Source organism: Pseudomonas helleri, assembly GCF_009600315.1.
In the GTDB taxonomy this organism is placed as follows: Bacteria; Pseudomonadota; Gammaproteobacteria; order Pseudomonadales; family Pseudomonadaceae; genus Aquipseudomonas; species Aquipseudomonas helleri_A.
In genome coordinates this window covers 1-57,671 of the sequence record NZ_WIWC01000019.1, presented here as the reverse complement: position 1 = coordinate 57,671, position 57,671 = coordinate 1, and the positions used below count along the sequence as shown (strand labels likewise).

At 56.7% G+C, this 57,671-nt stretch carries 41 protein-coding genes and 2 pseudogenes (1 of these 43 running past the window's edge); 25 read left to right on the top strand and 18 right to left on the bottom strand.

The window, feature by feature from the left end; translation table 11 throughout:
• From GHN86_RS13235 to GHN86_RS13225, 3 genes are all read right to left on the bottom strand, one after another.
• On the bottom strand, positions 1 to 678 hold the 5' portion of the coding sequence (locus GHN86_RS13235) for an OmpP1/FadL family transporter (RefSeq protein WP_153381406.1). 594 nt of this gene lie to the left of the window's left edge; the window shows 678 of its 1,272 coding nt (coding positions 1-678); the start codon lies at positions 676 to 678; the stop codon falls past the left edge of the window.
• 388 nt (positions 679 to 1,066) lie between these two features.
• Positions 1,067 to 1,834 carry a sulfite exporter TauE/SafE family protein gene (locus GHN86_RS13230; RefSeq protein WP_153386709.1) on the bottom strand — a complete coding sequence of 256 codons (768 nt, stop codon included), beginning with the start codon at positions 1,832 to 1,834 and terminating at the stop codon, positions 1,067 to 1,069.
• A 79-nt stretch (positions 1,835 to 1,913) separates the two neighbouring features.
• Positions 1,914 to 2,885: a hypothetical protein gene (locus GHN86_RS13225; protein WP_153381408.1), complete on the bottom strand. Its 972-nt coding sequence runs from the start codon at positions 2,883 to 2,885 to the stop codon at positions 1,914 to 1,916.
• 469 nt (positions 2,886 to 3,354) lie between these two features.
• Here GHN86_RS13225 and GHN86_RS23970 point away from each other — a divergent pair, with 469 nt between their 5' ends.
• On the top strand, positions 3,355 to 3,519 hold the full coding sequence (locus tag GHN86_RS23970) for a type VI secretion system contractile sheath domain-containing protein (protein ID WP_153381409.1): 165 nt from the start codon (positions 3,355 to 3,357) through the stop codon (positions 3,517 to 3,519).
• A 193-nt stretch (positions 3,520 to 3,712) separates the two neighbouring features.
• Here the strand turns inward: GHN86_RS23970 and GHN86_RS13215 are convergent, their stop codons facing one another.
• The gene (locus tag GHN86_RS13215; RefSeq protein WP_153381410.1) at positions 3,713 to 4,486 is read right to left on the bottom strand and encodes an L-iditol 2-dehydrogenase; all 774 of its coding nucleotides are present in this window, start codon (positions 4,484 to 4,486) and stop codon (positions 3,713 to 3,715) included.
• 237 nt (positions 4,487 to 4,723) lie between these two features.
• Between GHN86_RS13215 and GHN86_RS13210 the strand changes: the two genes are divergently transcribed.
• Positions 4,724 to 5,656, top strand: coding sequence for a helix-turn-helix domain-containing protein (locus GHN86_RS13210; protein WP_153381412.1), 933 nt, complete (start codon positions 4,724 to 4,726; stop codon positions 5,654 to 5,656).
• A gap of 76 nt (positions 5,657 to 5,732) precedes the next feature.
• On the opposite strand, the gene GHN86_RS13205 is transcribed toward GHN86_RS13210, so the two are convergent.
• Complete coding sequence (locus tag GHN86_RS13205) at positions 5,733 to 6,728, bottom strand: thioesterase domain-containing protein (protein WP_194286453.1); 996 nt, start codon at positions 6,726 to 6,728, stop codon at positions 5,733 to 5,735.
• A 65-nt stretch (positions 6,729 to 6,793) separates the two neighbouring features.
• Positions 6,794 to 19,381, bottom strand: a pseudogene (locus GHN86_RS13195) (beta-ketoacyl synthase N-terminal-like domain-containing protein).
• Positions 19,382 to 20,451: 1,070 nt separating this feature from the next.
• Here GHN86_RS13195 and GHN86_RS13190 point away from each other — a divergent pair.
• A complete protein-coding gene (locus GHN86_RS13190; RefSeq protein WP_153381422.1) occupies positions 20,452 to 22,719 on the top strand; it encodes a PfaD family polyunsaturated fatty acid/polyketide biosynthesis protein in 2,268 nt (755 codons plus the stop codon).
• Between the two features lie 75 nt (positions 22,720 to 22,794).
• Here the strand turns inward: GHN86_RS13190 and GHN86_RS13185 are convergent, their stop codons facing one another.
• From GHN86_RS13185 to GHN86_RS13150, 8 genes are all read right to left on the bottom strand, one after another.
• Entirely contained in the window at positions 22,795 to 23,682 is an 888-nt protein-coding gene (locus GHN86_RS13185) for a LysR family transcriptional regulator (protein ID WP_153381424.1), read from the bottom strand.
• 68 nt (positions 23,683 to 23,750) lie between these two features.
• A complete protein-coding gene (locus GHN86_RS13180) occupies positions 23,751 to 24,254 on the bottom strand; it encodes a RidA family protein (RefSeq protein ID WP_153381426.1) in 504 nt (167 codons plus the stop codon).
• Positions 24,255 to 24,284: 30 nt separating this feature from the next.
• Positions 24,285 to 24,680, bottom strand: a complete 396-nt coding sequence (locus tag GHN86_RS13175) for a c-type cytochrome (protein WP_153381427.1) — start codon at positions 24,678 to 24,680, stop codon at positions 24,285 to 24,287.
• 10 nt (positions 24,681 to 24,690) lie between these two features.
• Complete coding sequence (locus tag GHN86_RS13170; RefSeq protein WP_228384965.1) at positions 24,691 to 26,295, bottom strand: flavin monoamine oxidase family protein; 1,605 nt, start codon at positions 26,293 to 26,295, stop codon at positions 24,691 to 24,693.
• 155 nt (positions 26,296 to 26,450) lie between these two features.
• Positions 26,451 to 27,779 (bottom strand): MFS transporter, encoded by a 1,329-nt coding sequence (locus GHN86_RS13165; protein ID WP_153386703.1) that lies wholly within the window; start codon positions 27,777 to 27,779, stop codon positions 26,451 to 26,453.
• A 39-nt stretch (positions 27,780 to 27,818) separates the two neighbouring features.
• On the bottom strand, positions 27,819 to 29,162 hold the full coding sequence (locus GHN86_RS13160; RefSeq protein WP_153381431.1) for an OprD family outer membrane porin: 1,344 nt from the start codon (positions 29,160 to 29,162) through the stop codon (positions 27,819 to 27,821).
• 57 nt (positions 29,163 to 29,219) lie between these two features.
• Positions 29,220 to 30,518, bottom strand: coding sequence for an ArgE/DapE family deacylase (locus GHN86_RS13155; protein WP_153381433.1), 1,299 nt, complete (start codon positions 30,516 to 30,518; stop codon positions 29,220 to 29,222).
• A 145-nt stretch (positions 30,519 to 30,663) separates the two neighbouring features.
• A complete protein-coding gene (locus tag GHN86_RS13150; RefSeq protein ID WP_194286264.1) occupies positions 30,664 to 32,310 on the bottom strand; it encodes a thiamine pyrophosphate-dependent enzyme in 1,647 nt (548 codons plus the stop codon).
• Between the two features lie 283 nt (positions 32,311 to 32,593).
• Between GHN86_RS13150 and GHN86_RS13145 the strand changes: the two are divergent.
• From GHN86_RS13145 to GHN86_RS13110, 8 genes and pseudogenes are all read left to right on the top strand, one after another.
• Positions 32,594 to 33,576 (top strand): annotated as a pseudogene (locus tag GHN86_RS13145) (DUF1852 domain-containing protein).
• A 27-nt stretch (positions 33,577 to 33,603) separates the two neighbouring features.
• Positions 33,604 to 34,641, top strand: coding sequence for a methionine synthase (locus tag GHN86_RS13140; protein ID WP_153381437.1), 1,038 nt, complete (start codon positions 33,604 to 33,606; stop codon positions 34,639 to 34,641).
• A 444-nt stretch (positions 34,642 to 35,085) separates the two neighbouring features.
• Positions 35,086 to 36,108, top strand: a complete 1,023-nt coding sequence (locus GHN86_RS13135; protein WP_153381439.1) for a zinc-dependent alcohol dehydrogenase — start codon at positions 35,086 to 35,088, stop codon at positions 36,106 to 36,108.
• A 25-nt stretch (positions 36,109 to 36,133) separates the two neighbouring features.
• The gene (locus tag GHN86_RS13130; protein ID WP_323369464.1) at positions 36,134 to 36,808 is read left to right on the top strand and encodes a dihydrofolate reductase family protein; all 675 of its coding nucleotides are present in this window, start codon (positions 36,134 to 36,136) and stop codon (positions 36,806 to 36,808) included.
• Entirely contained in the window at positions 36,808 to 37,470 is a 663-nt protein-coding gene (locus tag GHN86_RS13125) for an HAD family hydrolase (RefSeq protein ID WP_153386700.1), read from the top strand. Before GHN86_RS13130 ends, GHN86_RS13125 begins: the two co-directional genes overlap by 1 nt.
• A complete protein-coding gene (locus GHN86_RS13120) occupies positions 37,467 to 38,069 on the top strand; it encodes a DUF1349 domain-containing protein (protein WP_153381443.1) in 603 nt (200 codons plus the stop codon). The genes GHN86_RS13125 and GHN86_RS13120 overlap by 4 nt, the downstream gene beginning before the upstream one ends.
• The gene (locus GHN86_RS13115; protein ID WP_228385012.1) at positions 38,033 to 39,271 is read left to right on the top strand and encodes an MFS transporter; all 1,239 of its coding nucleotides are present in this window, start codon (positions 38,033 to 38,035) and stop codon (positions 39,269 to 39,271) included. Before GHN86_RS13120 ends, GHN86_RS13115 begins: the two co-directional genes overlap by 37 nt.
• Positions 39,272 to 39,435: 164 nt before the next feature.
• Positions 39,436 to 40,062, top strand: a complete 627-nt coding sequence (locus GHN86_RS13110; RefSeq protein ID WP_153381445.1) for a TetR/AcrR family transcriptional regulator — start codon at positions 39,436 to 39,438, stop codon at positions 40,060 to 40,062.
• A 101-nt stretch (positions 40,063 to 40,163) separates the two neighbouring features.
• Here GHN86_RS13110 and GHN86_RS13105 read toward each other — a convergent pair whose 3' ends face one another.
• Positions 40,164 to 42,902 carry a beta-glucosidase gene (locus GHN86_RS13105; protein WP_153381447.1) on the bottom strand — a complete coding sequence of 913 codons (2,739 nt, stop codon included), beginning with the start codon at positions 42,900 to 42,902 and terminating at the stop codon, positions 40,164 to 40,166.
• Between the two features lie 463 nt (positions 42,903 to 43,365).
• Here GHN86_RS13105 and GHN86_RS13100 point away from each other — a divergent pair, with 463 nt between their 5' ends.
• The 12 genes from GHN86_RS13100 to gspD all read left to right on the top strand — a co-directional run bounded on the left by GHN86_RS13100 (position 43,366) and on the right by gspD (position 53,588).
• The gene (locus GHN86_RS13100) at positions 43,366 to 43,593 is read left to right on the top strand and encodes a hypothetical protein (protein WP_153381449.1); all 228 of its coding nucleotides are present in this window, start codon (positions 43,366 to 43,368) and stop codon (positions 43,591 to 43,593) included.
• 84 nt (positions 43,594 to 43,677) lie between these two features.
• On the top strand, positions 43,678 to 45,402 hold the full coding sequence (gspE, locus tag GHN86_RS13095) for a type II secretion system ATPase GspE (RefSeq protein ID WP_323369976.1): 1,725 nt from the start codon (positions 43,678 to 43,680) through the stop codon (positions 45,400 to 45,402).
• 2 nt (positions 45,403 to 45,404) lie between these two features.
• Positions 45,405 to 46,607 (top strand): type II secretion system inner membrane protein GspF, encoded by a 1,203-nt coding sequence (gene gspF / locus GHN86_RS13090; protein WP_153386698.1) that lies wholly within the window; start codon positions 45,405 to 45,407, stop codon positions 46,605 to 46,607.
• Positions 46,608 to 46,617: 10 nt separating this feature from the next.
• A complete protein-coding gene (gene gspG, locus GHN86_RS13085; RefSeq protein ID WP_153381453.1) occupies positions 46,618 to 47,043 on the top strand; it encodes a type II secretion system major pseudopilin GspG in 426 nt (141 codons plus the stop codon).
• Position 47,044: 1 nt separating this feature from the next.
• The gene (locus GHN86_RS13080; RefSeq protein ID WP_153381455.1) at positions 47,045 to 47,482 is read left to right on the top strand and encodes a GspH/FimT family pseudopilin; all 438 of its coding nucleotides are present in this window, start codon (positions 47,045 to 47,047) and stop codon (positions 47,480 to 47,482) included.
• The gene (locus GHN86_RS13075) at positions 47,479 to 47,847 is read left to right on the top strand and encodes a type II secretion system protein (RefSeq protein ID WP_397463000.1); all 369 of its coding nucleotides are present in this window, start codon (positions 47,479 to 47,481) and stop codon (positions 47,845 to 47,847) included. The genes GHN86_RS13080 and GHN86_RS13075 overlap by 4 nt, the downstream gene beginning before the upstream one ends.
• Complete coding sequence (locus tag GHN86_RS13070; RefSeq protein WP_153383005.1) at positions 47,844 to 48,452, top strand: prepilin-type N-terminal cleavage/methylation domain-containing protein; 609 nt, start codon at positions 47,844 to 47,846, stop codon at positions 48,450 to 48,452. Before GHN86_RS13075 ends, GHN86_RS13070 begins: the two co-directional genes overlap by 4 nt.
• Positions 48,449 to 49,171, top strand: a complete 723-nt coding sequence (locus GHN86_RS13065; protein ID WP_153383007.1) for a type II secretion system protein GspK — start codon at positions 48,449 to 48,451, stop codon at positions 49,169 to 49,171. The genes GHN86_RS13070 and GHN86_RS13065 overlap by 4 nt, the downstream gene beginning before the upstream one ends.
• The gene (locus GHN86_RS13060) at positions 49,168 to 50,199 is read left to right on the top strand and encodes a general secretion pathway protein GspL (protein ID WP_153383009.1); all 1,032 of its coding nucleotides are present in this window, start codon (positions 49,168 to 49,170) and stop codon (positions 50,197 to 50,199) included. Before GHN86_RS13065 ends, GHN86_RS13060 begins: the two co-directional genes overlap by 4 nt.
• Positions 50,189 to 50,827 carry a type II secretion system protein GspM gene (gene gspM, locus GHN86_RS13055; protein WP_153383011.1) on the top strand — a complete coding sequence of 213 codons (639 nt, stop codon included), beginning with the start codon at positions 50,189 to 50,191 and terminating at the stop codon, positions 50,825 to 50,827. The genes GHN86_RS13060 and gspM overlap by 11 nt, the downstream gene beginning before the upstream one ends.
• Positions 50,824 to 51,336 (top strand): general secretion pathway protein GspN, encoded by a 513-nt coding sequence (locus GHN86_RS13050; RefSeq protein ID WP_153383013.1) that lies wholly within the window; start codon positions 50,824 to 50,826, stop codon positions 51,334 to 51,336. The genes gspM and GHN86_RS13050 overlap by 4 nt, the downstream gene beginning before the upstream one ends.
• On the top strand, positions 51,333 to 53,588 hold the full coding sequence (gene gspD, locus GHN86_RS13045; protein ID WP_194286298.1) for a type II secretion system secretin GspD: 2,256 nt from the start codon (positions 51,333 to 51,335) through the stop codon (positions 53,586 to 53,588). The genes GHN86_RS13050 and gspD overlap by 4 nt, the downstream gene beginning before the upstream one ends.
• On the opposite strand, the gene GHN86_RS13040 is transcribed toward gspD, so the two are convergent.
• From GHN86_RS13040 to GHN86_RS13030, 3 genes are read right to left on the bottom strand one after another with little or no spacing between them, the layout of a single operon-like run.
• Positions 53,572 to 54,795, bottom strand: coding sequence for a CynX/NimT family MFS transporter (locus GHN86_RS13040; protein WP_153383015.1), 1,224 nt, complete (start codon positions 54,793 to 54,795; stop codon positions 53,572 to 53,574). The genes gspD and GHN86_RS13040 overlap by 17 nt on opposite strands.
• Positions 54,782 to 55,243: a nucleoside deaminase gene (locus tag GHN86_RS13035; RefSeq protein WP_153383017.1), complete on the bottom strand. Its 462-nt coding sequence runs from the start codon at positions 55,241 to 55,243 to the stop codon at positions 54,782 to 54,784. Before GHN86_RS13035 ends, GHN86_RS13040 begins: the two co-directional genes overlap by 14 nt.
• Before the next feature lie 18 nt (positions 55,244 to 55,261).
• Positions 55,262 to 55,921, bottom strand: a complete 660-nt coding sequence (locus GHN86_RS13030) for an ankyrin repeat domain-containing protein (protein WP_153383019.1) — start codon at positions 55,919 to 55,921, stop codon at positions 55,262 to 55,264.
• A gap of 110 nt (positions 55,922 to 56,031) precedes the next feature.
• On the opposite strand from GHN86_RS13030, the gene GHN86_RS13025 reads away from it, so the two are divergent.
• Positions 56,032 to 56,889 (top strand): LysR family transcriptional regulator, encoded by an 858-nt coding sequence (locus tag GHN86_RS13025; protein ID WP_153383021.1) that lies wholly within the window; start codon positions 56,032 to 56,034, stop codon positions 56,887 to 56,889.
• Between the two features lie 57 nt (positions 56,890 to 56,946).
• Complete coding sequence (locus tag GHN86_RS13020) at positions 56,947 to 57,507, top strand: nucleotidyltransferase family protein (RefSeq protein WP_153383023.1); 561 nt, start codon at positions 56,947 to 56,949, stop codon at positions 57,505 to 57,507.
• The last annotated feature ends 164 nt before the right edge of the window (positions 57,508 to 57,671 follow it).

The following is a 57,671-nucleotide window of genomic DNA, read 5'->3' as shown; positions in this document are numbered from 1 at the left end:
TGAGTGGTACGTCAGGCCCACACGGGTTTTGTCATCGGCTTGAACCAAAATACCGGCGTTGAAACCGATTGCCGTGTCATCGCCATCAATCTTCACCTTGCCGTCGTTACGGCCAAGGGACTGGACGTTGGGCACTTGCGAGGTCAGCTCACCGTCGATGCGGTTGATGGTCGGGCCAAAGCCAATCGACACTTTGTCGTTAAAGGCATAGCTGACGGTTGGCTGGAACGTGATGACCTGGATCTTGCTCTTGTTGGCGAAGTAGCGACCGGCAAAACCGCTGCTGTAGTCCGTGATCAAACCGAAGGGCACGTAGAAGCCGACACCGAACGCCCAGTGTTCATCGATGGGCTTAACGTAGTAGCCCATGGGTACGGATGTCAGCGGCACGATATTGCCTTCTTCCTTGCCGCCAAAGGTGCTGCGGGTTTGGCTGATGTCCGTTTTGGCGTTGAGCGTGGCGGCTCCCAGGCTCGCCTGTTCCTGTTTCAGGCGTGCCATACCGGCCGGGTTGCCGTACACGGTGCTGGCATCGTCGGCAGAGGATGAGCGACCGGCAAAGCCCGTGCCCATCGCGCTGATGCTTTGTTCGTTGATGGTCAGACCGCTGGCCAATAGTGATGAAGAGGCAAGTGCTACTGCAAGGCCCAGCAAGGCCTTAGGCATGGTGTGTTTCATTATTAGAGTTCTCTCGGGTTATCGGCGCGCACGCTACCAACATTCACGGGCTCGCGCCATAGCCGGAGCGCTCTAAATCGGGCCTCTGTGTAGGACAATAAAACAAGAATGAGGTGTTATTCAGATTGGGAATAGAGGGTGATAGGTGGAGTTGATCGCAGGTTTTTGCGAGGGCTTCGCCTTCGATCGCAGCCTCGCGCTGCTCGACAGCGGCTACAGATCGTCACGTAGCCGCTGCCGAGGCACGAAGGCTGCGATCGACAAAGCTGCGCTGGCTGTTCAGACGCGTGGCACTCAGGGCCAACGGTTCGATGGTGAGTTGCACCGACTTGCGCAATAGAGGGCGTCGAGGTTAGCCTGCGAGCTCAGAAAAAAGATCACGCAGCGCTTATGACAGGATTGAAATCCCCAGCCTTGCAATAAGAAACACCAGCAGGATCAAAAAGAAGACTCGAACAAACCCACTGCCAAAACGCAATGCCAAAAAAACACCCGTGATCGAGCCTAATATATTGCATACCCCTACCAGGGCACCCACTTGCCATAACACATTGCCTGATGGAATAAAAAACAGCAGGGCCGCACTAAACGTGCCCAGGTTCACCAACTTTGCTGAAGCCGACGCATTTAAAAAATCAAAGCCAAAACACTTTACAAAAACAAATAGCAACAGGCTGCCACTGCCCGGCCCGAATACTCCATCATAAAAGCCGATGATCCCGCCAAAAAAAACGCCCAGCAGCACGTCTTTATTTCCATACTCAATCGCCACCTGCACCCGGCCAAGATTCTTTTTACAGAAGGTATACACAGCCATCACTACCAACACACAAAAAACGACGTACTCCATAGCCTCACGAGGAATAACAGAGACAAAAAGCGCACCTAAAAATGAACACACGAAAGCAGAAACAGCCATTGGAATCATCAGCTTCCAGACTATTTTTATTCTTCTTACATACCTGAATATGGATGACAGGTTACCCGCCAAAACCGCCAACTTATTGGTTCCAAAAACAGTGGCGAGGCTGTACTGAGGCAGCGCATGTAAAAGCGCCGGCACTTGCACCAAACCTCCGCCACCGACGGCGGCATCAATCAAGCCACCGCAAAAAGCAAAAAACCCCAGAACAACCATCGTCTGATCAAGCATCATAGGAGCACCGGTATGGAACAGGAGTACGTTTTAATTGAAAGTTGCGTGGAGTGCTTCGAATCATCATAGCGCGGGGGCATTACCCCAACACGTTACATAGTGCGCAGAAAGCTATTCCCACACGCTTGTTATAATCCAGCATCACCTCCCCGAGGGAGGCAGGTTCGAATCCTAAATCCCATGAAGATGCATACGCTTGCGCAGCCGCTAATGCGTGCAGGCCGTGCCTGTTTTCAACTTGACCGGCGTGCCCAATCACATAACTTTTTGCCTCTCGTAAGCTTTTGCTTTGACTCACCAATAAAGGATTTATTGACAACAGCTTGCCTTCAATAAACTGCGCAAAATAGTTATATTCTCGGCCATTCCAAATCTCCGATGAGACAGAGACCATCATCGCTTTAAGCAGTGATCGCATGTACGCGTCTGAGTGTATGGCAGCGCTATGATTTTCAACCCCTGTCTCATAGAGAAAACTAGAAAAATCAATACATTCAGCCATCGCATACTTCTTCCCTGACCAACCAACCGCATTAAACGCAGCCGCCATAACTTCATACATACCGTCATGCCCGGGATGTCCGAGCCCCATATCGTCTCTGACCACTTCATGCATGTGAGCCATAGCCAAAGCATAGGTATTTTGTTTTTCCGAAGAAACAAAGATGGAACCTGCCGACAACCGCACAGCCACCTTGGCGGAGACCAGACTTGTAGTTTTATGTGTTTCATTCCAACCATTAAAAAATCTTAAAAGTCCTACATCCACCCTCTCCTTTTCCAAGAACGCCCTGAACGCAAGCTCTGCATAGGAATGGGCTTCCTGAGTAATCGGATCACACAGCACTTCGAGCATGACTTTTTGAGTTTGAGTCCTGTTATCAACCTTGGCGCTGATGGGTTTAGCCCTCACATCACCGACAGTAAAGCGGTTTGCAATATTGAGACTGGCCACGTGTTTATCCAGCCCCCTAATAAATAACTCGCCAAATTTCTGCATTGATATTTTTTTATCGATCACACCCTGACTCTCTTTCAACGTTACATTCATTTTTTCACTCACTCCACATAGTGCGACCACCCTGCAGATACAGCCATTTTTTAATACTCAACCCCGACAAATAGGGCCTAGCCAAGCATTAAGGCGAAACACATGTCACAAACACCAGCATCTGCAAGAGAACTTATATAGCCCCTACAATGCTGGGCAATTGCGCATAGACGCAAGCCCTCTACACTACCAACAAAAATTTTCAATACTGACAACACAGTAAGCCATCAAAGAAAAACAATCAGATACAACCATTTACTGACAATGCCGTAATTTCCTACACGCAAAGACTACGCAACGAACGGAACTGTCCGACAAGACAATACCGACCCGATACGCTTTAAATTGAAAGCACCTTCGAGAATAAAAGGCCGATGGCAATACCCCGGCCTTTCATAAGCAGTTGCGGCATTTGCTCGTCAATGAGCAGTCCTGCCAATGGCTGGTTCGCGGGTGGACCTGACGCTTGATGTTTCACAGAATTATCAGCGATATTTTGCAGAGGGATGATCACGACCAGCCCGTGAACAAGTTTCGGGTCGATCAGATAATCATTGAAATGGATCGTGCCCTGAGCCAGCAGATGGATCAAATCCTCCACCAACCGCAGTTTCAGCAACTGGAATCAGCCTGACGCGGCCTCAAGTTAATGCCGGTGAGACAGCCTTGGAAAAACCGCTGCGCAGTTTCGGTTACAACGAAGCCATTGGCGGTCAGCACGAGCACTAGCTGTGGCAGACACCGTCGCTTTTGTGATCGCCACCCGCCTGACTGAAGGCTTCGCTGGTTACGCCTGGCAAGGCCGCCCTCCCCACCCACATACGCTCTCAACTCATCCAGTTGCCACCGTCGACGTTGTAGGTCTGGGCGACCACGTACTCGCTGTCGGGGGATGCCAGGAAAATAGCCATTCCGGTCAAATCATCGGCGGTGCCCATTCGGCCAAACGGTACTTCCTGCCCCACGCTTTTTTTCTTTTCGCCCAACGGGCGATTCTCATAGCGGGCAAACAGTGCATCAACGCCGTCCCAGTGTTCGCCGTCGACGACGCCGGGTGCAATCGCGTTGACATTAATGCCGTGCTTGATCAGGTCAAGGCCCGCTGATTGGGTCAGGCTGATGACCGCCGCTTTGGTGGCGCAATACACCCCCACCAGCGCTTCACCCCGGCGACCGGCCTGGCTGGCCATGTTGATGATTTTTCCGCCATGTCCCTGGCTAATCATCTGTTTGGCAGCGGCCTGCAAGGTAAACAGGGTGCCCGCGACATTGATCGCAAACAGGCGTTCAAAACTGTCCCGGCTGATGCCGACAATTGGAGCGAGGTCGAACAGGGCCGCATTGTTGATCAAAATATCCAGCTTGCCGGTCTGCGCGATGACCGCGCCCAGCGCATCATCAATTGAACCCTGGCAGGTGACGTCCATTTCGACCGCGTAAGCCTGCGGCCCCAGCTCGAGGGCCGTGGCGCGGGCACGCTCAAGGTTAATGTCCGCGATCGCCACTGTGGCCCCTTCGCGAATGTAGGCTTGAGCAAACGTACGGCCGATGCCGCGGGCAGAACCTGTTATCAACGCGCTTTTACCTTCCAGTCGTTTCATGAGGCGTTCTTCCGTTTTTATTAGAGGTATGCCCGTAGAGATCAAGGCGGGATGATTTCAACAGCTTAAAAACAACCGAACAAATGGACAGCGGATGCCTGACTGATACTTTTTTAATCGCGTAGCTCTGGGTTAAAAAAATATCAGTCTTGCGCAGCAGAGGATCTAGCCGCTGCCCACCACAAGGGCGTATGTTGCTGCGACTCATCGCACACATAACGATAAAAAAGGCATGCCATGTCTGATCATCGAGCCTCCCTGTTTGAGCAGCGGCCCGCCGAACTGGAAGTCATTCTCCCTGAGCCTCATCAGTGCTTTCGCTGGTATGAGCACGATTACCCTTACGCTCTCGCGCGCTGGAACCATCATCCCGAGTTTGAGATTCATCTGATCCGCCAAGGCACCGGCAAGCTGGTAGCGGGCGATTACATCGGTGCCTTTGCAGCGGGACATGTTGCGCTGATTGGTCCCGACCTGCCCCACGACTGGATTGGCGATGTGGCACCCGGTGAGCACTTGGCCGGGCGTGATGTGGTGTTGCAGTTTGATGGCGCTGCGCTATTGGCCTTGCGCGAAACATTGCCGGAGCTGGGTGGCTTGCAGGATCTGTTTGAACGGGCCCGCCGTGGCCTGACGTTTACCGGCTCAACCGCTGTCGAGGCTGCCCAGCTGCTCGAAGCCATCGGTCTGGCTCAGGGGCTGGAGCGGCTGATTCTGTTTCTGCAAGTGATCAACCTAATGATCAAAGCCCCTGTGCAAGAGGTGCATTTTCTGGCCAGCGCCTGCTACAGCCCCACCCTCAATGCGCATAGTTCAGAGCGCATAAACAAGGCCTTCGACTATTTACTGGCCGAACTCACAGGGGACATTCGGGTGTCCGTCATTGCTCGACAGTTGAAGATGAGCGAACCGGGGTTTTCGCGTTTTTTCAAACGAATTACCGGCCACGGTTTTATCGACCTTATGCGCAAGTTAAGGGTTCAGCGTGCGTGTCGGCTGCTGATGCAAACCGAACTGTCGGTGGCGACCATTTGCTTTGAAGTGGGCTATGAAAACATCTCCAACTTCAACCGCCACTTTCGCGTTGAAATGGGCCAGACGCCGAGCGAGTACCGGCGCGCAACGGGCATGACGCTGTTTAATTGCACCGTCCAAAACGTTAACCCATGATCCGCGCGCTCTCTTTTCAGGACCTAACAGCTACTCCTTCGACAGGTTATGAACGGTTCGCATCAAGTCCATGAGTTCACCGCACAGGGGAAACCGGGCCCAGCTGATACAGTTTTCTGCACAGCTCAACGCAGGGTTTTAAAGACTCGGCTTCAAAGAGCAACATGAAGTGAGTCGTACATTCGAGTTCAGTTATTTTGAAACGACGGCATTTGACCAGCCACTCGGCGTTGTAGTTTTCTTCAATCCCTCTGGATAAGTAATCACTCATTAATATATAAGGCGCGGCGGTGCCTTGCATGGCCCTGCTTCGATTGACGAAAAGATAGACTTGTACTTCACAGTGCTCAGGCAGGGAACGGTTGTAGCCATTGCATACCAGGCTTTCCAGCAATTGATGGTCCTGGATCACTCTGAGCATAAACTGATCTTTGGCAAGCCTTAGCCCGCGCTGCACACCCAGGTCATAAATCCGCTCGATAAAAGCATCCAGGTTGGTATAACCCGACACATCGTCTCGATGGATTAGCGAGCCGCGCGCAGTCTTGCCCTGCGTCGAGTCATCGTGCAGCAATGAAAAATTCATGGTTCTCAGCACCAGCGATTGCGCCCCAAGGTCACTGTTATTATGAGCCGCCGCCCACGCCTGAACACTCGACATGTCTGTCGGGTCGATCAGTACCAGTGATTGAACCTTGTGCCCCATCAACACCAACTGCCGGGTCACTTCATACGCAAGGGTACTGCCCATTGAGTACCCACCCAGATCATACGGCCCGTCAGGGTCGATTGAAGTTATAAGAGCCACGTAGTAGGACGCCCTGGCTTCAATCCCGGATAACCAATAATGCGTAATATCAATAGAGGGCGGCTTAATGGCATACAACGTTCGCTCACTCACATTGGCTATTCGTTGATACTGCCAAATGGAATTTCCTCCTGCTGCAGCATGTATCCAAAATACCGGTCGACCATGGGCAACCTGTTTGAAACACACCACTTCTTGTGGGAGCTGTTTGAACGCCAATATTGGAGCTGGCGCCTGATTCACATTACCGGTCATTGAATGCATTGACTGTTCCATCGCACATGAAAAGTGACCCTTGCCAGGCCCTTGGAAAGTTGATCCGCTACGATTCAATCTTGCGGGCGTACAAATAAAAGCTTCCAGACACTTTCAATCTCGACCTTCAAGGCACTTGAACCTGCCAAATACACTCTGTCGTTAGCCGGTTCGACGTTTGTAACATCACCCTCTGGTACAGGGGAGGTACTCTTCAAAATGTCGACAGGTCGTTCAGTGGTTTCAATAAACAAAGATAAGCGTTTGACACTGGGGTGATCATCCAGCACGGCATTGGCCAATGAAAGTCCAAAGTGTTCGTTGAGTGCTTTTACCAAGCCCATTCGAATAATCGAGTCGATCCCATAGCACGCAATATCAACGTCATCTCCCAACTGCTCATCTTTCAAGGCCAGCACACGCCTGAATATCTTGCGGACAGCCTGCCGGACTGTTGCTGACGCCTCGTTGCTCGCCGCTGGCAACGTTTGACTGACGCGCGTGACTGCAGCGGTTTGGGGTGTCGATGGCTGTGGCCAATACCGCTCACGGGCAAAGGGGTAAGTCGGTAATCGAATTCTGCGACGTGAGGCTCTGTCAAAGATCCGTTCCCAGGATAATTCAGCGCCTTGCACATACAAACTGGCCACGCTTGATAAGGCATCTTTCAATGCTTGGGGTGATGAAACGTTCTGGCAGGCATCCAATAATTGCCGCCCGGCAGGTTGCTCCTGTAAATCATACGAATCGGCATGACCACTGATCACATCTCGTGGTTGCTGTCCATCGAGCCACTGACTCATCTGTTCGCACAGTTGTGCAATGTCGGCTGCTACGCAGGCCAGTCGTACGTCATGATGTCGGCGCCCCATCAGCAGCGTGTAACTCATGGCGCCCATATCAACAGGGTTGCTACTGATCTGGTGCACCAGTTGTTCAGCCAATTGACGCAGTTGGTCTGAAGTGCGCGCCGATAGCACAATCAAAAAGAACGGCCGTTTTGATACAGGCTCAATACGCCTGGGTGCTTGTGCAACGACCACATGGGCATTGGTGCCGCTAAAACCAAATGAGCTGACGGCCGACATGCGTTCCCCCCCAGAAGGAACCTCCCAGGCAACCGCTTGGGTCGGGACATAGAACGGGCTGTGTGCGAAATCGATGTGGCGATTACCTTGATGAAAATGGAGCGAAGCTGGAATCTGCCGGTGCTCCATCGCCAGCAACACTTTGATCATGCCCACCACACCTGCTGCTGTCGCGGCATGCCCCAAATTGCTCTTAATTGAACCAATCGCGCATTTGGCCCTTGGCAACGTAGTGCCATATGCATCCGATAACGCATTGAATTCAATCGGGTCGCCCAATACGGTACCGGTGCCATGAGCTTCAACCAGTTGAATGGCTGCGCAATCAATCCCAAATCGTTCATACACTTCACGCACCAACCGCGTTTGCGCAGGCCCGCTGGGGGCGGTGATGCCATTGGTCGCTCCATCGTAATTAATGCCGGAACCACGTATGACGCCATAAACCGTATCGCCATCGGCTTGTGCCTGCGACAGTCGCTTGAGCACAATGGCCGCAACACTTTCGCCGGGTACAAAGCCATCCGCCTGGTCGTCAAAAACACTGCACCGTCCCGTGTTTGAGAGCATGCCGGCCTGATTGGCCTGGCGAAAAAGGCGCTGCGTGCACTGCACAAACACCCCACCCGCAATGGCCATATCCACTTCATCGTCACGTAGCGCCTGACAGGCCTGATGAATCGCGACCAACGAACTGGAACAGGCCGTATCTGTGGCTACGGCAGGACCTTGCCAATTCATGTGGAAAGCTATTCGAGCAGGAATGACCGACGCCGCATTCCCCCAAAAAGCCTGAGCAGGCGCCGCCTCGCCCAGCAGATCCAAGTAGTCGCCCGCCGAGCAGCCGACATAGACGCCGCAACGCGCACCTTCTATGGCCCGCCCTGCATGACCAGCATCTTCCAGGGCATGCCATGTCTCCTCGAGCAGCAGTCACTGCTGAGGATCCATCGCCGCCGCTTCCATGCTCGAAATATTGAAAAATAATGGATCGAAGCAGTCAATGTCCGTTAAAAAACCACCCTGCTTACAGGACGAACCCGCCGACACGGAACTCAATGACGACACCTCCCAACGCGACACCTGTTCAACCAAATCCACACCGTTGACCAGTGCGTCCCATAACGCCTCAGTCGACCCGGCACTCGCGAAGCGACCGCTCATACCAATGACGGCAATAGGCTCCAGATCATTTGAGTTTGTTGGAACCCTAACGCTTTCGTGGTGCTGCAGTGATGGGGGAATACTCACCACCCCTTTGCCTATATGCTCACGCGATTGCAGCCAACGGTAAGCACTGTGAATGTCATCGAACGGGAAGGTTTTGCTCAACGTCGGGACGATAGCGCCTTGCTCAACCAGCTCAACCATCGTTTGAAAATTTTTGCGTAAGAGCTCGGGCCGCTCCAGACCCAACTTGCGCATATCAACGCAGTACACCGATTGGTTGTTATCCAGCAACGACAGATCAATGGCGCGGGCCGACTTCAAGGCCGTCATTGCGATTTCGATATAGCGTCCGCCTGCACTGAGGCAGCTCAATCCTTTTTGCAAAGCATCACCGTCGAGTGTATTGAGTACCACGTCTACGCCCTGACCTTGTGTCATCTGGTGAATGGCATTGGCAAAATCCTCTTGCGGGTAGTTAATTAAGTGACGCACACCGAGCGTTGCCAGATAGTCGAGCTTGTTTCGAGAACCGGCCGTCGCATAGACCTCTGCGCCGATGTGTTGAGCCAGTTGGACAGCCATCAGGCCCACACCACCTGTCGCGGTCTGGATAAGAATCCGCTCACCCGCCTTGAGCTGTGCTCTGGTGAAACACTCGATTACAGTCAGAGCGGCAGAGGGCATGGCACACGCGGCTTCGAACGATAGACCCGAAGGACATGCAAAAACCTGATCCTGCGAACAGGTGACCACCGTGGCGTGCGCCCCCAGCGCGTGGTTAGCCAACGCCACGACGCGGTCACCCGGTGCAGCCCTTACGACTTCAGAACCCACAGCGGTCACAATGCCGCTCGCCTCATAACCGGGGGTAAACGGATACTCAGGTTGAGTGGGGTAAAGCCCGCGCACACAGAGCAGATCACCAAAGTTCAGGGAAAATGCCTGCACGGCGATCCGCACGTCATGGGGCCCCAAGGCGGCAAGGGGCTCATCAACCACGCGTATCTGGTCAATAGAACCGGGACGCTCCAGTAGAACGCGGCGGTAGGTCTGCGCAGGTGAAGGGGGTTGGGCACTCACCAAAAGCTCTTTCACAGGCGCCATCGTCACCTCTGAAAGCGGCGTTTCGCTCAACGTAGAGTCAACAATCTCTGGCTGTGGCACTGCGGTCTCTTGCAAGTGGGCACACAAACGAGCCAGTGTCGGATAGTCATACAACACGGTGGCCGCCAGCCGCAGATCTAATCGGTTATTGATGGTATTAACCAGCGCCACACTGCTGATCGAGTCCACGCCATAACTGATAAACGCTTGATCATCCTGCAAATGAGCGTCCTTGAGCCCCAGGGTTTGCAGTAAACAGGCACGAAGTGTCTGACGCAGGTTTGATTGCGCTCCCAAGGCTGCGGCTGTGATCCGAACCGGCATGGCAGATTCAACGCCAGGGGAAACCTGTTGAGGATCTTGCGCTTCCCCCTCAAAGCAAAGAATGGCGTCGCTAAATCCCTCTATGATGTGCTGCCCCAATTCACAGCTCGCCGGTTGCGTGATCCTGATGGAGTTAAAGCCTGCTTCTGTCAGTGTTTTACGCCAGGCAGCGGCACTGAGGGCAGGTGTGTCGGCGATACGTCGATCCTTGTCTTGCGCCAGCCACCAACCCTCCAGCAAGCCGAAGACCAGATGCTGAAAAAGGCTGACATCGGATAATTCGTTGAGTAGCAATAAACCGTTGCCTTTAAGCAGGGCCTTGGTATTGCGCAGCGTGTTGCGAATATCGCGGGTTGCATGCAACACGTTGGTGGCGACGACAATGTCGTAATCCCCCGGCCTGAAACCCTGGGCCATTGGGGAGCGTTCTATATCGAGCAACTCCGTGTGCAGGTACGCAACCGAAGCGCCGAATTGCGCTTGCCCATGCCCTAAAAAAACGCCTGCCAGATCGGTATAACAGTATTGGTCGATATGGGCGGCGTAAGGGCCAAGACGAGCAATCAAAGTGGCACTCGTGCCACCGCTGCCTGCGCCCACTTCCAAAATGCGCAAGCGTGCCTGCTGATCCTGGGCAAGCCGCTGCTCGATATATGCCTGCAGCCGATCCCCAAGCAAGCTGTTGAAGAAGTTAGCCACCGGATGCTTGCCGTACAACGCTTCAACTTGCTGCACCTGGCCTTGGGCAAATATCACCTGCGTGGCCTGGACCTCGTCGCGCAGAATCTCGGGTAATTGTTGCAGGACGTCATTGGTCAACCGAACCTGAGCCCCCGTCTGTGAGTCATCCTTGTGCGATTCCACGTATGCGCTCCATAGCACTCCAGAGGCCTCCCTTGGATAAGCACCCCGCTCGCCCATCACGCTGAATGTATCGACCAAGCGCAAACTTGCTTCGTACCAAGGGCGGTGCATGTGGCTAACAGACTGCGGTTCTATTGCCAGCAACCGCTCCCGAAACACAGGAGCCAGTTGCTGTTCAAAAGCGCGCTGCGCCGGCTCAATGCCGGCTGGCGGTGAGGGTGAGGGCTGATCGACAGGCAGCTCCACGCGGGGCAACCAAGGTGCCACTTCGACAAGCGTTTGCAGGCACACACCCAAGGAGGCCGGTAGCGCGGTCTGACTGGTTTTAAGGAACGCGGCTTGAGCAACAGGCGAGGCCAATAATTGATCCAGTACAGCCATTGCGTGCCCCGGTTCAATAGAACCCAAGCCCATGTGTGCCAAACGATCCTGATAGTCCGGGGTTGCAACCACTCCGACACTGCCCCAGTACCCCCAATGCATAACCTTGACGGGATACGGACGATGCTGCCCGAGCACGTAAGCCAAGGCGTCTGAATAACAGCAGCCTGCGGCATAATTGCTTTGCCCTGGAGCCTTCAAAAAACTCTGCAATGAGCCAAAAAACAGCACGAAGTCCAGCGTGTGATGCCCGAACACCTCATCCACTCTCTGTGCCGTTAACGCTTTGGCTGACACCGCCGCCTCGAACGTAGCTTCATCCATACTGGCCAGCCCTGTGTCAGCCAGCACCACTGCGCTATGAATCACCCCATTGGGTGGGCCAAAACGTTGCACTATCTCAATCTGTGCCAGTGCCAACGCATCCCGGTCTGTCGCATCGACCTGAAGATACAAGGGCGTTGGGCCAAGCTCGCCAAGTCGGCTGCGGGCTTGGGTGATAGTGTCATCCTCCTCCCGACGCCCCAGCCACACCATCTGTGCCCGGCACTGGCGAATAAGATGTTCACTCACCACCACACCCAGCCCACCTGCACCGCCGATCACCACATACACGCCGCTTTCTCGATACACCGCGCTGGTTACAGGCCCCAGTACACAACGCGCCAACTGCTGTTGATACCAACAACCGTCTCGCCACAGGCGGGCATTGCCATAAGTGTTGACGGGCTGCGCCAGCAGGACATCTTCGGTAAGGCTGTGCGCCTCAGGCAGGTCCAATAACTTAATGCGCCAATGGGCGTATTGCTTGGCCAGCGAGCCGATTAACCCATGCAGGGCTGCCTGCTCTGGGTCGATTTTTTCATTCGTACCCAGGCCCTGCGCCTGACGGGTCACCACCGTCAACTCCAAAGGCTTCTCAGCAAAGCCCAAAGCCAGCAACGCCTTGATCAGTCGCAGGCCCATTCTCGCCAAGTACACCTCACCCTGCGGAACATGCCACAGCAGATGTGTCACCGCGGTCAGCTTTTTCAGGTGTTCAAGCAATGTTTCACTACTGTCTCCAGCACGCCACTGCACGGACAATTGGCCTTCGAAAAGCTCAGGATCAGCCATCAGTCGCACGACCTGCCCCAACGCAGGAGTTGGGCTCACGATTTGCGATGGCACCGGCAACCAGACGGGCGTGAGGATCAACTCATCCGCTTCAGCCGGCTGTGGTGACGCCTTAAAACGCGCACTGAAACCACACATACGCAACGCAATGCTGCCATCGGCATTTACGATGTCGATATCAAACCTGGGCGTCACGTTTTCGCCATCATTTATTCGACGTGCAATCACCAAGGCCGTTTCAGGGATCGCCCCCCATTGCTCGACACTGTCTAGCGCAAACGGCAGGGCAAGCGTCGTCTTCGAACTCAGTTGCGCGCACACCTGCAAGGCACCATCAAGCACGTCGGGGGGTAAAATCCAGCCTTCGTCGGTTTCAAAACCTTTAACCGCGCTCACCTCTCCCAGCGCCACGGTTTCAGCGATTTTGACCTCACGTATTACCTGAAAGGCCGGGCCAAGTTCGAGGCCCGCCAAGGCAAACCGGGCATAGCAATCGTCACCGTGAATATGAGCCACACAGTGTTCACCCACATGGGCCACGTCAACCCACGGGGCCGCACGGTTGGGCGCGTGGATCTGCTGCACCCAACCTTGGCTATAGCGCACAACATCTGCACCTTCACCACTGTAGAGGTGGAAAGCGATCCGCTCTTGCCCATCCGGCACCAGATCGATATGCACTTGTAATTCGGTGTCGACGACCAAGGGCACAAGCCATGCCACTTGCTCCAGACGAACAGGTAGATCATTACCCTGCCACAACTGAACGGCCGCCCGTGCCCATTCCAGATGGGCAACACCCGGCAAAATACGCGCACCTGAAACCCGATGATCCCGTAGCACCTTTTCATCCCCCGTCAGCAGCGTGCTGTAACGCTGACGGTCCGCAGTGCGGGTATCTCGATGCACAAGGGGGTGCAAAACCTGTGCTGTAGGTTGGGCTATTGCCCAGTAGCGCTCGCGTTCGAACGGATAAGTCGGCAAATGGATACGTGCAGGCAAATGATCACCAAACAGCAGCTCCCACGGTAAGTCGTAGCCCTCGCAATACCGTTGACCAAGCGTTTCAAGGGTGGTGCTCAGGGCTTCAGGTTCATAACCTTTGGCGGTGCGTGCGAGCAGGGCGTGTGCCTGATCGAGCCGGTCTTTATCCACAGTAAAACTTCGAGAAACTTGCCCATATCCATTGGCGCAACCCTGCCCCGCATCAAGGCATCGTTGCAAAAGGCTAACGGCGTCGTCTTTGGCCTTAATCACCACGCAGCAACGCCAGGCAAAATGATGCCGGCCACTTTGCAAGGTATGACTCATCTTTTGCAGGTCGACTTGATTCCATTCGCGCGCTTGCAATGCCGCAATCAGGGCTTGGAGCTGCAACCGCAGCGCGGCTTCGGTTTTTGCCGAGACCACCAGTAAGGCATAAGCAAACGTCGGTGAGTCTTTTGCTGCGGGCAACGCCTCAGCCCCCCGAATGACCACATGGGCGTTGGTGCCACTCATACCAAAAGCACTGACGGCTCCCAGACGTACGGTGCCTTCTCTTTGCGGCCAGGGACGGGCTGCCGTATTAACGAAAAACGGACTGCTCGCCCAATTGACGTAAGTGCTCTGCTGTTCGGCATGCACGCTAGGCGGGATTGTTTCATGCTCAAGCGCTTGCACCAGGTTAACCACACTCACCAGACCCGATGCGGCCAGGGAGTGCCCCACGTTGGGCTTGTTTGACGTCAGCGCACAGAACTGCCGCCGTTGGGTAAACGGGGCAAACGCGTCACACAGGGCATTGACCTCAACCGGATCACCCAACGGCGTCCCTGTGCCGTGAGTAACGACATACTCCAACTGATCCGGATTGACGTTGTAGCGTTCATATACCGTCTGTAACAGCTTGGTCTGAGCCTTACCGCTGGGGGCGGTAATGCCTTGGGTTTTACCATCGTAGTTGATGCCGCTGCCTGCGATCACGGCCCGAATCGGGTCACCATCGGCCAATGCATCTGACAGGCGTTTGAGGACCACCGCCACTGCCGCTTCGCCGGGCACCATGCCGATAGCACGCTGGTCGAAGGCGTAACAAACACCCTGCTCTGCCAGCATGCCCGCCTCGGCCATCTGGTCGTAAAGCTGGGTACTGAGCAGCAGGTTTACCCCGGCCACCAATGCTGTATCGCACTCCCGCGTCCTCAAACTCTGGCAAGCCTGATGCAGCGCCACCAGACTGGAAGAACACGCCGTGTTGATGGCGATGGCGCCACCGCTCAGGTTCAAGACATAGGCCAGGCGAGAGGCCAATATGGCCTCATGATTTGCCGTCAGCGTATTGCGTTCGGCGATCAATCGACCATAGTCCCCTGCTTCTACCCCCACAAATAAGCTGATGGTGTGTTTGAGTAACTGGTGTTCACCGTAAGCCGCATCTTCCAACGCACGCCAGGCTTCCTGTAACAACAAGCGCTGACGAGGATCGATGAGGGCCGCATCATGCGGGGATATCTCAAAAAAAAGCGGATCAAACTCTTCCAACCCCGGTGCAGCGGCCAGCCATCGTTGATGTAATGCATCCGCCGTTGAGAGTCGTGTGCTGGGGAAATCATGAGCTGCTGAGCGTGCGTCGCGCAAAATATTCCATAGTTCATCCACGGTGCGGGCATCGGCGAAACGCCCACTCATGCCAATGATGGCAATCTCGTCATCACCTGCCAGGGGCGCTTGGGCAATCGCCTGCGCACGGGCAGGCTGTGATGGGGATGGTAGCGGCTCAGGTGCTACGCCGGGGGAGTAAAAGCTGATCATCGCGGGCGTAAAAAACTGTAAGAGGTAGGCGGCAAATTGCAGCAGATTGGTGTGGCTGAAAAACAGTGACGGCGACAGCGTCAAGCCATAGCGATCGCTTAATTGGCGGGCGTACTCCATCAACAAGATGGAGTCGAAACCGTAGGTGTTCAGGTTCAGGCTCGGGTTAATGCCGTGAGCGGGCAATTTCAGCAAGCGGCAGGCCTGATCAGTCAGGTCTTCAATCACGGACTGTTCAAGGTTAATCGGGGGGGCAATTTCGCCAAGAGCCGCACCTTGAATCGGCGTGACGGGAGACGCAATGGCGATGCCCAACATCCGGGCCACGATGTCCTTGGAGGTCCTGGCAAACACCATGCGCGATAACGGGCCGGCCAACAATTGCTCCAGCAGGGCCATCGCCTCTCCCGGCTGGGTGGACGTCATACCTATCTGCGCCATATACGCTCGGTACGCGGGAGAGCAGCCTCCTCCAGTATTGCCCCAGTGCCCCCAGTGCATGACCTTGACCGGGTAGCCACGACGCTGAAAGTTATGCGCGCAAGCATCAGCAAAACAGCACCCGGCCGAATAATTGCTGGCGTTGGCGGTTTTAAGGAAGCTGTTGATCGACGAGAAAAACATCACAAAATCCACAGACTGCGCGCCCACCACAGCGTCCAGATCTTGCGCCGTCATCTTGGCATTCAGCCCCAATACAAACGTTGCTTCATCCATTTGGGCAAGCGGACGGTCGGCCAATTGCATCACCGAATGGATCACACCGTGTACAGCACCAAAACGCTCGCGGACCACCTCATGTGCGCGACGCAACGCCTGGAGATCATTGGCATCTGCCTGCAGATACAAGGGCATCGGACCGTAAGCGGCCAAGCGAGTACGCTGTTGGGTAATCAGCTCATCTTCGGCCCGCCGGCCTAGCCAGACCATTTGTGCGCGATAGCGACGGACCAAGTAGTCACTGAGCACAACACCGAGCCCACCCGCACCGCCCACCACGACATAAACACCCCCCTCGCGGTAAATCGAAACAGGCGCATCCACCCACTCACAAGGCACCAGACGCTGCCTGTACCAACCCTCATTGCGCCATACCCGCACATTACCTTGCGGATCGGCTGAGTGACGAACCCACGTGTGCAAGGGCACATCACCCTCAGCAGGCCGATCAAATAAGCGAACCTGCCAATGAGGATATTCCTTGGCCAACGACCCCATAAGCCCTAGCACGCTCGCGTGATACGGGTCTATCGGCTCATCCGGGGCAATGGCCTGAGCCTGGCGGGTGACTACGGTCAGGTTCAACGCTTGATGCGCATACCCCAGGATCAGTAGCGCTTGTATGAGCCGAAACCCCATCACAGCGGCCTCAGGCTCTTCAGGTGGTACCAGCCACACCAGATGATCCCAGGCACGAGTTACCTGCAAGCGCTCAACCAGCATCGCACTCGTGTCGGCGACAGCAAAAAAAAGTGCCGAAGGGCGTTGCGCAGAATGGATGCTCGATGGATCAGCACTCAGCCACAGCACATGATTTGAGGTGCCCACCTCAGGTCCGTCAGTGTGCTCATCTACCCGTTCCCAGATGGGGGTGAGCAGAAGCGACTGTTCAACGGCCGGTGCGAGTGCAGTTGAAGATGACCTTATGTTGGGCAACCAATAGCGCTCATCAGCGAAGGGATACGTCGGCATGCTCAACCGTCGAGGTTTTTCTGCGCCATACCAACGGTGCCAGTCCACCTGTGTACCGGCGACCCAGTCCTCAATCAGCTGCTCAGACAATTGCCCTTCATATGCCACGAAGGGTGCGGCCGGTCTGCCAGCGCCTGATGCCAACCCGAGGAAGCCCCCCTGCGGCATGTGACCTGTGCCAAGCCAGCCGCTCAATATCGCCCTGACTTCAACGACTGAGCGTGCCATAAAGCCCAACCGGGCTGGCATCGCGTCACGGCCGGTTTGCAACGTATAAGCCAGGGCGTTTAATTCAACATCTTGCTGTTCAAGAAAACGGCATAACTGTTGTGCCCGTGAGACCAGTTGCGCCTCTGTACGTGCGGACAAAATAATGGCACACGGCAGATCGACGGGTACATCAACAACGGGACGTTGAGGATACGCCTCGACAATAACGTGAGCGTTGGTACCGCTGAATCCGAACGAACTGACCCCGGCGCGCTTATCACCTTGCGGCCATGCCCGGGTTTGCTTCACCACCTCAACCGCCAGTGTGTCCCATGGGATGTGGGGGTTGGGGCGATCAAAATGCAATTGTCCGGGTATCTGTTCATGTTGCAGGCACAGCGCCGTTTTAATCAGCCCCACAATGCCGGCTACGGCCTCCAGATGCCCTACGTTACTTTTCACTGAGCCGATAAGGAGCGGCCTGTCCGGTGCCCGGTTCAAGCTCAGCACCTGCATGGCCGCCTGGACTTCTATCGGATCTCCCAAGGGGGTTCCCGTACCATGCGCTTCGAGATAGTCAATCGACGGCGCGTCAACATCCGCACTCGCCAATGCGGCCTCGATTACCGCTTGCTGGGCCTTGGGATTGGGAGCCGTCAGACTCGCACTGCTCCCGTCTTGATTAATGGCACTGCCTCGAATCACAGCCACAATGCGGTCGCCATCCGCTTGCGCATCAACAAGACGTTTAAGCACCAGTGCTGCACACCCTTCGGCGCGGACATAACCGTCGCCACGCTCATCAAAGGTGTGGCAGAGCCCAGTGGACGAGAGCATTGCGGCCCGATCGAATGCCTGAAAGCGTTTGTCATCAAGCAACACATTTGCGCCGGCCGCCAATGCCAGACCACATTCACCTGTTTGCAGGCTGCGGCACGCCAGATGCACCGCCACCAACGATGAGCTGCACGCGGTGTCGACTGTCAGAGCCGGGCCTTGCCAGTCCAGAAAATAGGCCAGTCTCCCCGCCGCCACCGAGCACGCGCTACCCGTTGCAAACTGCGCCTCAATACCCTCGGATCCGCCCTGTCCCAGCAGAGCAGCATAATCACTGCCCATCAAACCAATGAAAACGCCATGCTTGCCCCCTCTGACGCTGTTCGGGGCAATACTGGCGTCTTCAAGCGCCGCCCACGACATTTCCAGCAACAGGCGTTGCTGCGGGTCTAACCACTCGGCTTCCTTGGGCGATATGCGAAAGAATCCCGCATCAAAGCGATCAACGTCCTCGAGGAAACCAGCCTGCCAACGAAAATCCCCATCAGCCTCCCGGCGCAGCGCTTGGCGCGCCTCAGGCATTGGACCTATAACATCACGCCCTTCCAATAGCGCATCCCAGAATTGCTGCGGATTGTTCAGTCCTCCCGGCAAGCGACAAGCCATGCCGATGATGGCAATGGGAACATTTGAGGTAGTTGGCGCAGCGCTTTCCAAAGCGGCGGTGGGCGTCACCCGCCGCTCAGCCCAATAACCCAGGATGGCGCCAGGTGTGTTGCAGTAAAAAAAGAATGTAGCATCCAGCTCAAGGCCAGACGCAGCACTCAACAGTCTGCGCAACTCCAGGAGCTCAAGTGAGGTGAGGCCCATTTCCATCAGTGGAATATGAGGACCATAAGCGTCAAACCGTTGCGGGCCCATCACTTCAAGCAGCAGGTTGCGGACCGTGTGCTCAATCTTCTCAAGGGTCTGGACCTGTGGCTTTGGCGATGAATTAACTATGTCTGGTGCCTGAGTACGTTGTGCCAACTCAAGCTCGTATTGGATCAAAACGCCAGCCCCTTCGTTGTCAACATCGCCGGGGCGAAAACCGGGTAAAACCTCACGTATCCGCGCCCCGTGTGAAACATGAAAATGCAGCATGGGATCAAGTAATTGACCGAGTGGGTTTTGTTCACGAATATAAGCGTGCATAGCAAATTCAAGGCGATGCTTAGGATAGTCGGCACAGCGGGTCACCCCCACCACCGATTTCACACTCCCCAACAGGCGGGCATACAAGAGCATCGAGTCAATCAATACATCGCTGTAGCCTCGCCCTCGCATTGAAGGCAATACATACAGCCCCAGCAATTGCACATGCTGGCCATCGTGACGCTGCAGACGAATACAGTCCGCATAATCAGTGGCGCGTAGTGCCTCTATGGCATCAATCCTCTGGCTATAGAGCGCGGCCCCAATACAACCCGAGACATCAAGCAGCAGCGTGGTGCGCGGTGTTGTTGTAACCCGCCGTATGAGTTCCTCCTCGGGCGTGTGCAACCCTACAGGCTGAGAGAGCCGGTCAAGCTCGATCAGTTGAGAAATATCATCCAGCGTGGGATGACGCAGAACGAAGGCATGAGAAGTGTCCAACGCGTCAACCAAACCCGGTGTCGTCCTGAATAGGGAAGCTGTGCGAGCGTTGAACGAGAACACCCCTTGGCGAGTAATGTCCAAATAGCCCCGCTCACACAAAAGCAGAAGTGATGCATGCAAATGATCACGTTGGGTTGGCTCATGGGAAAGGTCGTCCAAAGCAAACAGAGCATTTTCCTGAGTCGCCCCAAAAAAAGGTGTTCGAGTAATGGCTTCAATGGCCAGAACACCCACGCGACTGGCGGTCAAATCATCGATTAAACATTTCATGGACACCTCTAAATTACAGTTGCGCGCACAACTACTTCGCGCCAATACAGGCAGGCATCCATGTCACTGGGGGGGAACGCAGGCAAACAATAACTTTGTAGATGAGGGGAAAACCTTCACTTAAGAAAAGTATTGTTCACAATTGAACAAATGCAATAAACGCATGCACGTTATTCCCCACAAAAACTTTAATAAATAATCAATTCCTTTACAGCTATATAACCACTCCATCTATCAGGGCCTTTACATTGTTCAAGAGCACGCCAGACTTAAAATAATCAGTTTGCTTGAGAAGGTGGGTTGCCATGAAAACGCTACTATTCCCCGGTCAAGGCACACAATACAAGGGGATGGGCGGACAACTGTGGAATGACTTCCCGGAACTTGACGATATAGCCTCCAGCTTATTGGGGTATTCGCTCAAGAAGCTGTGCTTGGAAGACCCCGATAACCAATTACGGTTGACCCAATACACACAACCCGCACTCTTTGTCGTGAGTTCAATGCACTATTATCGTGCACGAGAATCCAACTTAGTGCACGAGGCAGTTGTTGGGCATAGCGTTGGCGAATTCGCCGCACTACTCGCCGCAGGTTGTTTTGATTTTGAAACAGGATTACGCCTGGTGCAAAAGCGCGGTCAACTGATGAGTCAGACTGGCGCTGGCAGTATGGCGGCTGTATTGGGTTTGCCGGCCAACGAGGTGCAAAACCTTCTAAACGCACTAGGATTGAAGTCCGTCAGCCTTGCCAATTTCAACTCCCCCACCCAGTCGGTCATTGCGGGTGATACGCCCTCTATCCTGGCGGCGGAGCAATACTTATCCAAACAAGGCGTGCACTGCATCGTCTTGAACGTCAGTGCTGCATTTCATTCCCCTCATATGCTCCCGGCACAAGCGCTGTTCGCAGATTTTTTAACCACTTTCTCGTTTAACGACCCCTCTCTGCTTGTCATTGCCAATGCCACAGCTCAGCCCTATCTCAGCGGTCAGGTTGTCTCCCTCTTGGCCCGGCAAGTGGCGAGTCCAGTCCTGTGGGTCGACAGCATCCGTTACCTGATCGCGCAGGGTGACTTCACTTATGAAGAAATAGGCGCTACCCCCGAACGAGCGGGCAGTTATGTACTCAGTAAGCTGGTTGATGAGATTCAACGAACGACCCCGTCACCGCCCCTACAACACTCGCCCACCAAACCCGCCTACGCCCCGCCGGTTATGACACCCGAGCATTCGCACACAGAGGCTCAACGCTTGGGTAGCGCTCTGTTTCGCGAACGCTATGGTTTGAAATACGCCTATGTGGCGGGAGGGATGTTACGCGGCATCAGTTCGCCAGCTCTTGTCGCCCGTATGGCACATGCAGGCATGCTTGCCTATCTGGGCACCGCAGGAATGAGTTTGGCAGAGGTAGAGAACGCGATAAAAGACCTTCAAGACACTCTTTCAAATAATGAACCCTACGGCCTGAACCTGATGGCTGACCCCGCGCTGCCCGGTAATGATCGAGCGTTAGTAAGCCTGTTTTTGAAGTGCCAAGTACAGCATCTGGAAGTCTCCTGGTTCGATAAAATCACTGCCGCTCTGGTCCTGTTCCGCGTCAAGGGACTCCGCCGAAATGCCACCATTATTCAGTGCACGCATCGGATTTTAGCCAAGGTCACCAACCTGTCGATCGCACAGGCTTTCATGAGCCCTGCACCAGACTATCTGGTTCAGGACTTGTTGAACGAAGGCGCTATCACTGCCGATGAGGCCGCGATGGCCAAACATATCCCCATGAGTGACGACCTTTGTGTCCAGACTGATTCAGGCGGTATGAATGCGCGCGGCAGCCCCTTCGTGCTGTTTCCCGCAGTCCAGGAGCTGCGTCAGGTGATGACAAAACGCTTTGAGTACCAGGGCGCAATTACCTTGGGCCTTGCTGGCAGTATTGGTACGCCCTCTGCGGTTGGCATCGCGTTCATGCTAGGGGCGGACTTTATTCTGACCGGCTCAATCAACCAGTGCACCGTCGAATCAGGTGCCACGGATAACGTCAAATCCTTGCTGGAAAAAGCCGGTATTGGGGACATGACCTACGCACCGAGCCACCTCCTGCGTGAGACCGACTCAACCATTCAGGTACTTAACAGCAGGTCATTATTCACCGCCCGGGCGACGTGGCTTACCACCCTTTACCAGCGCCATAATTGTCTGGAAGACATTCCGCCAAGCGAGCGCACGAGCCTGGAGCGTGATGTGTTCAGGCAGCCCCTGACAGAGGTGTGGAACGAGCTTTTGCAAAAGCTCATAAAAGAACACCGTTATCAGGACATCAAACACGCACAATCCAATCCTAAAGTGCGCATGGCCCATGTCTTTCGCGAGTACTGGCGTTACTCCATGGACCTAGCATTGAGCAGCTCAGGCGCAGACCAGCTCAACTACCAGATCCAAACGGGTACTGCGTTAGGTGCCTTCAATCAATGGAGCAGAAACACTCATCTTCAACCTTGGCAACACCGACATGTTGACGCTATTGCCCTCGCTCTTTTGAACGGGGCAACAGAAGATCGGCGGGTGGGTCTTTGAGCGATGCTGAGTCAAACGCCTTAGCCCCCCATACACTGTGCTGACCTGTTCATGGCTGTTTGTCAGAACGCCCACCTAATACGTCGTATGCAAATAATCCTTGAGCCGCTGCGCCAGGCTCTCAAGGGTCAAGGTGCTGTAATGCTGGCGATCCCAGGCCGCATGCAGGGTCACTCCCAGTTTCACTTCCGGGGTACGCGGTGAAGCTTGAATCAACACCCCATACAGCCCATAGCGCGGTAAATCAGTGACCACCCCCACGCCCCGGCCATTGGCGGCCAACGCCTGAATAATGGGCGATTGATCGCACTCCTCAATCGAGGCATAGCGCAGCCCTTCGCGGGTCATGGCCAGGTCCAGTTCGAGACGGCTCACGCTTGCGCGACTGGGCACCAGCAACGGCTGGGTGGCCAGTTCGGCGAGCGTTACCATGTCCCTGTTCGCCACCGCCCACGGGTGAGTGGCCGGCACGTAGGCGCGCAACGGCACCAGGCCTAGTTGCAGGGTGGCGCAATCGTGTTCCGGGGTCACGGGCGACACCACCATGTCCATGCCGCTGTGCAGCAGTTCGTGCAGGCCAAAATGTGAAGACTCGTGAGTGAGGATCAAAGGGTCGCCCGCTTTGAGGGTGCTGATAAAGGGCGCGATCAGGCCGACGATCGTGGCGTAGGTCGCACCCAATTGCAGGCGTTTGATATGGCCCTTGGACCAGCTTTGCGCCGCGGCTTTAACCGAGCGCGCATTGCTCAATAATTGCCGGGCCAGCGGCACCAGTTCGCGCCCGGCTGGTGTCAGGCGCAGGCGGTTGCGCTGATTATCAAACAGCTTGAAACCCAGTTCGCCTTCAAAGCTTTGCAGTTGTCGACTCAAGGCCGGTTGGGCCATGTGCAACTGCGGGGCCGCGGCCGTCACCGTGCCGAAATCAACTACAGCGAGAAAGCATTCGACACGGCGTAAGTTCATGGCGCGTTTACCTTTACCTGACTGACAAAAACCCGGCTCAAGCGCTGCGCTGTAAGGGGTTACGTGGTTTAACGGCGTACCGCTGTGATTTCGATCTCGACCAGAAAGCCCGGGTTGGCCAACCCGGCCACTTGGAACACCGAACGTGTGGGCAACAGTGGCTGTTCTGGCGTGCCGAAATACTGGGTGTAGCCTTTCATGAATCCGGCGAAATCCATCTTACCTGCGTTTGCCGGATCGCCTACCAGATAGACCTGCATTTTCACCACGTCGCCCAGGTTCAAGCCCAGACGCTTGAGCGATTGCTCAAGGGCGTTTAACACATTCAGCGTTTGCGCCTGCGTGTCACCGTAGGCAGCGACGGTGGTGTTGTCCTGATCGGCATGGAGCACCGAAGGCACAGCTCCGCTGAAATTCACAAGCGTGGCCGTGGGCGGAATTTCGATGGCCAGCGCCACGGGGAAATCGCTACCGGGAATGGGATGGCGTATCACTTCACTGGCATGGGCTTGCGCGTGCATAAACATGCACAGACTGACCACAAGGGCGTGATTGACGAATTGGCGTGACATTGGAACATTCTCCTCAAATGGCGGACGCATTCAGCGTCCGGTCAGTGCTTTAACCGTGGCCATATCGACCGGTTGATTAAACGTGTTGCCGTTGTGGGTGCGGATATAGGTCACCACCGCCGCTATCTGTTCATCGTCCAGCTGGCTTTTGAACCCCGGCATGCCGCCCTGCCCCTGTGCCACCATAAAAACCGGGTAGGCATCTGCCGAAAGGCGCGGGTTATTGGCCAACGCCGGGTAGGCCCCGGCACCGTGGGCACCCTGCCCCTGTGCCATGTGACAGCCCTGGCAAATGGCCTTGAACAGGTGTTCGCCCTCGCGCTGTTCAAAGTGCTGGCCGGGAGCCGACACCTGCGGGTCTTGGGCATAGGCCTGCACGCCAGTCAAAAACAGCAGGCCACTGGCGGCCAGATACAGTCGTCTCATGATCAATTCCTCAAACGTCAGCGGCCGGGCGGGCAACGATGTGCGCATGCAGCCGGGTGATGGCGTCCTGGGCGGACAGCACCGCGCCTTCCTGCCAGGCGGGCAGCTGCGAGGCATGCTCACCCGCCAGCACCAGACGCCCGTCGATCTGACACAGAGAGGTGTAATGCGTAGCTCGCGATGCTTCGGTCCAGGCCCCGTAACAGCCGTTGCTCCACGGCACTCGATGCCAGCCCACGGCAATGCCGTTGTCGAATTCTGCCGGGTACTGCGCGTGCACCTGCGCGCCATACTCCACGGCTTTTTTGATGCGCTCGGCAGGGCTCATGGCGGTGAACTCAAAAGCGTTGTTGTTTTCCCACAGATAGCCGCCCAGCAGCACACCTTTGCCACGGCTGCCGTAATCGCAATTGGGATAGCCGATTTGCTGCATGGGTGAGTCGGTGTAGCTCACGCCGCCATAAATCTGCTCATCCTGTTCCCAAAAGCGTCGCTTGAACTGCAAGCCGATTTTCACCGAGGCGTTGTAAGGCACTGCGCGAATCGCCGCCTGCATCGCCGGGCTGCATTCCACCGGCAGTTGGCTGAGAATCGACAACGGCAGCGTGCACACGCACCAGTCGGCCTTGACCTGACGCGATGGCCCGCCCTGGCTGTTTTCACAAGTGACGGTGACGCCCTGATCACTCTGCTGAATACGGGTGACTTTGGTGTTGAACTCAATCAGACCGTCGAGCTGCTTGGCGAAGGCACGGGCAATCATGTCCATACCGCCCACGGGCTGAAACAAGGTGGTCTGGAACTCATGCAATTGCCCCACCATGAGGTACAGCCACATGCCCGAGTGCAACAACGCCTGGCGATCCATGACCGCGGAAGGTTGCGCAGCCGGCATCAGGCCACCGCCCGCATCCACGGCGAAACCACGTCGCAGGCTGGTGGCGGGCGATGTACGGTACAGGTTGTCGGCATCCAGACCGGCCCAGACCCGCAAACTTTCCAGCAGCTTTTGTCGATCCTCGGCGGTGACGTCCTGATCCAGTGCGCCCTGATTGACCGCCTTGCTCAACAGCTCGGCGATATGCCCTTGATAGTCGGCCTGAACTTCGCGATAGCGCTGTGGCTTGCCGGCGAAGGCCTGGCTGTTGTGTACCCAGGCGTTGTGATTGACCTGAACGAAAGGTTCGAGTTTGACCTCGAATTTTTTGCAGTAATCCAGCAGCGCGTAGTGATGGTAAGGAATGCGCCACGGGCCCGGATTGAAATACAGCCCCTCGTCAAACTGGCATTCCTGAACCTCACCGCCCAATTCGGTGTAGCGATCACCGCCGCGTATCGTCCAGCAGCGGCCCCCGGCCCGGGCGTTGTATTCCAGCACGCGTACCTTGTAGCCCGCGTTGCGTAACTCATAGGCCGCGGTCATGCCAGCCAGACCGGCGCCCAGCACCAGTACAGTCGAGCCTTTGGGCGCCTGACCCAGCGCGAATTCACCGCGCCAGGTCGACTCACCGGCCACGCTTAAGGCCGTCATGGCCTGATACATCGCCGCAGCACCGGCGGTTTGGCCGATCCAACGCAGCAAGGTGCGGCGGGTCACCGTTGTGTGTTCAGTCATTTCGACTTGCCCCCCAGTCCCGCCATCGACGGAATGAATGTCATAAGAACGCTCTTTAACGAACAGGCACCGTGGACCCGCCCCGGTTAACGGCAGGCCCACCCGGCGTGTTAAAAAAAAGGAAGTGTCCTGGCGGCCACCTCCCTGAGGAAAACTCAGTCAGGCTGATGCCGTGTGACGTACAAGGTGGCCAGCGTGGCGATCAAAGAAATCGCGGCGATAAGGCTCAAGAGCAGCGCCGGGCCCCATGACTGACCATCGGACAGCATCAAAAACCAGGTGGCCAACGCGGGCATGAAGCCTGCGATCAAGCCTGACAGGTTGGCCGACAAACCCAGGCCGCTGTAGTGCAGATGCGGTGGAAACAAGCGCGTCAGCACGTTACCGATGGGCGCATAGGCCACAGTTGCCAAACCCAGCCCCAGCACCATTGCCAGGTTGATGTACATCGGTTCGCGGGTGTCCACCAGCCAGAACATGGGGAACGCCAGCAGCAGAGTGATGACATAGCCGATGATCACCGTTTGCGTCGACCCGATGCGGTCCGCCAGCTTGCCCGACACCACCAGCGTGACCATCTGCATGATCGCTCCGCAGGTCAGGGCAGTGAGGATCACATGGCCGGGTAATTTCAGCGTGCGGGTCACGTAGCTGATCATGAACGCGGTGATGATGAAGAACCCGGCATTGCAATACAGGTACGTGGCAATCCCCAGCAGCAACCGCCCCGGCACCTGGCGAAACAGTTCCAGCACCGGCATTTTTTCGGTTTTGTTTTCGCTGGCCAGTTGCTGGAACGTAGGGGTTTCTTCGACTTTCCAGCGCAACCAAAGGGCCACGCCCACCAGCACGATGGAGATCACGAACGGCACGCGCCAGGCCCATTCCAGAAACGCATTCCCCGGCAGGGAGGCGGCCAGCGCCACAGCCCCCGAGGACAACAACGTGCCCGTGGGTGAACCCAATTGCACGATGGCGGCGTACAGGCCGCGCTTTTTGGGCGGTGCATACTCGATCGCGAGTAACGTCGCCCCGCCCCACTCCCCGCCTGCCGCAATGCCTTGTACGGCACGCAAAATGGTCAGCAGGATGGGAGCAACCACACCGGCGGTGGCATAGGTGGGCAGAAAACCGATCAGGGTGGTGGCCAGTCCCATCATCATCACCGTGATGACCAAAGCACTACGCCGCCCGTACTTGTCGCCGATGTGACCGAATACCACAGCCCCCAGCGGCCTCGCTGCAAAGCCGACGCCGAAACTGAGGAACGCGCCCATGATCGACATGGCCGGTACGTCGCCCGGAAAAAACAAGGGCGCAAAAACGATGGCCGCCACGGTGCCAAACAGGAAAAAGTCGTACCACTCCAGCGCCGTACCGATGTAGGCAGCCAATACAATCTTGCGGGTTTGCGCGGCATCAAGGCTGACCGGGGCCGCCGCGGGCTCGTTGCTTGAAGTCACGGTGAGGGGGGTGGATTTCATGGACACTCCGATGTACTTGGCGGTTATGAGAGGGGACGGTCAGAAAATCTTGAACGGCATGTTCACGATCAATCGAAACTCTTCGAGGTTGCCTTCAATCTGGTTTTCGCTGGCCCGATGCCAGGCGTAGCCACTGAGCAGGTTCGCGCCTTTGAGGCGCCCGGACTGCACCACATAACTGACGAAGGTGCCGACCTCATAGTGACTTTCATCCTGTTGCTTGAGCACAGAGCCGTAGATGCCGTTGGGGCCACCCTCATAGTGACTGCCATCAATGCCCCAGCCTTTGATGTACCAAAGAATGGTCTTGAAGCCCGGCACGCCATAGGCCGTAAAGTCATTGATGTAATTGACCTGAAACGAACGCTCATTAGGCCCGTTGTAATACGAGAGCATGGTATTGGGCAGCGTGATTGCATTCGATTCGCCGACGTAATCGAAGTACTCGTCGCCCTTGATTTGCTGAAAACCGAACTTGAGGGTGTGGTTTTTATAAGTCGGTGTAATGCTCAAACCGTAAGCTTGCTGGTCGATGCGACCGGCCAGTTGGCGACCACTGGATTGCGTGTTGTACACGTCCAATTGCACATCGGTGCTCATCGACAGACCGATAAACGTCTGACCAAGGCCCACGTACTGGCGATCCCAGATGTCCTCGAAGCGCGAGACATAGCCGCTGGCACGCCAGCCCGTTTTGGCCAGGTAATCCGCCCCGGCGTAAGCGATCCAGTCACTGGCGACCAGCCGTGTGCCGAAACTGGGGGTCAGGTCCTGTGTGCCCGCTCCGGTGCGCGGCGACGCCTTGTCAAAGCGCCCGGCCTTGATGGTCAGGCCTTCGACCTCATGACTGTCCAGCGAGATGCCGTCGAAGGATGCCGGCAACGTACGGGTGTCGGAATAGCCCATCACCGGCGTTCTGACCTGCTGCCGGCCGACTTTAACGACGCTTTCGGAGAGTTTGAATTTCAGTGCGGCCACGCCAATCTTGCTCCAGTCACCCACCACGTCCCCGTCTTTGTTCACCAACACCCGGTTACTGCCACCGGCTGTTGCCAGTTTGCTGCGCTCCAGCGCAACGGCGGCGTAGGCCGACAGGTCGAGACCGACACCCACCATGCCCTGGGTAAACCCGGACACATAATCGAGCTTTAACCCCTGCACCCAAGCTGTGCGATCACGCACCTTGCGCGGCCCCTCAGCGGTCTGCGCGGTAAAGTAGGTGTTCTTGCGCCCGATTTCGTGGGAGTACCACTGACGCGTATTGAGCGTCAGTGAGCTGTCTTCGATAAAGCCCGGCGCCTTCGCTTGCACGAACGTTGGCGTCAAAAAAAGTGCAGCCGCAAGGGGACCGACCATCGCAATGGCCGAACGTACGAGAGTCATAACTGGCGCCTTATAGTTTTTGTGATGGCAGGCAGAAAGGATAACGCTGACGCTTTTTTAGTCGGAGACGCTTCGGTTCAGACCGCACCAGCGCGCCATAAAGACGGCCAGTACCTTGGTGACATCCATCATGCTGTTGATCGACACCCACTCGTCAATGCCGTGAATGGAGCCACCCACCGGGCCATAGCAGGTTGCCGGAATACCGCCGTAAAGATTGAAAAAACGCGCATCGGTGGCGCCTTCAAACGTCACCAGCGGCAAGGCTTCACCCGTCACGTCGGCATAGGTTTGTTGCAGTGAAGTAATCACGGGCTGGTTCATGTCGATTTCGCAGCCCTGGGCCTGGAACCCGCCATAGATGACCTCGTAATGTGTCGAGGCATGCGCCGGGTGCGCGTCAAACAGGGCTTGGAGCCGGGCTTCGACTTCAGCTTTGATTTGCGCCACGGTTTTTTCAGGGTAAAAGCCGATCCGGATATCCAGCCGACACATCGACGGCACCGATGACGTCCACTCCCCGCCCTGAATCTTGCCCAGATTAAAGTTGATCGGCTTCGGATGATGGCTGTAGCACGGGTGACGATTGCCGGGCTCGTTCCACTCGCTCTCCAGGGTTTTAAGCCCGGCAAACAAGTCCAGAGCCACATCAACCGCACTGCTGCCTTGCGTGGCCATGGCCGCATGGGCCGGTTTGCCGCTGATGTGCAACGACAACCACAACACGCCCATCTGGCAGGTCATCAAACCTGCGGTGGGTTCGGTGATGATGGCCGCATCGGCGGTGTGCCCGGCAACAAGGCAGGCCAGCGCACCATTGCCAGTGCATTCTTCTTCGATCACCGATTGCAAAATGACCTTGGCGGCCGGTTCATAACCCAGCTGCTTCAAAGCCTTGAACGCCATGATGTAGCTGACGATACCGGCTTTCATATCCGAGGCACCGCGTCCGTAAAGTTTGTCGCCTTTGACCCACGCCTCGAACGGCGGCCGCGTCCACAGACGCTCGTCGCCCACCGGCACCACATCAATATGGCCGTTGAAAATAATCGACTTGCCCTGCTCAACCTCAGGTTGATGGATACCGATCATATTGACCCGGCCGTCATAGGACACCAGCGATGGCGAGTAACCCGGATGATCCTTGATCAAGGCTTCGTCGATGGTCAGCGCTTGCACTTCAAGCCCCAACTCTTCGCTGAAGACCCGTTGCACCAGCGCCTGCGCCGAGTGTTCTTCACCCAGCAACGACGCGTGGGAAACCAGTTCGCCAAGTAGGCTAATGGCCCGCTCGCGCTGCCCCTCGACCATGGCGATGATGTCGTGTTCAAGGGCATTTATTGTTGTTGTTTTCATGTTCATTCCATCGGTAACTGGATGTGAGCCGAGGTTAAATTCACCTAACCATGCCGTCCAATGCTGATTTGTTTGGCTTTCGATACCCTAAAAGCATGGCTTGGAGTGTTTCAAAGCAGCCGCACCCGGGTACAGCCGCAATGCTTCAGCGATGCAAATCACTCATGCGCAAATCCGGGCCCAGCAGCGCCTGCGGCACGCGAATTTCGATCAGGCTGAAGGTGTCACTGGACAAGGCCCGATCCAGCGCCGCAGCAAATTCTTCGGTTTTGAGCACCGTTTCTCCGTGACCACCGAAGGCACGGGCATAGGCGGCAAAGTCCGGGTTGGCCAGATCAGTCCCACTTATTCGGTGCGGATGATGCATTTCCTGATGGGTGCGAATCGTCCCGTACATGCTGTTGTTCAGCACGATGATCAAGGGTTTGACGCCCAAACCTCGGGCCACGGCCAGCTCCTGACCGTTCATCATGAAACAACCATCGCCTGCCACCGACACCACCTGGCGCTGCGGCCACGCAAGGGCTGCAGCCACGGCAGCGGGTATGCCATAGCCCATCGAGCCGTTGCGTGGGGCCAGGTGCGAGGGGTAACCGTTGAAACGCAAATAACGGCCTGCCCACCCGGCGTGATTACCCGCGCCCCAAGTGCCAATCGTGTCCTCGGGCAGCGCACGGCGCAGGTACTCGAAAATCACATTCAGATCGATTTCGCCGCCCAGCTCCGGCGGTTGGCGAAAGCGCTCAGCTGCCTCGCGCAACGCTCGCGTACGCAGGCCCCAGGCCACGGGCGCCGCCGGCGATAACGTCAGCAAGGCTTCGGCAATGGCGGGCATGTCGGCAATGATGTGCAGCGCTTGAGGGTGCATGGCCCCCAGACAATCGGTGTCGGGCAATACCGTCAACATGGTCGCGGCATGGCCGTGCAGGGGCAGCAGTGTCCAACTGTCGGTGACGATGTCGCCCAACGGCGAGCCAATGCCGATCACCAGATCAGCGTCACGCAGCGCATCCGCCAGAGTTTGCGACCGACCGTAGCCCAGCGCACCGACAAAACAAGGCGAGCGGTGGTCGATCAAGTCCATGCAATTGAAATCAACCGCAACCGGCAGCTCAAAGCGCTCCGCCCATTGCTGTAGTTGTCGGGCGGCCTCGGGCGTCCAGCCGCCACCCCCGAGAATCACCAGCGGATAGCTCGCTGTCGCCAGCAGCGCTTGAAGGTGCCCGAGGGCTTGTTCGCCGGGCACGCTGGGCAGCGTGCGGACAGGCTCCACGGCCTGTGCCTGCACCTGATCACGCAGCATGTCTTCAGGCAGGCCAATCACCACCGGGCCGGGGCGGCCGGTGCGAGCCAGAGCAAAGGCCCGGGACACTATCTCCGGAATTCGCTCGGCGTGTTCGATCTGAAACACCGCTTTGCTGGTCTCACTGAACCAGCCCTTGAGGTCGAACTCCTGAAAGGATTCGCGGTAGGTTTCTGCGCGCGGAATAAGCCCGACAAACAGCACCAGCGGCACGCTGTCTTGCCAGGCCGTATGGATCGCGACCATAGCGTTGGCGGCACCGGGCCCGCGCGTCACCATGAACACGCCAGTGCTGTTGGTGATCCGGGCGTGAGCATCAGCCATGTAACCGGCGCCACCTTCGTGACGACACACCACCAACTGGATCGGCGAGTCATGCAGCGCGTCCAGTACTTGCAGGTAACTTTCACCCGGTACGCAGAATACGGTCTGCACACCCTCTTTAGTCAGTTGATCAACGACCAGCTGGCCACCACTGCGCTCCGACATCGCCCATTCCTCGATTATGTGAAAGTGACGAGCGTGCAAGGCGCAGCTAGTCATGGGGCGAAGCCTAAAGTTGAGGAGCAATGCCGTCTAATGCTCAATTGTTAAAGCCTCCATGCTTTTTAAGCATACTGAAAGCTAAGTCTTGAGGATCATTTCCCGCCATGGCTGATCATGAACAGCCCTAACGATTTAGTGAAATCAATTCATTGTATTCCCCGCAATAGCCCAGCCTAAACTACGCCTCAATCAACACTCTCAAGACAACTGAGTGAGCCTTATTATTATGAACAACCCCTTTACCTTTACGATAAAGCGCATTCGTTTCGACGAAAATTATCACCCGGCAGAAAACACTCGCACGACCACTAATTTTGCTAACTTGGCCCGCGGTCAGAGTCGTCAGGAGAACCTGCGCAATACCCTCAGGATGATTAACAACCGTTTTAATGCGCTGGCCCATTGGGACAACCCCACCGGCGATCGCTATTGCGTTGAACTCGACATTATTTCTGCCGAGATGAACATCGAATCGTCCGCCAATGGGACTGCAATACCCCTGATTGAAATTTTAAAAACACAGATTATTGACCACACTACCCAAGCGCGTATCGACGGCATTGCCGGGAATAACTTTTCCTCTTATGTGCGCGATTATGATTTCAGCGTGCTGTTGCAAGCGCACAACAAAGACCGCGCCGAATTCAGTTTGCCCGACACCTTTGGTGATCTGCATGGGCAGTTGTTCAAGTGCTTCGTAAACTCAAGCAGTTACACCGACAACTTCAATAAGCCGCCCGTTATCTGCCTGAGTGTTTCAAGCAACAAAACTTACCATCAGACAGAAAACCAGCACCCCATTCTGGGTGTCGAATATCAGCAAGACGAACATTCCTTGACGGATGACTACTTCAAAAAATGGGGTTAACCGTTCGCTACTTCATGCCCCCGCAGAGTGTCGCGCCCTTGGCGTTTTATTTCTCCGGCGATTTGTTGAAAGATTACACGGCACTGGAACTTATCAGCACCATCAGCACGATGGACACCTTCCAGAAGATCTACCGTGCAGAAATTTACAATGCCAATTCCGCCGCAGGTAAGTCCTACCAACCGAGTTTGAAGCACCCCGATTATTCACTGACTCGAATTGTTTATGATCGAGAAGAACGTAGCCAGCTGGCCATTGAACAGGGCAAGTTCGTGGAAGAACACTTCATCAAACCCCACCACGCCCTGCTGGAGCAGTGGTCCTCTCATTACGCCCTTTGACTGATACGACCTACAAGGCTAACTTTCATGAAAAAATTACTGCCCACTTCGACCGCTGGCAGCTTGCCGAAACCTTCCTGGCTTGCTGAACCCGAAACATTGTGGTCGCCTTGGAAACTGCACGATGAAACGTTGGTTGAGGGCAAACAGGATGCGCTGCGTTTGGCCTTGCAAGAACAACAACAAGCGGGCATCGATATTGTCAGTGACGGTGAACAGACTCGCCAACACTTCGTCACCACCTTTATTGAACACCTCAGCGGCGTAGATTTTGAAAAGCGTGAGACCGTCCGAATTCGTGATCGTTATGACGCCAGCGTACCCACGGTGGTAGGTGCCGTGACCCGGCAAAAGCCGGTGTTTGTTGAAGACGCCAAATTTTTACGGCAACTCACTCACCAGCCGATCAAATGGGCGCTGCCTGGGCCCATGACCATGATCGACACCCTGCATGACGTGCATTATAAAAGTCGCGAAAAACTGGCCTGGGAGTTCGCCAAAATTCTCAATCAGGAAGCCCATGAATTAGAGGCTGCCGGGGTGGACATTATCCAGTTCGACGAACCCGCCTTTAATGTGTTCTTCGATGAAGTTAATGACTGGGGGGTGGCGACGTTAGAAAGGGCCATTGAAGGCCTGAAATGTGAAACGGCGGTGCATATTTGCTATGGCTATGGCATCAAGGCCAATACCGACTGGAAAAAGACATTGGGTTCAGAGTGGCGGCAATATGAAGAAGCATTCCCCAAGCTGCAAAAATCCAGCATCGACATCATTTCACTGGAATGTCACAACTCTCATGTGCCCATGGAACTCATGGAACTGATTCGCGGTAAAAAAGTGATGGTGGGGGCGATTGATGTGGCCTCTCACATTATTGAAACACCCGAGCAAGTTGCCCAGACCCTGCGACAAGCCCTTCAGTTCGTGGATGCCGACAAACTGTATCCCTGCACCAACTGTGGCATGGCACCTCTTCCTCGTCAGGTCGCAAGAGGCAAGTTACAGGCGCTAAGTGCGGGAGCAGAGATCGTGCGAAGAGAGCTTACACACTCAATTCTGTAAGAAAATCCCTATCTTTGACTCGAATAGAAGCCGCCGCCATTAATGCCATGAGGCCACGATGGCAAGCGGTATTCATTGCTCGCTTCGATAAGTTAACAACATTTTTTGCGACGATGTTCATTAGCCTGAGCCATGAGGCCTTTACGACAAAACCATGACTGGATATTAGAAAACGTATAACACACTCAAGTTGAATATCATTAAAACAACATTTCCGCCCAGAACATTCTGCAATCCCTCCTCGCTTTATATCAAATTAATAGCAACCGAAAGCGAATCCTTTTGAAACCTATTCGAACTCCCCCCCTTCGAAAAGTCTGCGCATAATCGCCACCTCCAAATCAACAAAAAAATCCATTACAACTTACTCGCCATACACTCACTGCCATCTTGCGTTTTAGAGGGTGAATTGTATTGCCAGAATATCGAAGCGATTAATAGTGTATGAAAGCAATCAGCTTGATTGACACGCAACGCCTTGGCCTGATAAATCACGAACCTGTAGATGAACTTGTTGCTGGGCATGTTGAAATAGCCATTGTGCTCTCCGGCATTTGTGGAACCGACCTCGCTGTCCTCACAGGACGTGAAGAGGGACACATAGGTGTCATCAGAGGTCACGAAGCCGTAGGTATCATCATCAATGTCGGCAAGCATGTAACAAGTCTGCAACCTGGTATGCGGGTTGTGATTGATCCTAATGAGTACTGCGCTAACTGTGAGCCCTGTCGCTCAGCTAAAACTCATTTGTGTCATGGCCAACATAACAATGGATTGGCTATTGCTGGGGTCAACAAAGACGGAACCTTTGCACAGCGTTTCATTACCCACGAACGTTTCGTGCATGCATTGCCAGATAATATAAGTTGGGAAACTGGCGTACTGATTGAACCCATTGCCTGCATTTTAAACAATATTGATCAAGCGTCACTCACATCAGGAGAGCGCGTATTAATCCTGGGCTCAGGCCCCATGAGCCTGGTTGCACAATTGATACTTCGCTCTGTTGGCGTCATTACCCTGACGACTGATTCAAACACCTCACGCATTGCGTTTGGCCGATCACTGGGCTTGGACATTATCCACCCTGATGAGCTTGCGACGCGCCTCAGCACTTCGGAAACAATAGATGCGGTCATCGATACGGTTGGAAATCAACTTGAGACAGCCGCTCTCGCTGTACGCCGAGGCGGCAGAATAATTCTGTTCGGGTTCAACGGAAACTATCAATACCCGCTCCCCGTCAAACACTTTCTCGTCAACGCCATCAGCATCATTGCTGCTGGTGAATATAATCAGCACTTCCCTCGGGCACTGGATATTGCGCGCAGACTTCCGGAACTGGGGAAACTTGTGACACACCGCTACTCTCTTGAAGACTATTCACATGCCTTCGACGAATTACTCAACAACCCCTGCACGCCTGCCGTAAAGAGTGTATTTACACCCAACCCCCATTATCTATAACCCTCGACTTAATAAAGGATTCACTGTGAAAATCACTGTATTTAGCCAAATTTCAATTGATGGGAAATTGACCCTTGGCAATGGCGGTTCCAGTAAAGGGCTGTTCACTCGGTTCAATGATGAAGACATGAGTTTCATTCATAAATTTCGCGGTGAAGTAGACGCCATCATGGTAGGGCGAAATACCATCATCACAGATGACCCTCAATTATCCAATCGTTACGGCGCTGGAGGCAACCCTGTTAGGATCATCCCGACCACGACGTTAGATTTCCCCTCCTCTGCAAAAATTTTAAGCTCTCCGGGGGACACCATTATCGTGACCACTGAACAGTCGCGTGACCACCAGATGATTGAGCAGATCCGCACATCCGGAAAAGAGGTGCTGTTCGCCGGCACCGAGAGCGTCGATTTCAACCTGTTGTTTCCAGTGTTGGAGTCACGTGGAATCAAACATATCATGGTCGAAGGTGGCGGCCATTTAAACTGGCACATGTTTAATCTCAATCTGGTGGATGAAATCATCCTTATGCAACTGCCTATTATCATCGGCGGCTCGGCGACGACCACACTCACTGATGGCGAAGGCTATGAAGACATTGAAATGACAAAGTCCTTTAATCTGCACAACTTCGAAGCCCGCACCAATTACAATTTACTGCACTTTACACGCCACCCTGCTTTACAGAGCGTGCACTAATGATGGCCATCAACGCCGTCATTTTCGACATGGACGGGGTCCTGATTGATAGCGAACCGTTTTATATGACTCAAGAGACCCTGTCTTTTGAACGCCATGGAGTAAAACTTGATAAATATGAGTTATCGCGTTTTGTCGGTACCACGCAACGCTCTATGTGGGCCTCCATCAAAAAGGAATTCGGGCTCTGCGAACCAGTAGACGTTCTTGTCGCTCAGCACTTTCAGCAACTATTGCTCGCCATGCGATCTGAACCGCCGCCGAGTATGCCCGGTGTGCACTCGCTACTGAACACATTAAATACAGCTGAAATTACGTGTGCCGTCGCTTCATCCTCTTCCAGTGACCTTGTAAATATTATTTTGCGTGAAACGTCATTACGCCCCTGTTTTGATCATGTGATCTGCGGTGATGATGTCAAACAGAGCAAGCCTCATCCTGAGATTTTCCTGTTAGCTGCCGAATATTCAGGTGTTGACCCTCACTCGTGCGTGGTCATTGAGGATTCCCATCATGGCGTTACAGCTGCAAAGGCAGCCGGTATGTTTTGCATCGGCCTGATCAATCCCAACTCAGGCCAGCAAGATTTAAGTGCTGCAGACCTTTGCTTTAATAATCTTGATGACATCAGGCAATGGTTTGCCGAGAACCTACCACAATGAAACCATTCACTACGTCCGCCTTGACCTGGATCAATCCCCCCGAATACTCGACTGTCACGCAGGGCGAAGTTGTTATTCACACTTCGCCGGACACTGATTTCTGGCGAGGTACTTACTACGGCCTTGAGTACCATAACGCGCCTGCTGCTGTGCTGTTCAGTGAAAATCAATTCTGGACACTAAAAGCCAAGGTGTGTTTTGAATCAAACGTCTTTTTTGATCAGTGCGGGCTCTTCATTTATCTGGACGAAAATAACTGGATGAAAAGCGGCATTGAATATCAAAGCAATGGCTTCCAACAGCTATTCTCTGTCATCACCAACAATGGTTTTTCTGACTGGTCCATGGCCAACTTTGATCGACTGACACAACGCATGTATTACCGCTTGAGTCGGCGGGGCAGTGACTTTTTACTCGAAAACTCTGTAGACGGTATCAACTTTGACATGATGCGTATGTTTCATATGTTCCATGCAAAAGAGAGTATCCAATTCGGGTTCTTTGCCAGTAGCCCTGGAGACTCTTCTTTTGCCGCGCACTTTTCTGAAATCGAGTGGACCGAATGCCTCTGGAAAGAGCACACCTCTTCTCGTTTTTAATCTCAAGAGCCGCATCAGTAATGACGATTTCATCCAACCAACACCGCCATGCGCTTTATGCGTGTTATGGCGCCATGATGTGTCTGGCCATGGCGCTCAATTTTTTACCCGTTTATCTGACTACGTTTAGCCAAACCTTCGGTGCTTCTGCAGGACTGACAACGGAGCAACTAGGGCGAATACCTGCGATCATGTTTCTCAGTTTCATCATTGCCATTTTAGCTACCGGACCTTTGGCAGATCGGTATGAGGCCAGAGTGTTTATTTTCTTTGGCCTCGCGACCACAACGGTGGGGTTGGGTGCTGTAGCTGTTGCTCCGTCCTACACCCTGCTGCTATTCGCGGTCGCGCTGATGGGCTTTGGTGCAGGGGTGCTGGATATGATTCTCAGCCCTCTCGTTGCAGCGCTACAGCCCGAGCGTCGAAGTGCTGCCATGAACTGGCTGCATTCATTTTTCTGTATCGGGGCTGTCAGCGCGTTACTGCTGGCAAGCGTCGCCCTGAAATGGGACATCTCATGGCGCATGGTTGCACTGGGTTTGATGGTTGCGCCGATTGTGACCTTTGTCATTTTTCTACGACTGCCTTTGCCGGCCTTGATTCACGAAGACAGGCAGCGAGAATCAATGCCAACCCTTTTTAAACAGCCTTATTTCATCGCTTGCCTGATCGCTATCTTTCTAGGTGGAGCCACCGAAATGGGCTTGTCGCAGTGGCTGCCGACCTATGCCGAACAAGGTCTTGGTTACTCGAAAGAGGCAGGAGGTCTTGCCTTGGCCGGCTTTTCCATCGGTATGGCCATCGGCCGCATTGCAGCGGCCATGCTACATGAACGAATACCGGCTATCCCCTTGATGATGGGCTGTTGCGTCGTCACTATTGTCCTGTTTGTTGTCATCAGCCTTGCACCTACCCCGGCTATCGCATTAGCCGCCGCTATCGGTGCAGGTGTATCCGGTAGTTGCCTGTGGCCGACGATGCTCGCCATTACTGCTGACGCCTATCCACAAGGCGGCGCAACCATGTTCGCGGTGCTCACGGCCTTTGGCAACGCCGGCTGTAGCCTGATTCCGTGGTTGGTAGGGATCATTTCAGAGCAATCGAACCTGAGTATTGGCCTGTTGGCAGTGACACTTTGCCCAGCAGGCATGCTGATATTGCTGATGTGGATGTCACGCAAAAATACTGTGCGAGGGCTTTAACCTGCCCGACTCAACGCTTGGGACTGTCCATTTTCGCTTGATTTAAATCGGTTGCACCGTTACACAAGTGACCTGTCGAGGTTATGGGGCCGCACGCCTATACACTGTGCCCCCTGCTCGAATCGCAGCAAGACCTGAACCGAAGGGATGCGCCAGGAACACTTATGCCAGAACCTACACCAGACACCACCCCCCGAACCCGCCGGGCGCCCAAAGGCGAGAAACGCCGCGAAGAACTGCTCGATGCCGCGCTGGGCATGTTCTCTATCAAGGGGTATGCCGGGGCGTCGATTGCCGGGATTGCCGAGCACGTCGGTATCTCGGTTGCGGGTGTGCTTCATCATTTCCCCAACAAAGTCTCGCTGCTGATGGCCGTGCTGACCCGGCGCGACGAAATCAACCAGAGAGCCTCCGACGCGGTGCAGACTGAGCCGACGCTCGATGGCTTTATTGAAGGGTTGCAACAGATCAATCGTTCGAACGCGACAGCGCCGGGGGTGATTCGGGCGTTCAGTATTCTGAATGCCGAGAGCCTGGTGGACAGCCATCCGGCCTGGGAGTGGTATCAGTCGCGCTACCAGACCATTCATGGACGGATGCGCGCCCGCCTCGACCATCTGGTGGCGGCTGGCGAGGTGCGCGGGGATGTGGACCTGGATGCAACCATTACCCACGTGCTGGCCATGATGGACGGCCTGCAGTTGCAATGGCTGAGGTTTCCGGAAAAAGTCGACCTGATCTCGCGCTTTGAAAGCTTTATGGCTCAGGTCAAACGGGAGATTAAAGCGTAAAGCCCCGGAATATGCCTATTCCGGGGCTTTTAGTCGCTTCATTGGTAATAAAGACCGGGGCTGGGCTTTAACGCCCTGCCCCGCCCCTGCGCCCACTCCGATCAGTAAGCAGCGTTGCCTTCGTAATCGGCATTACCGTTGTTGTCATTGACGTTTTCGCTCTGGTCGAAAACACCGCCGGTGGTGATCGCCGGCAGCGTGACCTTGACCGAGTTCAACGCCGAACGTGGCAACGGGTTGCTGGTGGTGGTCGACAGTTCCTGACGGAACGAGTTGACCAGCTTGGCTTTCAGACGAATATCGTCCGAGGCTGCGCCCAGGCTGATGTTGAAGGTGTCGGCATCAACGACCCATTGCTTGCTCTTCTCGTCGTAGTAAGCCAACGAACGGTCATTGAGTTCGATGGTAACGTGACGGGTTTCACCCGGCTGCAGGAAGACCTTCTTGTAGCCCTTGAGCTCTTTAACCGCACGCTCGACAGTCGGGCTCTGCTGACCGACATACAGCTCGGCCACTTCGGAACCGGCGCGCTGGCCGCTGTTGGTCAGGTCGAAGGACACCTTGATCGGCGTATTGCCCACCGCAACACCCGGCGTCACCGAGATGTTGTTGTAGGTGAAGTGGGTGTACGACAGGCCGTGACCGAAGGCGAACAAAGGCTTGGTGCCGGTTTTGTCGTAACCACGATAGCCGAGCATGGTCAGGTCGTTCTTGTAGCTGATTTCCTTCAGGGTGCGGGTGTTGTCGAAGTTCGGGAAGTCCGCGTACAACGGGTTGTCTTCGATGTTGCGCTCGATACTGATCGGCAGCTTGCCCGACGGGTTGACCTTGCCGAAGAGAATCTCGGCCAGTGCCTGACCGCCGTTCTGACCCGGGTAGAACGCATGCAGCGCCGCCGGGACCTGATCGATCCAGTCGCTCATTTTCAAACCCGTACCGCCGTGCATGGTGACGATGGTATTAGGGTTGGCCTTGGCAATGTTGCGGATCAGATCGTTCTGGTACTCAGGCAAGTCGAAGCTGTGGTCGAAACCCTCACCTTCGTATTCATTGCTGTTGCCCACGGCAACCACGACCGCGTCGTATTGGGACAGGTCTTGTGGCGCAGCCAGCGACGCCCAGGCCATTTGCACGCCTACCAGGCCGCCCATGGTGGACAGGTAACCGTCGCGGCGCGAGTACTCAAGCTTCACGTCATAAGACTTGCCGGCTTGCAGTGTGATCTTGCCCGACACAGGAATGGTCGGCGGGATGCTCTTGTTGGTGATGTTCTCGCCATCGCCGTTGTCGATGATCTTTTCACCGTTAACCCACACACGCACAGCACCGTCAGCGCGCACTTTGAACACCTGCTCGCCACTGGTGACCGGCGTCATCTGGCCGCTCCAGCGAATGGAGGTGTTGGCCGTGTCGCCGTTGCTCGGCAGATCGTCAGTGGACCAGTCCATGTTGACGTGGTTGTCGATGCGCGTCGCCGTCGGGTCACCGGACCAGTTGGCGTTGGCAAAGAACTCGGTTTTCATCCCGGCAATGGCGTTGCCCTTGCTGTCGCGGGTGGTCCAGTTCGATGCAGTCGGGTCCAGTGACAGGCCGTCGAGGAACTCGACCTTGGCGCCGGGGGCCATTTGCTGCAAACCGCTCAGTTCACTGATGTAACGGGTCGCGTCAACATGGGCACTGCCGAAACCGGTAGGCGGCGCGTACTTGGCCAGATCGCCCACTACGGCGATGCGCTTGACCTTGGCTTTGTCCAGCGGCAATACGTCGTTCTGGTTCTTGAGCAGCACGATGCCTTCACGGGCGATGTTCAGCGCAACCTTGTTGCTGGTGGCGCTGTTCATGTTGTGGGTGGTCAGCGGTGCAAACTTGTCGAACTGGTACAGGTAGATGTTCTTGAAGATGCGGCGAACCTTGTCGTCAATGGTCGCCATGTCCAGCTCGCCGCTGTCCAGGTACGGCTTGAGCACCGAGCTGTTCATTTGGCCGCCCATCATGTCCAGGTCGGAACCCGCCTGCGCCGCTGGCAGACCGTTGACGATGGCGTTGTAGTCGCTTTGTACCAGACCTTTGTAACCCCATTCCTTTTTCAGGATCTGGGCGATCAGGTGTTTGCTTTCGCACGCGTACTCGCCGTTCACCTTCTGGAAGGCACACATCATCATGGCCACGGTGCTGTTCTTGGTGGCCGACTCAAAAGGCGGCAGGGTCATCTCACGCAGCACACGCTCAGGCATGATCTGATTGAGGATGAAACGGTTGGTTTCCTGATCGTTGGCCGCGTAGTGCTTGGCTTCAGCCCAGACACGGCGCTGCTGGATACCGTTGATCACCGCAGGGCCAAGGCTGGCCCCCAGGAACGGGTCTTCACCGGAGAGGTATTCGAACGCTCGACCGCTCCACGGCATGCGATAGAGGTTCATGCCCGGCCCGGTCACGAACTGATAGCCGCCGGTGGCGGTGTCATAACCCAGCGCGCGGCCAAAATCGATGGCGCGGCGCGGGTTGAAGGTGGCCGCCAGGTTCTGCCCGGAGGGATACACCACACCCGAGTCGTTGCCTTCGCTGGTGTAACGAATACCGGCGCCGCCGTCGGCACCATGAATCTGTGGAACGCCGTATTGCGTCAGCGGTTTAACGTCCCAACCACCAATCCCGCCGATGTAGGCCAGCTTCTCTTCCTGGGTCATCTTGGCCAGGGTTTTTTCGGCAGCCTTGTCGGCACGCACTTCCTTGGCGGCCAATTGCTCTTGAGTCGTGGTGGACGCCGCGTTGGCATGACCGATTGCCAGACTCAACAGCGCCAGTGCCGAATGAGCACCTAAAATTCTACGGGTTCGCATCTGTATAACGCTCCATATATAGCCGCGCGCAAATGTCGCAGTTGACACGCCAAAACCTTTTATTCAAGGCAATACTTCACCTATACCGAGGTTTCAAATTGAAACAGCGGACAAAGAAAAATGACGCACCTGCAAGCAATGAACTTGGGCGACAGACTAAATAAAAACAAAGTTACTGGCACAGTGCCAGTTAATAGCGAGGCAAACCCTCACTCCATTTAAATTAACGCAATTGTTTTTAGTTGAAGTCAAACAAAAATACACATTTAGTAAAATATTGAAATTTTTAGATACAAGTGCTGAACTCTTGCTAAACCAACATGTCTGTAGGTTTAGCAAAATTTAGAGATGACGTGTGAAAACCCCTAAACACGGGCACTCAAGCAGTAAAAGGCCTAGACTGTGCCCTCCCCCAGTAGCGCGCCATCATTTCAACACTATTGCCCACATGGAGATGTTTAATATGAAATTGCCACTACTTGGTGCTGTTGCTGCCATGACATTCGCAATGGCCACTACGGCGCTGGCCGCCGAGTCAAATACGACGGATACAGTATCTGCCGCACCTGACTCCACCGTGATGACTCAAACCCACACAGTAAAAATCGACAAAAAAGTACACAAACAAGTTAAAGCGGACGAAAACAAACGCGGCCGCCCAACAGCTAAATCCGACACCCGCAACAACTAACGTTACTCGCCCTTAATAATGACCCACGAATAACAAGGGCCATGATTTAGTCCCTTGTTATTCGTCGTTAATTGAAGTCACTTCGTGCCCAAATTTTTGAATCCTGTCCACCTCGAACACCTGAGTGAGCACTCGGCCGACGCCTTGTGTGCCTGGTTATTGGCCCATGCAGGACTCAAGACCGGCGATCTGGATCGGGCACGCCGACTTGCACAAGAATCCGCAGTCAGTTCATTGACTGAACTGCTGACACGCTTGGGGTTGGTGTCCGAACTGGATGTCGCGCGGGCATGGGCCGCGACCCTTGGCGCACCGATGTTGTTGGCAGACGCCGTGACGCTGCCCGGCGATGCACTGCCAAGCCTGAGTGAACGTTTTATGCGTCACCACCGAGTGCTGCCCATCGGTATCCATGCCGACGGCGTGCATGTGCTGGCGGCCAACCCCGGCAACGCCTATGCGCTGCAAGCCGTGCGCTATGCCTGCCAGATCCCGGTGTATGTGTCGGTCGGGCTGGCCAGCGACGTGGACGTGCTGATCGAGCGTTTCTACGGCCAGGGCCGCTCGGCGATGGGCTCACTGATCGAGACGATGGACGATCACAGCGGCACCGAAGATGACATCGAACACCTCAAGGACCTGGCCTCGGAAGCGCCGGTGATCCGCCTGGTCAACCTGATCTTGCAACGCGCCGTTGAACAGCGCGCCTCCGATATTCACATTGAGCCTTTCGAAAACCAGCTCAAAGTGCGTTACCGCGTGGACGGTGTGCTGCACGAATCCGAGGCGCCGCCCTCCAGCTCTTCGGCAGCGATTATTTCGCGCCTGAAAATTCTGGCCCGGCTGGACATTGCCGAGCGCCGCTTGCCTCAGGACGGTCGAATCATGTTGCGCATACAAGGCAAGGAGCTGGACCTGAGGGTCAGTACGGTGCCCACCAGCTTCGGCGAATCCGTGGTGATGCGCCTGCTCGACCGGCAGACCGTCAGCTTCGACTTTCCCGCTCTGGGCATGGACGGCGAGCGCTTGCAGAACTTTCTCGACGTGCTGGAAAACCCCCACGGCATTCTGCTGGTCACCGGCCCCACCGGCTCGGGCAAGACCACCACCCTGTACACCGCGCTGTCACGGCTCAATACCGCCGAACGCAAGATCATTACGGTCGAAGACCCGGTGGAGTATCAGCTTGAAGGCATCAACCAGATTCAGGTCAAGCCTTCCATCGGCCTCGACTTCGCCGGGGCGCTGCGCTCCATCGTGCGTCAGGACCCGGACGTGATCATGATCGGCGAAATGCGCGATCTTGAAACCTGCCGCATCGCCATTCAGTCGTCCCTCACCGGCCACCTTGTGCTGTCCACCCTGCACACCAACAGCGCGGCAGCGAGTATCACGCGTCTGCTCGACATGGGCGTCGAAAGCTACCTGATTGCGTCGACGGTCAAAGGCATTCTGGCCCAGCGGCTGGTGCGCAGGCTTGATCCCGCGACGCGCATCGCCTTTGAAGCGCCCGCAGAACTGGTGGCTGCCCATGGGTTGGAGCGTTTTACCGATCAGCGTCCGATCATGCTTTATCAACCGGCCAGCGATCAGGCCAACGGCGGCTACCACGGGCGCAGTGCGATCACTGAGTTGCTGGTGATGAATGAAGAGCTGCGCAGCCTGCTGATGCGCCAGGCCGATGCCTCCACCCTCGAACAGGCCGCCCGTCGCGGTGGATTGCGCACGCTCTACGAAGAAGGGTTGCGTCAGGCCGTGGCCGGTGTCACATCACTTGAAGAGGTGCTGCGCGTGACGCGTGGCGATTGATCATGGCGCATTTCAAATACCGCGCACTGGACGCTGACGGCGTTGCGCAAAACGGCACGCTGCAAGCCGTTGATCAAAACGCAGCGGCGGCCACCCTGCAAAAGCGCGGGCTGTTACTGCTCAGCCTGAACGCCAGTGCCAGTAGCGGACCGGGCATCGTCATGCGGCGCAGTGCCCTCAACGGTGCGGCGCTGGTCAGTTTTACCCAGCAGTTGGCCACGCTGATCGGTGCTGGCCAGCCGCTGGAGCGGGCGCTGGGCACGCTGCTGCGACAAAACCACGAGGCCAAGCGTCAAGCCCTGCTGGAGCGCGTGCGCGAGCAGGTCAAGGCGGGCAAGCCCTTGAGCCAGGCGCTGGAAGAAGAACACGGGCAGTTTTCCAGCCTCTACATCAGCATGGTTCGCGCCGGTGAAGCCGGTGGTTCGCTGGAGAATACCCTGCGTCAGCTCAGCGACTATCTGGAACGCAGCCAGAAACTGCGCGGTGAAGTGATCAATGCGCTGATTTACCCGATTTTTCTGGTGGTTGGCGTGCTCGGCTCGCTGGCGTTGCTGCTGGCCTACGTGGTGCCGCAATTCGTACCGATTTTTCGCGATCTGGGGGTGCCCATCCCGCTGATCACCCATACCATTCTGTGGCTCGGTGAGTTTTTGAGCGCTTACGGGCTGCTCATCCTCGGCGCCCTTGTGGCGTCGATCTGGGGCGTTGCGGTGCTGCGACGTGACCCGCAACGACGTCAACGACACGACCGCCGCGTGCTGACCCTGAAAGTCATCGGCCCGTTATTGCAACGCATCGAGGCCGCCCGACTGGCCCGCACGCTGGGGACGCTGCTTAACAATGGCGTGCCCCTGCTGCAGGCCATGAGCATTGTGCGTCAGGTGTGCGGCAACCACGCACTGCGCGCTCAGGTCGAGCACGCCACCGAATGGGTCAAGGGCGGCGGCACCCTCGCGCAAGCCTTTGGCGAACATCCCTTGTTGCCTGAGTTGGCGTTGCAAATGATCGAGGTCGGTGAACAGGCCGGCAACCTCGACAGCATGTTGCTCAAGGTGGCTGACGTTTTCGATGTCGAGGCCAAGCGTGGCATCGACCGCATGCTCGCCGCCCTCGTACCCAGTCTGACCGTGATCATGGCCGTCATGGTGGCGGTGATCATGCTGGCCATCATGCTGCCGCTGATGAGCCTGACCAGTAATATTTGAGGAAATCCCTATGACTCGATTCAAACCCGCCCAACGCCGTCGCCAGGGCGGATTCACCCTGCTGGAAATGCTCGCCGTGATCGTGCTGCTGGGCATCGTGGCCACCATCGTGGTGCGTCAGGTCGGCGGTAACGTCGACAAAGGCAAATACGGCGCCGGCAAGGCGCAGTTGGCCAGCCTGGGCATGAAAGTCGAAAGCTACGGGCTGGATGTGGGCACACCGCCGGCCAACTTGCAGCAGCTGGTCACCAAACCCGCCAATAGCAGCGGCTGGGCCGGGCCGTACGCCAAACCGAGCGATCTCAAGGACCCGTTTGGCCATCCGTTCGGCTACCGCTACCCCGGTGAGCACGGCAGCTTTGACCTGATTTTCTTCGGTCAGGATGGTCAGCCCGGCGGCGAGGGTTACAAAGCCGACCTGGGTAACTGGGAATAACATGCGCCCCCTGCCCCGCACGCGCGGCTTCACCCTGTTCGAGCTGCTGGTGGTGATCGCCTTGATCGGCATCAGCATCGGGCTGGTGGGCATTGGTGTGGGCAAAGGTTTGCACAGCGCCCATGAACGCCGCGCCTTGGTCGAGGTGGTGCAAGCACTGCGTGCGGCACGGGTACAGGCGATCGTCACGGGGCAACCGGCACAGACCCGCTTCGATTTGAACAACGGACTTTTTCAGGCGCCACAGCAAAAAGCTCGGCAGTTACCCGCGGACATGCAGATGCAATTGCACACCGCTGAAGGGCTAGGTTCGGCGTTTGAGTTTTACCCCGATGGCGGCTCAAGCGGCGGCAATCTGTTGCTGACACGTGAGGCCAAAAAGTGGCGTATCGATGTCAACTGGCTCACGGGCAGCGTTCAGCTGCGCATGCTCAAGTGAAGGGCCAGCGTGGTTTTACCTTGCTGGAGATGCTCGCCGCCCTCGCCGTGCTGGCGGTGTGCAGCAGTGTGCTGGTGGCCGCGTTCGGACACAGCGCCCGCGCCCTGCAACAGGCCCAACGCAGCGATCGGCTTAGCCTCACCGCACGCTCTCTGATGGCCGAAGCCAACGTGGGCCGCTTGCAGGCGGGCGTCACAGAGGGGCGCTGGTCGGGGGTGACCTGGCGCTTGAACGTCAGTGCGCTACCGGCTGGCAATGCCGCGCTCTCGGTCTGGCGGCTCGACCTTGCCCTCAGTGACGGCAGCCGACAGGCGCACTACAGCACGTTGCAAGTGCGCAGCGCAGGTTCAGAGGCTGTGCCATGAAACGTGCAGTGCAAGGCTTCACCTTGCTCGAAGTGCTGGTGGTGTTGAGCCTGCTGGGCATTTTGCTGACCCTGATTGCGGGGGCCATCAGCGGTGCCAATCGGGCAATGGCCAAGGCCGAGCGCTACAGCACGCGGCTGGACGAAGTGCGCTCTACGCAGAACTTTCTGCGCGGCGCGCTCGGCCAGAGCTTGCCGCTGGCAGCCGCAGCATCCGGCGTTACGCAGTCGCCGGTATTCGTCGGCGAGCCACACAGCGTGCATTTTTACGCGCCGCTTGCGGCCCATCTGGGCGGCGGTTTGTATCGCTACAGCGTGACGCTGGCGGGTCCACGCTTGCAGGTCATGCTGGAACGCCTGCGCGATCAGACGTTGCAACCGGCGCAAGAACCGCAGGTGCTGCTGCATCAGGTAGAGAGCGTGCAATTCAGCTATCGCGGCATCTCGCCCAAAGGCGAGGCCACCGACTGGCTGGACCATTGGCCCTGGCCTACGCGCTTGCCCGTCAGTGTGCGAATTGATGCACACCTAACTGGACCAGTGCCTTGGCCGCTGCAAAGTATCGACCTGCGTCTCGATCTGTCGTCAGAGGCTCGAACTTTATGAAGCGCCAACGCGGTATCGCGCTGCTGTTGGTGCTGTGGGTGCTGGCGCTGTTGAGCACCTTGCTGGCCGGACTGGTGGGCTGGGTGCATCTGCAAAATCGGCAAGCCCTGTGGCAGCGCCAACAGACCCAGACATTGCTGGCGGCCGAAGCGGGCATCGGTCTGGCAGTCATGGCGCAACTGGACCGCGATCCGCAACGGCGCTGGAACGCAGACGGCCAGCCGCACAAGCTGCAATTTGACGAAGCATCGTTGGCGGTCAGCCTGACCAGCGAAGCGGGAAAACTGGACATCAACGCCGCCCCCGTCGATTCGTTCGCCCGGCTGATCAAGGCCTGCGGCGGTTCGCCCGAGCAATCGCGAACATTGGCACAAGCGCTGACCCAGCGTAGGGGCAACGACCGCGCGCCGCTGCGCACGATAGAAGAAGTGCGCGAACTGCCCGGCATGGATCAGCGCCGCTACACGTGCGCCAGTCAACACCTGACCCTGTGGAGCGGACTGCCCACACCGGACTCGAAGTTGGGCTCGGCGTGGCTACGCAGTGCCCTGAACCTGCCTCACGGCGCAGGTAACACCAAGGATGCAGGCTCGGTTATCACCCTACAAAGCCGGGCCACATTGCCCGGCGGCTTTAGCAAGACGCTCAGCGTCACCCTGTTACTGAACCCATCGAAGGAGGGTGTGAGGCCTTACCGGGTCCTGCGCTGGCAAGAATGAAGCACTTACTTTCAAAGCGGCTCGCCCCGCTTCAGGCCCAACTGCATGGCCAATGGCGCGACAGCCGTGCAAGACAGTTATGGCAGGCATGGCTGAATGAATTACGCGCCCTGCTGCCCGCCGCCGTGCGCGCGCGTGTGTTCAAGCAGGCCCATGAACGGCTGATCGACTGGCCGCTGACCGGGGCTTGCGAGCAGCACAACGACGAGCGTTTGATTCTGCTGCTTCCTGCCGACCAATTGCTCACTCAAACGCTGTTGCTGCCCACCGCGGCCTTGCGCGACGTGCACACAGTAATCGGCTTCGAACTCGACAAATACACGCCCTACCCCCGCGATCAGTTGCAGTACGTTGCACGGGTAACCGGCAAACAAGGTGCGCTGGCGCAGGTGCTGCTGGTGGCAATCCTGCGCGAGCGCCTGCAACCGCTGCTCGAAGCCTGCACGGCACAAGGTCTGGTGCTGCATGGCATCGATGGACGTGATGAACAGGGCCGTCGACTGGGTGTCGACCTGCTGCCCGCCGAGCAAAAACCAGCGCGCCAGCGACATTCGCGATGGCCGCGCTATCTGGTGCTGGCGTGCTGCGCCCTGCTGATCAGCTGCATGGCGCTGTGGCTGAATGCCCGCACGCGCATGGTCGAAGCCATGCAGCAGCACGTTGATGAACAGCGCGTACAGGTGCAGGCCGTACAAAACCTGCGCCGTGAATTGATCAACAGCCAGGGCGCTGCACAGTACCTGGCCCGCCTCAAAGCCGGGCAGCCCACCCTGTCCAGCGTGCTGGTGGACCTCACCGGCTGCCTCGGCGCCGACACCTGGGTCGAACAACTGGAAATCGCCGACGGCGGTGGCGTCTCCCTTTCCGGGCAGAGCGCCAAGGCCAGTGCGCTGATTACCCGCATGAAGGACTGCAAGACCCTGAGTGACGCGCAGTTCCAGGGCATCATCCAGCCCGATGCCGACACCGGCAAAGAGCGATTTTCCCTGCGCGCGCAACTGCGCAAGGAGGCCGCCGATGCGCCGTGAATTAACCCCCCGAGAACGCCGTGGCGCAGCCTTGATCGTGCTGGCCCTGTTGCTTTGGCTCGGCTGGTGGCTGCTGGTACAAAGCTGGTTCCTCAATCCGCTGATTGACCTTGAGGAACAGGCCGACGCACTGCGTGCGCAACAGCAACGCTATGCCGGGATAGTGCAACAACGGGCCAGCCTGCAACAGCAGTTGCAGGCTGCGCGCGGCGACCCGGCCAGCCGCACCAGCCTGCTGCCCGGCGAAGACCCCAGTGCGGTCGCCGCCGACCTGATGCAACGCAGCCTGGATCTGGTAAAGGCACACGCCAATCAAGGGCCGGGCTGTCAGGTCACACAGCGCATGCCGATCACCCCGGAGCACGACAGCACCGAGCCGTATCGTCAGGTTAAAGTCAGTCTGACCCTGGAATGCGCCCTGCAACCGTTGGCCAACCTGCTGCACGACTTTGAATACGGCCAACCCTTTCTGTTCATCGATAACCTGAGCCTGCGTCGCGCCACATCGACCCCCGCCACCGGCGGCGCCGGGCGCTTGCAGGTGCACTTGTTGCTGCGCGGTTATCTGCAACAGGCAACGGCACACCCCGCACGGCCAGCCGTCAAGACCGGGAAGCCTGAAGCATGAAGTTCAACCGCCTTACGCTGACCCTACTGGCCACTACGGCCCTGCTCACCGCAACGGCCATCAGCCTGCTGATGGGCGCTGGCCAGACCGTGGACTGGTTACCCGCTGGCGCGCCGCGTGAAGCAGCACCCGCCAAGCCTCCCCAGGTCTTGAAGGCCTTGTCGTCGCAAGCACTGGAGCTGACCTGGCAACAGTCAATGTTCAGCCCGCAGCGCAAAGCCGATCGAGTGGCAGGAAAAGGCCAGGCATCGCTCGACGGGATCCGCCTCAGCGGCGTGATCATCACCGGGCCTGCGCAGTGGGTACTGCTGCGCATGCCGGACCAACACACCCTGAAACTGGCCGTCGGCAGCACGCTCGATAACGGCTGGACGCTAACCGGCGCCACGCCACAACACGCCACCTTCAGTCATCAGGGCCAGACGCGTGAACTGCGCTTGCCCCTGCTACGCCTTCCGCCCCCCTCGAAAGCGCCCCTAATTACCCTTCCAGACGTACCCACACCATGAACAATCGCTACCTTGAGTTTCCCCGTTTGCGCAGCCCACTGCTATGCCTGGCCACCGCCGTCGCACTGGCCGGTTGCGCCACCACACCGGAGCATTTTGAAAACGACCCGGCGCTGATGCAGGAAGCACTCCAGGGCACCGGGTCGCAGCGCGCGCCCTTGAGCGAACCTGATCAACTGCCGCCGCCGAACGGCGCGAGCGTCAAAGCCTCACCGCGCCAGCAGATCAAAACCGGTAACCAGACATTTGTCCGTCCGCCTGCCTCGACGCCCATCAGGGCCGCCGCGAACAGCCCCGCCGAGGATAGCGGCGACATCGTGTTCAACTTCACCAATCAGCCCATTGAAGCGGTGATCAACAGCGTGATGGGGGATTTGCTGCACGAAAACTACAGCATCAATCAGGGCGTCAAAGGCGAAGTCAGCTTTTCGACCTCCAAGCCGGTGAACAAGCAACAGGCACTGTCGATTCTGGAAACCCTGCTGTCATGGACCGACAACGCGATGATCCGTCAGGGCGGGCGCTACGTGATCCTGCCCGCCAATCAAGCGGTGGCCGGCAAACTGGTGCCCGAGATGCCGGTGGCGAAACCTTCCAATGGCCTGTCCGCGCGGCTGTTTCCACTGCACTACATCTCGGCCACCGAGATGCAAAAGCTGCTCAAGCCGTTCGCCCGTGATAACGCCTTCTTGTTGGTCGATCCGGCGCGCAACGTGCTCAGCCTCGCGGGCACGCCCGATGAGCTGGCCAACTATCAGGACACCATCGACACTTTCGATGTGGACTGGCTTAAGGGCATGTCCATTGGCTTGTACGGCTTGCAACGGGCCAGCGTGGGCGAACTGATGCCGCAATTACAAAAAATCTTCGGGCCTGACAGCGGCATGCCGTTGGCGGGCATGGTGCGTTTTCTGCCCATTGAACGCACTAACTCGGTGGTGGCCATCTCATCGCAACCGCGCTACCTGAGCGAAGTTGGGGACTGGATTCATACCATTGATGAGGGCGGCGGCAATGAGCCGCAGATGTACGTCTACGACGTGCGCAACATGAAAGCTGCAGATTTGGCCAAGTACCTGCGCCAGATCTACGGCAACGGGCAAATCAAGGACGAGAGCGCAGCCAAGGTGGCGCCCGGCTTGCGCACCCGCTCACTGTCCTCTCTCTCGGGCGGCGCCAGCAGCACCAGTGGCATGGGCCTGAACGCCAGTCACGACAGCCAGGGCGGTCTGCAACAGACCGAAGAAGACACCGAAGGTGAAGTGGTCGACGATAACGCCGGTGGCATGGAAGGCACCAGCCTTGAGACGGCGGGTAGCGAATCGGGCGCCAGCCAGCGGCTGGATAACAGCACGCGCATCACGGCGCAGGTCAGCAGCAACCAGTTGCTGATCCGCACACGCCCTGCGCAATGGGCCGAGATCGAAGCGGCGGTCAAGCGACTGGACAATGCGCCGATGCAGGTGCAGATCGAAACGCGGATTCTTGAGGTTAACCTCAGTGGCGAGCTGGACCTGGGGGTGCAATGGTATCTGGGGCGTCTGGCCGGCAACTCCGCCAGCACCACTGTGGCCAATGCATCCGGCAGTCAGGGCGCGCTGGGCGGTGGCGGTGCGGGGCTGGGGGCAGCGGACTCGTTGTTCTACTCCTTCGTCAGCAGCAACCTGCAAGTGGCACTGCATGCGCTGGAAACCAACGGCCGCACGCAAGTGCTGTCGGCACCGTCGCTGGTGGTCATGAACAACCAGCAGGCGCAGATTCAGGTCGGCGACAATATTCCCATCAGTCAGACCACGGTCAACACCAACGTCTCGGACACCACCCTGAGCAGCGTTGAGTATGTGCAGACCGGGGTCATTCTGGATGTCATGCCGCGCATCAATCCGGGTGGCCTTGTGTACATGGACATCAAGCAGCAGGTCAGTGACGCCAACACCAGTACCGGATCGGACAACAACGGCAACCCGCGTATTTCCACCCGCTCGGTGTCCACCCAGGTGGCGGTGCAAAGCGGCCAGACGGTATTGCTCGGGGGGCTGATCAAGCAGGACAACAGCGACACCGCGTCAACGGTGCCGTACCTGGGGCGCATTCCAGGCTTGCGCTGGTTATTCGGCACCACCAGCAAAAGCAAGAAGCGTACGGAGCTGATCGTGCTGATCACTCCGCGCGTAGTGACCAGCAACAGTCAGGCGCGGCAGGTGACGGATGATTACCGCCAGCAACTGCAACTGATCAAACCGATGCAGTAGTGCGCGCCTCGACGCCCATGAGTGAAACGCTGTTGCTGGCCGGGCTGAAGATACGGGTTAGCACCAGCATCGCCACCACTGCGGCGGTCAACACCCACCAGGCCAGAACAAAGCTGCCTGTCAGTTCCCGAAGCCACCCGGTCATCCACGGCGACAGCGCATTGACCAGAAAACCGACGCCTTGGACGAAGCCTGCAAGCTGCGCGGCATCACGCGGCTTGCGGCAATGATCGAGGATAAGAATCAGACTCAGGGCAAAACAGGCGCCCAAACCGAAACCGATCAGTGCCACCCACACGTGCGGCGCAGCGAGCGGCCACATCACCAACCCGACATAACCTATTGCCTGTGCGCCAAGGCTGAGCGCCAGTAGCGGGCGCCTGTCAGTGCTGCGGTGGGCAATGGCTGGCATCAACAGCGCAGCGATGACCTGAAAAATCGTCATGAACGCCAGAATCGAACCGCTGCGAGTGGCACTCCAGTCCATTTGCACATAATAGGCGGGCAGCCAGGCCACCATGCTCATGTAACCCGCGTTAACCAGACCAAAATACAACGCCAGCAACCAGGCCCGTCGGCTGCGCAACGGGCGGATCGGCGCGTGGTCAGCGGGGGTGACGAGGCCGTCAGTGGCGGTGCCGGTAAAGGGAAACCGCCACCACATCAGCAGCGCCACCGCCGCCGGAATCAGCCAGATTCCCAAACCGCTCTGCCAGTGATTGAAATGCCCCGCTACCACAGGGCTGATCAGCGCGGCCAGTCCACCGCCGGCCATCAATGACGCACTGTAAACGCCCAAAGCCAATGCCACGCGGTGCGGGAACTGCTGCTTGACCAAGGCTGGCACCAGGACTTGAATCAGCGCAACACCGGCCCCGCCGAGCAAGGCTGTCGCCACCAGGGTCTGCCCCTGCTGACCATAAAACCGCCACAGACAGGCCCCCAGAATCATCGACAAGCCTAGAGCCACGCCTTTACGGTCGCCCAAACGGGCTTGCAGGCGCACTCCGAACAAGGCCACCAGCCCCATGCAGACCACGGGCAAGCTGGTGAGCCAGGCACTGGCTTGATAACTCATGCCGGTTTCAGCACGAATCTGCACCAGCAATGGACTGATCGAACTGAGAATGGGGCGCAAGTTAAGCCCCACCACCACCAGCAAAGCCCAACTGGCAAGCACCCGTGCAGGGTTTTCAGCGCGCCCCATGACGCGCCTGCCAGTCGCGATAAATGTCTGCCATGGCCGGCTGCTCAAGGTGGATTACAGGCAACGCCTGTTCGCCCACGGGCAGCGCCATCTGTTGGTAAATCGCGGCGGTAGACAACCCGTAGGGTTCGCCCTGCTCATTACTGGCGCCATACACCACCCGTGAAACACCGCACAAGTGCATCGCGCTTAAACACATGGGGCACGGATGGCCACTGGCGTAAATCACACAGCCGTCCAGACGCGCCCCCAGTTGCTGGCTGGCACTGCGAATCGCCAGCAATTCAGCGTGCGCGGTCGGGTCCTGGGTGAGATGAATGCTGTTGATTGCCTCCACCAGAATTTGATCGTTTTTCACCAGCACCGCGCCAAAGGGCCGTCCGCCTTGCGCCACGTTGTTGGCCGCCAATTGCACGGCCCGGTTCAAGTAATACTCATCGTTGTGCATACAACCTCCTGTCATCAATCAGTGGGCGCCAGCGTTGCGCAGCATCAGTGCGATCTCGCTCTGACCGCGTTTTTGCGCCTGTTGCAACGGGCTCATGCCGTTGCTGTCGGGCAGGTTCAGATCGGCCCCGGCGTCGATCAATTGGCTGACGATCTGCTGATGAGCTGGCCCTCCGTCCGACAGCACGATGGCCTCCATCAAACAGGTCCATCCCAGTCGATTGACATGATTCAGATCAACCCCGGCGGCAATCAACAAGCGCACCGTTTCAACATGACCGCGCTCACAGGCCGGGATCAACGCGGTGCCGCCATAGCGGTTGGTACTCTTGAGATCGGCCCCGTGGGCCAGAGCCAGTTGAAGAATTTCATTGCGCCCGCTGGCACCCGCCAACAGGTAAGGACTGTCGTGAATCAGGTTCTTCTGATTCACGTTGGCACCGGCTTCGATCAATGCCTGAGCGATATCAATCTGGTTGTCGCGGGTGGCCAGCAGCAGCGCACTGCTGCCATCCAGTGTGCGCACGTCGAGGTCGGCACCCTCAGTGATCAGTTGCTGCACCCTGCCCAGCTCACCGTCTTTCACAGCCGTCAGCAATGGCGCGTCGCTGGCCATCACCGCCCCGGCCATCAACACTGCGGCCGCCAGCACTGCCTTTTTACCGGTAATACCTGCCATGGTCCTTCCCCTCTTATCAACGCCATGAAAAGACAGTATGGTCAGCGCTACAAGCATTCTGAAATTAAATATAAACATGCCTTTCAGTGGCGTTGTGAATGGCGGTAACGATGTTTGATCCTATCCTGCTACGCAGCTTTATCGCGGTGGTGGACTGCGCCAATTTCACCCGTGCGGCGCAACGTTTGCACCTCACCCAATCCACCGTCAGCCAGCAAATACGGCGATTGGAAGACAGCCTTGGGTGCAAATTGCTGGACCGCGAACAGCGGCGGGTCATGCCTACGCCCGAGGGCGAACGCTTGCAGGCATATGCGCGGCGCATTCTGGCGCTTCAGGAAGAAGCCCGCGATGTACTGTCCAATTTGAAAAGTGAGGGCGTGCTGCGTCTGGGTGTGCCTGAAGACTTTGCGGCGGAGCGGCTGATGCCGATTCTTTCGCAGTTCGGTCTGGAGCATCCGGGTGTGCGACTGGAAGTCACCAGCGGTTTGGGCCCGGAGTTGATACGCCTTTACCGTCAGGGCGAATTCGACCTGCTGCTGGTCAAACAGATGGGCCCGGGCACAGATTGCCTTGGGTGCTGGCCTGAGCGCATGTGTTGGGTGGACAGCCGCGCGACCCCGGCTTTGGGCCGTGAACCTTTGCCACTGGTGGCCTTCCCCGTAGACGGGTTGTACCGCAATGAAATGCTTCATCACCTGGAAATGGGCGGCTGGAACTGGCGCATCAGTTATTCGAGTGCCAGTTTGGCCAGCGTCTGTGCTGCCGTGGCCGCCGGGCTGGGGATCAGCTTGCTGCCAAGGCGGGTCATCCATGCGCAGCATAAAGTGCTGGAGGCGGACAGTGGCCTGCCTGATATTCAAGGTGTTTTTTTGGCGCTTTATGGCCAGCAGGGGCTCAGCCATGCGGGTAATCTGCTGAAACTGCAACTCGTGACACTGTGCGAGACACTGGCAGGCGCGGGTTGATCCAATGGCCCAGCGTCAAGCCTGAGCACTTCAAACACTCATCACCAAGGCCTCACTATGATCACGCCGCCTTCGCCTGTCGTCCTTATCCTTGCTGCGGGCCGCTCAACGCGGTTCATCGCTTCGGGGGGCGCATTGAACAAGTTACAGACGCCGCTGTGCGGACTCACCGTGCTCGATCATGTCATTCGCGCGGCTGAACTGTCCGGTTTGCCGTGGCACGTGGTGAGAGAGGCCGATGGCGACGGCATGGGCGATTCCATCGCCGCGGGTGTGCGGGCCACGCCCAACGCGGGCGGCTGGCTGATCCTGCCCGGCGACCTGCCTTTGATTAGCGCCATGAGTTTGCGCGCCGTCGCCGAGGGACTTGGTTCGGCGCTCGTTGTGGTGCCCACCTGGAACCAGCAAAAGGGCCATCCGGTGGGTTTCGGTGTGGGGTGTTTTGATGAGCTGGTGCAGCTTTCCGGGGATCGGGGCGCGGCACGTATTGTTGAGGCTCATCGTGCCGATGATCAGGTGCTTATGTTGACGTTGGGTGATAGGGGTACTGTGCTGGATGTCGATACGCTGGACGACTTGCAGTACGTCCAGACGCTGATGACAACAGCTGGAAAGTAGGCTGGCTTTTAGCTTTTAGCTTTTAGCTTTTAGCTTTTAGCTTTTAAAGAATGTCACTGCCGCCACCTAAATAGTGAAACCAACTCCGAGGCCCCTCACAGGAGGCTGAACGCAGGTGCTGTTATGGGGGTGGCGAGGCAGGACGCCGAGCCAGCCGCGATCGG

Bases quoted from the DNA above. Each gene is read 5' to 3' on its own strand.
- GHN86_RS13230 (WP_153386709.1), bottom strand. From the start codon at position 1,834: ATGATGCTTGATCAGACGATGGTTGTTCTGGGGTTTTTTGCTTTTTGC.
- GHN86_RS13225 (WP_153381408.1), bottom strand. From the start codon at position 2,885: ATGAATGTAACGTTGAAAGAGAGTCAGGGTGTGATCGATAAAAAAATA.
- GHN86_RS23970 (WP_153381409.1), top strand. From the start codon at position 3,355: ATGTTTCACAGAATTATCAGCGATATTTTGCAGAGGGATGATCACGAC.
- GHN86_RS13215 (WP_153381410.1), bottom strand. From the start codon at position 4,486: ATGAAACGACTGGAAGGTAAAAGCGCGTTGATAACAGGTTCTGCCCGC.
- GHN86_RS13210 (WP_153381412.1), top strand. From the start codon at position 4,724: ATGTCTGATCATCGAGCCTCCCTGTTTGAGCAGCGGCCCGCCGAACTG.
- GHN86_RS13205 (WP_194286453.1), bottom strand. From the start codon at position 6,728: ATGCATTCAATGACCGGTAATGTGAATCAGGCGCCAGCTCCAATATTG.
- GHN86_RS13190 (WP_153381422.1), top strand. From the start codon at position 20,452: ATGAAAACGCTACTATTCCCCGGTCAAGGCACACAATACAAGGGGATG.
- GHN86_RS13185 (WP_153381424.1), bottom strand. From the start codon at position 23,682: ATGAACTTACGCCGTGTCGAATGCTTTCTCGCTGTAGTTGATTTCGGC.
- GHN86_RS13180 (WP_153381426.1), bottom strand. From the start codon at position 24,254: ATGTCACGCCAATTCGTCAATCACGCCCTTGTGGTCAGTCTGTGCATG.
- GHN86_RS13175 (WP_153381427.1), bottom strand. From the start codon at position 24,680: ATGAGACGACTGTATCTGGCCGCCAGTGGCCTGCTGTTTTTGACTGGC.
- GHN86_RS13170 (WP_228384965.1), bottom strand. From the start codon at position 26,295: ATGACTGAACACACAACGGTGACCCGCCGCACCTTGCTGCGTTGGATC.
- GHN86_RS13165 (WP_153386703.1), bottom strand. From the start codon at position 27,779: ATGAAATCCACCCCCCTCACCGTGACTTCAAGCAACGAGCCCGCGGCG.
- GHN86_RS13160 (WP_153381431.1), bottom strand. From the start codon at position 29,162: ATGACTCTCGTACGTTCGGCCATTGCGATGGTCGGTCCCCTTGCGGCT.
- GHN86_RS13155 (WP_153381433.1), bottom strand. From the start codon at position 30,518: ATGAAAACAACAACAATAAATGCCCTTGAACACGACATCATCGCCATG.
- GHN86_RS13150 (WP_194286264.1), bottom strand. From the start codon at position 32,310: ATGTCGGAGCGCAGTGGTGGCCAGCTGGTCGTTGATCAACTGACTAAA.
- GHN86_RS13140 (WP_153381437.1), top strand. From the start codon at position 33,604: ATGAAAAAATTACTGCCCACTTCGACCGCTGGCAGCTTGCCGAAACCT.
- GHN86_RS13135 (WP_153381439.1), top strand. From the start codon at position 35,086: ATGAAAGCAATCAGCTTGATTGACACGCAACGCCTTGGCCTGATAAAT.
- GHN86_RS13125 (WP_153386700.1), top strand. From the start codon at position 36,808: ATGATGGCCATCAACGCCGTCATTTTCGACATGGACGGGGTCCTGATT.
- GHN86_RS13120 (WP_153381443.1), top strand. From the start codon at position 37,467: ATGAAACCATTCACTACGTCCGCCTTGACCTGGATCAATCCCCCCGAA.
- GHN86_RS13115 (WP_228385012.1), top strand. From the start codon at position 38,033: ATGCCTCTGGAAAGAGCACACCTCTTCTCGTTTTTAATCTCAAGAGCC.
- GHN86_RS13110 (WP_153381445.1), top strand. From the start codon at position 39,436: ATGCCAGAACCTACACCAGACACCACCCCCCGAACCCGCCGGGCGCCC.
- GHN86_RS13105 (WP_153381447.1), bottom strand. From the start codon at position 42,902: ATGCGAACCCGTAGAATTTTAGGTGCTCATTCGGCACTGGCGCTGTTG.
- GHN86_RS13100 (WP_153381449.1), top strand. From the start codon at position 43,366: ATGAAATTGCCACTACTTGGTGCTGTTGCTGCCATGACATTCGCAATG.
- gspF (WP_153386698.1), top strand. From the start codon at position 45,405: ATGGCGCATTTCAAATACCGCGCACTGGACGCTGACGGCGTTGCGCAA.
- gspG (WP_153381453.1), top strand. From the start codon at position 46,618: ATGACTCGATTCAAACCCGCCCAACGCCGTCGCCAGGGCGGATTCACC.
- GHN86_RS13080 (WP_153381455.1), top strand. From the start codon at position 47,045: ATGCGCCCCCTGCCCCGCACGCGCGGCTTCACCCTGTTCGAGCTGCTG.
- GHN86_RS13070 (WP_153383005.1), top strand. From the start codon at position 47,844: ATGAAACGTGCAGTGCAAGGCTTCACCTTGCTCGAAGTGCTGGTGGTG.
- GHN86_RS13065 (WP_153383007.1), top strand. From the start codon at position 48,449: ATGAAGCGCCAACGCGGTATCGCGCTGCTGTTGGTGCTGTGGGTGCTG.
- GHN86_RS13060 (WP_153383009.1), top strand. From the start codon at position 49,168: ATGAAGCACTTACTTTCAAAGCGGCTCGCCCCGCTTCAGGCCCAACTG.
- gspM (WP_153383011.1), top strand. From the start codon at position 50,189: ATGCGCCGTGAATTAACCCCCCGAGAACGCCGTGGCGCAGCCTTGATC.
- GHN86_RS13050 (WP_153383013.1), top strand. From the start codon at position 50,824: ATGAAGTTCAACCGCCTTACGCTGACCCTACTGGCCACTACGGCCCTG.
- gspD (WP_194286298.1), top strand. From the start codon at position 51,333: ATGAACAATCGCTACCTTGAGTTTCCCCGTTTGCGCAGCCCACTGCTA.
- GHN86_RS13040 (WP_153383015.1), bottom strand. From the start codon at position 54,795: ATGGGGCGCGCTGAAAACCCTGCACGGGTGCTTGCCAGTTGGGCTTTG.
- GHN86_RS13035 (WP_153383017.1), bottom strand. From the start codon at position 55,243: ATGCACAACGATGAGTATTACTTGAACCGGGCCGTGCAATTGGCGGCC.
- GHN86_RS13030 (WP_153383019.1), bottom strand. From the start codon at position 55,921: ATGGCAGGTATTACCGGTAAAAAGGCAGTGCTGGCGGCCGCAGTGTTG.
- GHN86_RS13025 (WP_153383021.1), top strand. From the start codon at position 56,032: ATGTTTGATCCTATCCTGCTACGCAGCTTTATCGCGGTGGTGGACTGC.
- GHN86_RS13020 (WP_153383023.1), top strand. From the start codon at position 56,947: ATGATCACGCCGCCTTCGCCTGTCGTCCTTATCCTTGCTGCGGGCCGC.